Here is a 55820-nt window from a genome sequence, read left to right on the forward strand (position 1 = left end):
AAGGGCTGGGGCGGCAGATCCCAGTGAAGACCAGCATCGACACGCCCTGCCCATACACACATTTTGGCCTATAACCCGGAAACGGCGGTCCGTCGGTTCTCGGACACGGGGTCGGCGGCCGGCCCACGGCCCAGCGTGGGATACGGTGGTGTATGTCACCCGGGTCGCGGCGTCGCCGCGTGATCCGATCACCGTCGATGGGAGTCCTCGTGTTTGATTTCAGTGCCGCCGAGGCGGAGGTCACCGAACTGTGTCGCCAGCTCATCCGCATCGACACCCAGAACTGGGGCGGGAACCGGGCGAATCCCGAGCTGCCGGCCGCCGAACTGATCTCCTCGTGGTTCTCCGAGGTGGACCTGCGCTCCGAGATCATCGAATCCTCCCCGGGCAGAGCCAGCCTCGTGACCCGCGTCAAGGGTTCGGACCCGCAGGCTCCCGCACTCGTCGTGCACGGTCACACCGATGTGGTGCCGGCAGCGGCCGAGGACTGGAGCGTCGACCCCTTCGAAGGGGTGATCAAGGACGGACTGCTGTGGGGCCGCGGAGCCGTGGACATGAAGGACATGGACGCGATGATCATCGCAGCGGTGCGCGAGATGATGCGACAGGGTCTGCAGCCCAGACGGGACCTCGTCATCGCCTTCTTCGCGGATGAGGAGGCGGGCAGCAACTACGGCGCCCGCTACCTCGTGCGCAACCGTCCCGAGCTCTTCGCCGGGGCCACCGAGGCGATCTCAGAGGTCGGAGGCTACTCCGTCGACATCCGCGGCCAGCGGGTCTACCTCATCCAGACGGCGGAGAAGGGGCTGGCCTGGCTCAATCTCGTCGCCCACGGCACCGCCGGCCACGGCTCCCAGCGCAATGACGACAACCCGGTCACCAGGCTCGCCGCGGCGATCGCGCGGATCGGCAGCCATCCCTGGCCGCAGGAGATCCCCCTGGCCACTCGGAAGCTGCTCGAAGGGGTCGCGGAACTCACCGGGATCGAGTTCCGCTCCGAGACGATTCCACAGCTGCTGGCCGAACTCGGCTCGGTCGAGAAGTTCGTCGCCCCGACCCTGCAGAACACTTCGAATCCCTCGTTCCTCGACGCCGGGTACAAGCACAACGTCATTCCCGGCACCGCCACCGCCTTCGTCGACTGCCGGACGCTGCCGGGACAGCATGAGGATGTCATGCTCAAACTCAAAGAGCTCGCGGGCGAGGGCATCGACATCGAGGCCGAGGACGAGGGCGAGTCGCTCGAAGCGCCGTTCGACACTCCGCTGGTGGCGCAGATGAAAGCGAGCCTGCTCGCCGACGACCCCACCGCCACGGTGCTGCCCTACACTCTCTCGGGAGGCACGGACAACAAATCCATGGCCGAGCTCGGCATCACCGGGTACGGCTTCGCACCCCTGCAGCTGACCGGCGACCTCGACTTCCCGGCCATGTTCCACGGTGTCGACGAGCGGGTGCCGATCTCCGCCCTCAAGTTCGGGACCCGCGTCCTCGGCGACTTCCTGCTGAAGGCATGATCGTCACGACGATGCCGGCGAGCACTCCCGCTGCGCTGACGACCGTCGTGGCGCTGACCAGGGAGCCTTCGACGGGCGTGAGCAGATCGAGCAGAAGGGCACCCATGAGGTTGCCGAACAGCGAGAAGAGGCTGAGCAGGAGCACCCCGAGGCGGGCGACCGTGAGCGCGGTCAGCCCGATGAAGACGACGCCGAAGGCACCGCCGAGGAGGATCCACCACTGATCGGGCTGCGCCGGAAAGCCGCGCCAGGGGACCCCGGTGAGCAGGAGGACGGCGGAGACGAGCGCCATCGCGGCGGTGCCGACGGCGAAGTTCACCGTCGTCGCCACGACCGCCGACTCCGTCGCGGATCTGATGCGGCCGTTGCAGGCCTGTTGGACCGCGGTGAGAGCCCCGGAGGCGAACGGCAGCAGCGGTGCCCACAGGGGCACTCCGAGGAGGAGACGCTCCCTGGCTCCGCAGGCGAGGGCGGCGAGGACGATGACGACGCCGAGGATGCGCAGTGCGCTCGGCCGCTGCCGACCCCCGGGCGGCAGTTCGGTCGAATCGACGATGAGGCCGCCGGTGACCTGGCCCGAGACGAATGCCATGGTGAACATCGCCACGCCCATGATCGGCACCGTCGAGGCCTGTGCGATGACGACGAGTCCGCCGCTGAGGCCTCCGAGCAGCAGCCACCAGGGCAGCGTGCCCTGTCGCACCAGCTCAGCGAGGTGGGCGGCCGCCGACCGGGCTCGGGGGGAGGCGGTCAGGGCAGCGCCGACGAGCACGAGCCCGACGAGGAACGAGATGAGCGCGGCGAAGACCGCATGCCCGAGGACCGGGCCGAGCAGACCGTTCGCGCGCCCCTGCAAGGACATGGCCGCCCCGGCGACGACGGTGACCAGACCGGCCCCGAGAACAGGAACGAGGGACGGGGACCTCACCGGTGTGCGATCAGCTGCTCAGCGTCAGCGGCATGATCTTGCGGCGCAGCCACACCGTGCGCACGCCGCCGACGGAGATCCGAGTCCGGGCGAGCTCCCATTTGCCGTATTCCGCCTCGTCGTTGAGCTCCTGCAGGCTGACAGAGCGAGGGACATCCTTGGAGAACGAGACCTTGCGGAACTCGTAGGTCATACGTGGACGCTGACGTTTCATAGACCCACCCTAGACGATCTGGGCTAATGTTGAGAGCATGCCCGTCATCGTTCTTCTGCGGCACGGCCTCTCGAGTGCCAACTCCTCCGGAATACTGGCCGGACGTGCACCCGGTGTGTTCCTGACCGAGGAAGGGGTGAGCGCGCTCGAGGCGAATCTGCAGCTGCTGCCCAACCGCTCCTTCACCCGGCTGCTGCATTCTCCTCTGGAACGCTGTGTGCAGACCGCGGAGATCGCGCGGCAGGTCGCGGACTTCGGCTCGGTCGACGTCGACCGGGCCGTGATCGAACTCGACTACGGCGACTGGACAGGACGGTCCCTGCAGGACCTGGGGCAGGAGCCCCTGTGGGCCACCGTGATCGAACGAGCCTCGCAGGCCCGGTTCCCCGGAGGCGAGTCCATCGCCGAGGCGGCCGACCGATCCGTCGGACGCGTTCGAGGACTCGTGGCCCAGATGCGCGAGGAAGAGCCGGAGGAGACCCGGCAGTGGGCGATGATCGTCTCCCACGGGGACATCATCAAGGCCGTCATCGCCGATGCACTCGGCATGCCGCTCGATGACTTCCAGCGGCTGAGCGTCGCACCGGGATCGTTCACCGTGATCGACTACTCGGGCCCGCGACCGGTGCTCGCGGCGATGTCGGTCACAGCCGCGGGGCTCGCACAGTCGGCAGCCGTCGGAGGCGGCGGCCTGCGGTGAACCGATCAGACCGCGGCGAGGACCCCGGTGCCGAGCAGGATGTAGAGGGCGATGCCCAAGGCGACCCGGTACCAGACGAAGATCCCGAAGGACCTCGTCTTCACATAGCCGAGGAACCAATGGATGACGAAGAGCCCCAGGACGAATGAGATGAGTGTGGCCAGGATCGTCGGCCCCCATCCCAGAACCATCTCGTCGTCGCGGCCGAGAGTCTGCGCGACACCGTAGAACCCGGAGCCGAGGACGGCCGGGATCGCGAGCAGGAACGAATAGCGGGCCGCCGACGGACGGTCGAATCCCATGAACCGGCCGGCCATGATCGTCCCGCCCGAGCGTGACACGCCCGGGATGACCGCCAGCGCCTGTGCGAAGCCGAAGAGGATGCCCTGACCCCACTTCATGTCCTCGAGTGTGCGCTCCTTCTTCCCGGCCCAGTCGGCAATGCCGATGATGAGGCCGAAGACGATGAGCATCGTCGCGGTGATCCACAGGCTGCGCAGCGCACCCTCGATGTAGTCCTGGAACAGCAGACCGATGACGACGATGGGGATCGAACCGACGATGATCAGCCAGCCCAGCCGCACCTCGGGGTCCTTCCGGTCGTGCTTGCCGACCAGTGCCTTGCACCACTTCGAGATGATCGTGACGATGTCACGCCAGAAGTAGACGACGACGGCCGCTTCGGTGCCGATCTGAATGATGGCGGTGAAGAAGGCACCGGGATCCGAGCCCGGGAGCATGAACTCGCCGACGATGCGCACATGCGCCGAGGACGAGATCGGCAGGAACTCGGTGAGCGCCTGCACGATTCCGAGCACAGCGGCGACCAGCCAGTCGTACATACGACTCCTTGAGAATATGGGATGGGGTGGGAACGCAACCACGGTAGTCGCCGGATCGGGTAACCTCAAGAAGCATGAAGCACCAACGCCTCGGCACCACCGGTCTGGAAGTCAGCGATGTGGGTCTCGGGACCTTCGAATGGGGGCACCGGGTGGACGCCCGGGCCGCCCAGCGTCTCGTCGACGACTACAACGGTGCAGGTGGGAACGTCATCGAGCTTCCCAGCTCCGGCCATTTCGCCGCTCAGGTGATCTCACAGCTGAGACTTCCCGAAGAAATGCTGGTGGTGGCCCGCACGGGCGTGTCCATGAGTGAGCCCGACCACATCGAGGTCGGCCTCGGGCGGTCGCGGATGCTCTCGCAGGTCGACTCCATGCTGCGGACGACGGGTCGCGAGCACCTCGATGTGCTCGTCCTCGACGTCTTCGACGCCGAGGTCGACAGGGCCGAGACCGCCTCGGCGATCGACACCCTGCTCACCCTCGGAAAGATCCGCTACGTCGGCGTCTCCCACCACACAGGCTGGCAGCTGGCGGAGATGCGCGGAGCAGGAGTGCCGATCTCCTGCGCCGTGGCCGAATACTCACTGCTCAATCGCGAGGCCGAGGACGAACTCATGCCCGCCGCGGACTACGCCGGCGTCGGCCTCATCGCGGGCGCGGGACTCGGGAGAGGCGTGCTCACCGACAAATACCGCAACGCGACACCGCAGGACTCCCGTCTGACCGGCGAGCTGAGCGACTACGTGGGAGCCTACCTCGACGACCGGTCGAATCGGGTGCTCGCCGGAGTCCGCAAGGCCGCGACCGCACTGGGCGTGTCGACGACCGATATCGCGCTGGCCTTCAATCGGCATCGCGGGATCGCCTGCTCGCTGGTCTCGGCTCGCACTCCCGCTCAGCTCGCGGAGGTCACCGGCAGCGAGGTCGCGCTGGCCGATGAGATCGCCGAGGTGCTCGACCAGATCTCCTGAGGCTCAGTCGTCCTCGTCATCGAGGCCGAAGTCGTCATCATCGTCCTTCGCGTCCTCGACGTCGTCGAAGAGTTCGAAGGGAGTCACCTCGTCGAAAGCGGTGTAGATCGCGTCTTCATAGATTTCGAACGCGTCGGCCAAAGCCATATAAGCGGCTTCGACTCGGGAGTCTTGGTCTCCGGTGCGGTGTGCGGATGCAGCGTAGTGCTCTCTCACTGCTTCGAGGAATGCGTCCAGGGCCTCACGAGGATCAGTGCTCATGACTCAAATGTAACCCAGGCCGGAGTCACATGTAAGTGTTTGGACTAGGCTGAAGGAATGGCAGCTCTGTACGACCACCCCGCACCGGATCGTTTCGTCGTCGGCACCATCGGCCTGCCCGGAGATCGGACGTTCCTTCTGCAGGCCAAGTCCGGCAATTCGCTGACGACGGTGGTCGTGGAGAAGGAACAGGTGGAGATTCTGGCCGACCGGATCACCGAGCTGCTCGACATGGTCATGATCAAGGATCCTGCGGCGCGGGTGCCGCAGACGGCCCTGGACGAGCGCATCGACAATGCCGGGCTCAATGTGCCCATCGAACCGGAGTTCCGCGTCGGCACCATGAGCCTGGGCTGGGACACGGTCGAACACGAGCTCGTCATCGAATGCTTCGAACTCACCGAGGCCGACGCTCAGGCCGGCACTTCGGCCGACCCCGATGACGACGAGGTCGAACGTGAAGTCCTGCGCATCGTCCTCGACGCGGCCGGGGCGCGAGAATTCGCCCGCCGCGGCGAACAGGTCGTCGGAGCCGGACGCGGTGACTGCCCGTTCTGTTCGCTCCCGCTCGAGCCCGAGGGCCACCTGTGCCCCCGCGCCAACGGAATTCCGCGCGCCTGAACCGATATGGACGATGCCTCTCTCCTCGACGCGCTGACAGCGGGGGACTGGACCGAGATGGGTTCGATCCCGCGGGCCAGCAACGACACCCGGCTGCTCGTGCTCGACCATTCGGGTCGGGCGCTCAAGGCGGTGTACAAACCCATCGCCGGGGAACGGCCTCTGCATGACTTCCCACCCGCCAGCCTGGCCCTGCGCGAGGTGGCGGCCTACCGCCTGAGTGCCGCCCTCGGCCTCAGCGTCGTCCCGCCGACGGTGCTGCGCGATGACCTGCCCGCGGGGCGCGGCTCCCTGCAGGCCTATGTCGAGGCCTCGGGAGATGAGGAAGCTGTGACATTGAGCACGGTGAATGCGATCCCTGCCGATCACACTCCGATCTTCGCGCTGCGCACCGAGGACGGCCGCGATCTCGTGCTCTCCCACGCCGTTTCCGAAGGTCTGCGGGCGATCGCCTTCTTCGACCTGCTGGCCAACAACGCTGATCGCAAGGCCGGACACGTCATCACCGGCAGCTGCCTGCCGAGCACTGCGACCGAGGACATCGGCACCTTCGGCATCGACAACGGTTTGACCTTCCATACCCAGGAGAAGCTGCGCACCGTTCTCTGGGGATTCTCCGGCACCTCCTTCCAAGCGGAGGAGATCGACGCCCTCGAGGAAGTCGCCCGGATGGACACGGCGCTGGAGTCGGCACTCGCCGATTGCCTGTCCGCGGCCGAACTGAGGGCCCTGGCCGACCGTGCTGAGACACTTCTCACCGGTGAGTTCTTCCCCGAGGCGCCGACGGATCGCACTGTCATCCCCTGGCCGCCCATCTGAGGAGGACGGGCAGGCTGCCACACCACGTCGAGCTCGCGCCGAGCCGCGCGCGCACCGGTCGGGGGACAGAAGTGCCCTCGGGCTGAGACTCGGTTAGGCTGGTTGCCGTGAAGTCATGGCCCGAACCTCAACTGCCCCGTCTGACCAGCACCGGAAAGGTGCCCACGGTCTTCGACACGAGCACCCGCAGCCCGCGCCGGCTGCGCGGCAGCGAGCAGACCGCACGCCTCTATGTCTGCGGAATCACCCCCTACGATGCGACGCATCTCGGACATGCTGCCACCTATGTGGCGTTCGACCTGCTCAATCGCATCTGGCGCGACGCCGGCCTCGAGGTCGTCTACGTCCAGAACACGACCGACGTCGATGATCCCCTCCTCGAACGTGCGAACGCGACGGGAGTCGACTGGCGGGAGCTCGCCGCCTCTCAGATCCAGCTCTACCGTGAGGACATGGAGGCCCTGCGGGTCATTCCGCCCCAGAGCTTCATCGGAGTCGTCGAGACAGTGCCCGAGATCGCGGCCGCCGTGGAGGACCTCGTCGCCGGGGGAGCGGCGTACACGCTCGACAACGGCGATGTCTACTATCGGGTGTCGACCCCGATCACCCCGCCCTTCGGCACCGTCAGCCACGACGACGCCGCGACCATGGCGGAACTCTCGGCCGAACGCGGCGGTGACCCGGACACGCCGGGCAAGGAGGACCCCATCGATCCGCTGCTGTGGAGCGCCGAACGTGAGGGCGAACCGTCCTGGGACGGAGGCTCCCTCGGACGCGGGCGCCCAGGCTGGCATGTCGAATGCACCGTCATCGTCGACAAGTACGCGGGCCTGCCGGTGGATGTGCAGGGCGGCGGCAACGACCTCATCTTCCCGCACCACGAGATGAGCGCAGCGCATGCCGCGGCCTGGCGGGAGGTCCCGATGGCGAAGACCTACATGCACACCGGCATGGTCGGTCTCGAAGGCGAGAAGATGAGCAAGTCCAAAGGCAACCTCGTCCTCGTCTCGGAGCTGCGCGAACGCGGGGTCGACCCCATGGTCATCCGCACCGTCATCCTGGCCAACCACTACCGCAGCGATTGGAGCTTCTCCGAAGACCAACTCGAGACGGCCACGGCCCGGCTCAGGGCCTGGGGACACGCAGCGCGCTGCGAATCCGAATGCAGGGAAGGGCTGCGCGGACACATCATCGGCCTTCTCCGGGAAGCTCTGGCCGACGATCTCGACAGCCCCCGGGCACTCGGCATCCTCGACGAATGGGCCGAGCACTACGCAGACTCCGAAGCAGGCGACGTCGATGACATCAGCGGTGACAGGATCGCCGACGCCGTCGATGCGCTGCTGGGCATCCGCCTGCTCGGCTGAGGCCTCAGCCGAACCCCGGCGTCACTTCTCGCGGCCGCGTTTGCGCAGGTAGCGTTCGAACTCGGCCGCGATGGCGTCCCCGCTGGCTTCGGGCAGGTCGGCGGAGTCGTTGAGCTCCTCGAGACCCTTGACGAGATCCACCAGATGCGGATTGAGGGAGACGAGCTCGTCGGCGCCGAGCTCCCACGCGCGGCTCTCCTCCTCGAGCACATGGATGTCGATCTCGACCGAGGCATACCGTTCGACCGCCTTGACCAGCGCCAGCTCCGCCTTCGGCGAGGGAGATTCCGCGAGGTAGTCCGGCACTCCCACCCACAGGTTGATCGCTCGCAGACCTCGCCATCGGCAGGCGACGCCGAGGAGCCCGAGGATGCCGATCGGCCCCTCATAGGCATTGGCATCGATATCGAGTTCGGTCGCCAGGTCCGGGTCCTCGGTCGTGGCCACGACCGGCAGCGGACGAGTGTGCGGCACCTCGGCATGCAGTCCGCCGAGCAGGACCACGGAGTCCTCGGGGCCGACCTGAGCGAGGACGAGGGAGAGGAACTCCCTCCACTTCAGCCCCGGTTCGTGACCGTGGATGACGGTGATCGGGAGCTCACCGAAGCGGCCGCGGTGCACGGCGACCCCGGGCCAGGCGATCGAGGCCGTCCCATCCTCGTCGCGGACGATCTCCGGCTCGGAGAAGCGGAACTCGTAGAAGCCGTCGGTGTCGAGGATCTCACTGTCGGCCAGCTGCCAGACCTCGATCAGGTCCTTGACCAGCGAGCTCGCAGCTTCGGAGGCATCGGCATCCTGACCTTCGAAGGCGATGAACACGAGTGCCCCGGACCCGGATGGAAGAAAGCTCATGATCCAAGACTACGCTGGGTGTATGACGAATCCAGCCGCAGTCCTGTGGGACATGGACGGAACCCTGGTCGACACCGAGCCGTACTGGATCAGGGCCGAGACCGAACTGATGCACGCCCACGGGCTGCCCTGGTCCGAGGAGCAGGGACTCGAATTCGTCGGCAACGAGCTGCTCACCTCCGCGACGATGATGCAGGAGGCCGGTCTCAGCCTGCCGGCGCCTCTGATCGTCGAGACCCTCATGGATGCCGTCATCGCGCAGATCCGGACCTCCGTGCCGTTCCGTCCCGGAGCGCTCGAGCTGCTGGCCGAACTCAACGCGGAGCGGATCCCATGCGTGATGGTCACCATGTCCTACCGCCCGCTCGCCGAGGCGGTCATCGCCAGCTGTCCGCCCGACAGCTTCGTCGGACTCGTGGCCGGCGACGAGGTCTCGGCAGGCAAACCCGATGCCGAGCCCTACCTCCGGGGCGCCGCCCTGCTCGACCTCGATCCGGCGGACTGCGTGGCTCTCGAGGATTCGAAGCCGGGCCTGGCCAGCGCCGAGGCGGCCGGAACCATCGCCGTCGGAGTGCCCCACCTCGTCGATCTCGAGCCTCGCCCCGGCCGGATCCTCTGGCCGAGCCTGGTCGGCCACGGGGTGGAGGATATGCGCCGACTGGTCGGGGTCCGCTCGGCTTAGGCGCCGACGATCTTCGTGATCTCCGGGGTCGGCGGGGGAGTGTTCCCCCAGGCCGGGCACAGCGGTTTGAACGTGCACCAATTGCACAGCGGTGACTTCTTCGGACGCCACCGATCGGACTCGGCGGAGGCGACGATGTCCTTCCAGATGGCATCGATCTCGAATTCGGTCTGCTCGATGTCGCTCATCGTCGGGTGTGATTTCAGCACACTGCGCGAACCGAGGTACATCAGCTGCAGCGTGTGAACGAGCTCACCGGAGAGACGGTAGACGACGAGGGCGTAGAACCCCATCTGGAACTGTGCCTCGCGACCGTACTGCGGCTTGGGCTGTCTGCCCGTCTTGTAGTCGACCAGACGCTTCTCACCGCCCGGTGCGACGTCGACCCGATCGATGAAGCCGCGCAGCTCGAGACCGCTGTCGAGCGTTGTGCGCACGAACTTCTCCGTCTCGTCCGGTTCGAGGTGCTCCGGGTACTCGAGGACGAAATAGGAGTCGATGAGGCGGCGTGCCGATGTGAAGAACGTCTCCCTCTCCGATTCGGCGGAGAAGATCTCGAGCACCGCGGGGTCCTTCTCGACGAGTTCGCTCCAGGCGGGCATGAGCAGCGACTGAGCCAGCTCCGACGTGCGTTCGGAAGACGGAACGGTGAAGAGCTTCTCGAGCACGGAATGGACCACGGTGCCGCGGAATGCCGCTTGGGACGGCGGCTCCGGCAGTCGATCGATGCTGCGGAAACGGAACTTCAGAGGACATTGGATGAAGTCATTGGCCCGGGAGGGCGAAAGACTGGTGAGCTCGGCCATACCACCACTGTAACGACCTGGACTGACTCGCCGTGGCGACCAGCGGCGGCGGCCCCGACGCTGTTAGGCTGAGTAACCGACACTCAGTGGATCGATCACCACGACACCGACCGGAGGAATCCCTTCAATGGCCGCGAAAAACCACCAGCCCGGTGCGTCCTCGGGCCTGCGCCTGGGCACCATCCTCGGTGCGCCGGTCATCCTGGCCTGGTCGTGGTTCCTCGCCGCCATCGTCATCACCATTCTGTTCACCCCATGGCTCAATCAGGTCCGTCCGGACCTGGGCATCGGAGCCTGGTTCGTGGCATTCGCCTATGCGGTGCTCCTCTTCGCCTCGGTGTTCCTCCACGAACTCGCCCACGGTGTGGCCGGGCAGTTCTACGGCCAGAAGGTCGCGGCCATCGAGCTCAACATCTGGGGCGGCTTCACGCGGTTCGAACCCCAGGTGGACAATCCCCGCGACAAGGCCGCGACCACGAGCTTCGTCATCTCCATCGTCGGTCCGATCGTCAACATCGTCCTCGCTCTGCTGGGATGGTGGTGCCTGAATGCGGCCACACCCACCTCGGTGCCGTGGCTGCTGCTCATCGCGGTCACCTTCGCCAATGTCGCACTCGGCGCGATCAACCTGCTGCCGGGCATCCCGCTCGATGGCGGCTGGGCGCTGCAGGCGATCATGTGGCGCATCACGGGCTCCCAGTACCTGGGCACGATCGTGGCCAGCTGGGTCGGACGCATCATCGCCATCGGCTTCATCGGGTGGTCGGTGATCACTCCGCTGCTGGCCGGTGAACGGCCGGAACCGCTGACCGTGGCGTGGATGTCGCTCATCGCGATCATGCTGTGGTTCTCCGCAGGCGATGCGGCCACGCACGCCAAACGCGCGAGGAAGATGGAGACCTACGATCTGTCCCAGGTCATCCAGCCGGCGATCGCCGCCACTTGGGACGCGGACCTCGCGGACACCCTCGACTATGCGAACACGCTCGGCCACGCGAAGGAACGCACCCTCATCGTCGTACTCGACCAGAGCGGGCTGCCCTACGGGCTCGTCGACCGCCACGCCGCCGCGGGCCGGCTCGCAGAGACCCTCGAAGCCGTGCCTGCGGGCGAAGTCGCCCGTCCCCTGGCCGGGTGGATCGGCGTGCCCAAGGACATCACCGCCCCGCACCTGCTCGAATCGCTCACGCACCGGCCCAAGGCGCAGTTCAGCCTGGTCATGGACGGCAACACGCTCATCGGCGTGATCGATCTGCAGGAGTTCTTCGACGAGCTTCTCGCAGCCTGAGCCGGTTGTGTGAGGCAATCCTCATCAGCGTAGAGTGGACTCATCATGACTCAGGCACTCCATTCCCGCCCTCCGCGCGTCCTGACCCGGGGCGAAAAGGTCCAGCTCACCGATCCCAAAGGGCGCATGCACACGTTCGTGCTCGCCCCTGGCGAGCTCTTCCACACGCACAAGGGCCTGATCAGCCACGATGACATCATCGGACGCACAGAGGGGATCATCGTCTCGAACTCCGGGGGAGTGGACTTCCAGGTCTTCCGACCTCGCTACGAGGATTTCGTGCTCTCGATGCCGCGTGGAGCCGCGGTCGTCTACCCGAAGGACTCGGGACTCATCGTCACCCTCGGCGACATCCATCCCGGTGCCACCGTCGTCGAAGCAGGAGTCGGTTCGGGAGCCCTGTCGATGGCGCTGCTGCGTGCCGTCGGTCCCACCGGTTCCGTCCATTCCTTCGAGCTGCGCGAGGAGTTCGCCACCATCGCCGCGGGGAACATCGCGGACTTCTTCGACGGAGAGCCGGAGAACTGGTCGGTCACCGTCGGGGACCTCGCAGAGACGCTCCCGCAGACCTTCGCCCCGGGTTCCGTCGACCGGGTCGTCCTCGATATGCTCACTCCGTGGAACACCCTCGAGGCTGTGAGCCGGGCCCTGGCACCGGGCGGCATCGTCATCGCCTATGTCGCCACCGTCCCGCAGCTGTCCCGCTTCGTCGAAGCCGTCCGGGCCTCGCAGCGGTTCGCGGAACCCGAATCCATGGAGGCGATGGTCCGCGGATGGCATGCCGATGGACTCGCTGTCCGCCCCGACCACCGCATGATCGCCCACACCGGGTTCCTCATCATGGCCCGGCGGATGGCCGAGGGTGTCGCTCCGCTGGAGAAGAAGAAGCGCCCGCAGGGTGCCGCCGCAGCGCCCGAGGACGTCGAGGCCTGGACAGGCGGCGAGGTCACCGAGCACGCGATCGGGACGCGCACCGCTCACGGCAAGAAGCTGCGGCGGGTGGTGCGCGAAGCGGGGAAGCGGCTGCGCACCGGGGACGACGGCAGCGGCGGCGCTGCCGCGGGCACGACCCGCGCCGCTGCTGACACAGACAGCCCGAACACGAACAGCACTGCGCCGAAGGAGGATCGATGACAGAGACCACGACCGAGGTGAAGCGTCTCCGCGAGGACACCGCGTCACTGCGCCAACAGCTCTACAGCGCAGGCAAGCGCAATGAGGCCCTGTCGAAGACCCTTCGCACGGCCCGCGAGGAACTGGGCCGGATCAAAGAGGAGGCTCGGCGTCTGACCGAGCCGCCGAACAACTGGGGCACCCTCGTCGCCGTCGACGACAAGGGCGTGGCCGCCGACGTCATCGTCGGCGGTCGCCGCATGCGTGTGGCCATCGCCCCGGAGGTCGATCCCGCCGGGCTGCGGGCCGGTGCCGATGTGCTCCTGTCCGAAGGCCTCGTCGTCATCGGCACCGGCGCCTTCCCGTCCGTGGGTTCGGTGGTCAACGTCCGCGAATTCGTCGACGACCGCCGCATCCTCGTCGGAGCCCCCGGTGATGACGAACAGGTCTTCGTCCTCGCAGCCGACCTCATCGACTCGGGCCTGCGCGTCGGCGATGCCGTCGTCGTCGACACCCGGACCCACTACGCTCTGCAGGTCGTCGAGAAGCCCGAGGTGTCCTCACTGCTGCTCGAAGAGGTCCCCGACATCACCTATTCGGACATCGGCGGTCTCGCCGACCAGATCGGTCAGATCAAGGACGCCGTCGAGCTGCCCTTCGAGCACCCGGAGCTCTACACCGAGCACGGTCTCAAACCGCCCAAGGGCATACTCCTCTACGGTCCTCCCGGCTGCGGGAAGACTCTCATCGCGAAGGCCGTGGCGAACTCGCTGGCCGACCGCACCAGCGAAGAGTCCCGGAAGACCTACTTCCTCAACATCAAGGGCCCGGAGCTGCTCGACAAGTACGTCGGCGAGACCGAGCGCCAGCTGCGCCTCATCTTCGCCCGAGCTCGGGAGAAGGCCTCCGGCGGATTCCCCGTCGTCGTGTTCTTCGATGAGATGGAGTCGCTCTTCCGCACCCGCGGCACCGGCAAGTCCTCGGACGTGGAGACGACGATCGTGCCCCAGCTGCTGACGGAGATCGACGGCGTCGAACAGCTCGACAACGTCATCGTCATCGGCGCCTCGAACCGTGAGGACCTCATCGACCCGGCGATCCTGCGCCCGGGCCGACTGGACGTCAAGATCCGCATCGAACGCCCCGACGTCGAAGCCGCCCGCGACATCTTCGAGAAGTACCTCACCCCGGAGCTGCCGCTGCACAGAAGCGTGCTCGAAGGTCACCCGGACTCCGCCGAGGCGGTCGCCTCCCTCATCGAGTTCTGCGTCGAGCGGATGTACTCCGAAACAGCCGAGAACGAATTCGTCGAAGTCAGCTATGCGGACGGGTCACAGGAAGTGCTGCACTTCTCCGACTTCGCCTCCGGTGCCATGATCCACAACATCGTCGATCGGGCGAAGAAGTCCGCGATCAAGTCGCTGCTCGACACGGGTGAGCGCGGTCTGCGCGCCGAACACTTCGAGGGCGCCATCGCCGAAGAGTTCAGCGAGCACGAAGACCTGCCGAACACGACGAACCCGGACGAATGGGCGCGGATCTCCGGACGCAAGGGCGAACGCGTCACCCACTTGCGGATGATGCACCTCGACACGACGAGGGGAGCCCCCGCGGTGCCGTATGAGACCGAGATCTCCGAGGTGCGCCCGAACTCCGACCTCGTCTGAGCCGTCCCGACCGCCGACGACCGAGGTCGTCGGCGGCCTGCGGCCGTCCGGAACCCGTGGAGGGCAGCGCTCAGCGGCTGCGTCCGCGGCGGCCCGAACCGCCGGCGACGGCGGAGGCGATGATGCGCCAGCCGACGAGAGTGATGAGATTGAGCGTGGTGGCCACGATCATGAAGCTCACGGGCACAGTGCCCGGTTCTCCGCCGGCACCGGTGACACCGCGCAGCACGAGCCCGACGAGGACGGTGACCGCCCACACCCCCGTGCCCGTGGCGAGCGGAGAGATCGGCCGGTCCCAGACGGCGGTCAGCAGCCAGGCGAGGACCAGTGAGGCGACGAACGGCCACGCTGTGGTCATCAGCCCCTGCGGATCGAAATTGTGAGAATGTGTGTAGTGACCGACGATCGTGAAGAGGACCACGAGGATGAGGTCGACGATCAGCGCGATCGGGAGATGAGATTTCTTCGTTGCCACGTCCCCGAGTCTAGACCTTGGAGGAAGTTCAGATGCTCAGAGTCCAGCGTGTCATGGGTTCGGAGACCGAGTTCGGTCTCAGCCAGCCGGGGAACCCGCGAGCGAATCCGATGCGTGACTCGGCGCGTGTCGTCGACGCCTACGCCGGTCCTCGCGGTCTGAGGTCCTCCCAGAACTTCTGGGACTTCGCCACCGAGTCCCCGTTGGCGGACGCCCGCGGATTCTTCATGAACATCGCCGACGCCGACTCCTCGCAGCTGACCCACATCCCCCAGGACGACGTCGAGGCGCAGTACCTGGCGAATGTGGTCACGGAGAACGGTGCGCGCTACTACGTCGACCACGCCCACCCCGAATACTCCTCGCCGGAGGTGCTCACGCCCCGCGATGTCGTCACCTTCGACCGGGCCGGAGACCTTGTGGCCCTGGCTTCGGTGCGGGCACTGGAGATGTCCGGCGAACCGGTCAACCTGTACAAGAACAACACCGACTCCAAGGGCTCGTCCTACGGAACCCATGAGAACTACCTCGTCGACCGCGGGGTGGACTTCGATGACATCGCCGCCGGACTCATCCCGTTCTTCGTCAGCCGCCAGGTCCTCTGCGGATCCGGACGCGTGGGCATCGGACGCGAGGGTGAGCTCGCGGGCTACCAGATCTCGTCGCGCGCCGACTTCTTCGAAGCCGAGGTGGGTCTGGAGACGACCCTGCGCCGCCCCATCGTCAACACCCGTGACGAACCGCATGCCGACCCGGCGAAGTACCGTCGCCTGCACATCATCATCGGCGACGCCACCATGGCCGAGCCTGCGACCTTCGTGCGGTTCGGCTCCACCTCTCTGGTGCTCGGTCTCATCGAGGCCGGCCTGGCCCCGCGGATCGGACTCGCAGATGCGCTGGCCTCGCTGCAGACCGTCAGCCACGACCTCAGCCTCAGTGCGCAGCTGCCGCTGACCGACGGTTCGACGATGACCGCGCTCGAGATCCAAGAGACCTACTATGCCGCCTGCATCGCACACGCCGATCCTGAGGATGCTGACACCGCAGAGGTGCTCGCCGAGTGGAGGCGCTTCCTCGACGGACTGGCCGACGACCCCCGCAGTCTGGCCGACTCCATCGACTGGGTCGCTAAATGGGTGCTGCTGGAGCACTACCGTTCCCGGGAGGGCATCGACTGGGATCACCCCAAGCTCGCGCTCATCGACGTCCAGTATCACGATGTGCGGCCCGAGAAGGGGCTGTTCCACAAGCTCGAACGTGCCGGACGGATCCGGCGGATGACCACCGACGCCGAAGTCGAGGCGGCCGTGACGGGCGCCCCCGACGGCACCCGTGCCTTCCTCCGTTCGGTGGCGGTCAACCAGCTCGGTGAGGATCTCGTGGCCGCCAGCTGGGACTCCCTCGTGCTCAACGCCGGAGACTTCGGCATCGTCCGACTGCCGATGCGCGAACCGCTCAAGGGCACCCGGCAGCTGCTCGCCGAACGCGTCGCGGGAATCGAATCCGCCGAGGCCCTGTTGCAGGCACTCGGAGTGGATAGACTGACAGTGAAGAACGACTGAAGGGGTGTGAGATGAGCTCGCAGGAACAGTTCCAAAGAGACAGAACGAGCGGTGGGGGAGACGCACCCGTCGATCCGCCGGAGGCCGTACAGGGGCAGATCAACACCCAGAACGTCGACTCCATCCTCGATGAGATCGACGGCGTGCTGGAATCCAATGCGGAGGAGTTCGTCAAGAACTTCGTCCAGAAGGGCGGCCAATGAGATGTCAGGATTCCCTCCTGCATTTCTGAGTTCGACGAGCAACTCGTTCGTCGAACTCGCCCGCTCCCTGGCACCCGAGGCCTTGCCGCAGACCGCGGGCCGGGACCTGGCCGAACAGGCTCCGGAGGGCACGACGATCATCTGCTTCCGCACCGCCGCCGGCATCCTCATGGCCGGTGACCGGAGGGCCACGATCGGCAACCTCATCGCCTCCCACTCGATGGAGAAGGTGAAGGCCGCCGATGACTTCTCGGTCATCGGCATCGCCGGTACCGCAGGCGTGGCGCTCGACCTCATCCGGCTCTTCCAGCTCGAGCTCGAGCACTACGAGAAGATCGAAGGGGCACGACTGTCGCTGCACGGCAAGGCCAACCGCCTGGCCTCGATGCTGCGCGGCAACCTCGGACTGGCCATGCAGGGTCTGAGCGTCGTGCCCCTGTTCGCCGGAGTCGACGACTCGACCCCGCACGGGCAGATCTTCAGCTTCGACGTCACCGGAGGCAAGTACGAGGAACACCGCTTCCATGCCATCGGCTCCGGATCCGGCTTCGCCCGCGGGGCACTGAAGAAGCTGTGGCGTGCCGAGCTCGACACCGCCGCGGCGATCACCGTGGCCGTCGAGGCGCTCTTCGACGCCTCCGACGACGATTCGGCCACCGGGGGACCGGACTTCGTCAGGCAGATCGCGCCGACGATCTTCACCGTCGATCTCGACTCCGGCGTCACCGAGATCGACTCGGCCACCGTACTGGAGACCGCCACCGAGGTGGTCGACCGCCGGACCCGGAGCGCGCGGTCATGAGCGCCGCCGGCATACCGCGAAAGGACCGGACATGAGTCAGGCGCCGTTCTATGTCTCGCCCGAGCAGCTGATGAAGGACCGGGCCGATTTCGCGCGCAAGGGCATTGCGCGCGGGCGCTCGGTCGTGGTCCTGCGCTTCGACGAGGGCATCCTGCTGTTGGCGGAGAATCCCTCACCGACGCTGCACAAGATCGCCGAGATCTACGACCGGATCGGGTTCGCCGCCGTCGGCAAGTACAACGAATTCGAGACGCTGCGACAGGCGGGGGTCCGCTACGCGGATCTGCGCGGATACTCCTATCACCGCACAGATGTCACCGCGCGGGGGCTGACGAACGCCTACGCGCAGACCCTGGCCGGGGTATTCACCACTGAGTCGAAGCCCTTCGAGGTCGAACTCGTCGTCGCCGAACTCGGCATCACCGCCGAATCCGACCAGCTCTACCGGCTCAGCTACGACGGTTCGGTCATCGACGAAGCCGAACACGTGGCCATCGGCGGTCAGGCCGATGCGATCACCGCATCACTGGCCGGCCTGCGCACCTCCGAACTCGGTCTCGCCGCCGTGTTCGACCACGGTGTGGCGGCGCTGGCCGCGGCCACACGTTCGACTCTGCCCACCGAGGACCTCGAAGCCGCCGTCCTCGACCGTACGACGAGCAGGCAGAGAACATTCCGCCGACTCGACGAAGCAGCGATGAGTGCGCTGCGGGAGGACTGAATGGCACGCATCTTCGGAATCGAAACCGAATACGGACTCGCTCACACCGCCGCAGACGGCGGGCGGCACATCGGACCGGAGGAGATCGCCCGCTACCTGTTCCGGCCCGTCGTCGACTGGGGACGCTCGTCGAACGTGTTCCTGCCCAACGGCTCCCGGCTCTACCTCGACGTCGGCTCCCATCCCGAATACGCGACTGCCGAATGCGATGACCTCGGTGATCTGCTCGCTCAGGATCGCGCGGGCGAAGCGCTCATGACCGATCTGCTCGAGAAGGCGCAGACCGCCCTCGACGCCGAAGGGATCGGCGGTCGGGTGCACATGGTCAAGAACAACACCGATGCGGCCGGGAACTCCTACGGTTCGCACGAGAACTTCCTCATCCGCCGCACTCTCGACTTCAACCGTCTGACAACGGTGCTCCTGCCCTTCCTCGTCAGCCGCCAGCTGCTCGTCGGAGCGGGAGCCATCATCCCACGCCGTTCGTCCTTCGCCCCCGACGAGGAGGCGGACCGAACGGAGATGATGTTCGGCCTCTCCGCCCGCTCGGATGTGATGTGGGAGGGGCTGTCCTCTGCCACGACCCGCTCGCGCCCGATCATCAACGCCCGCGACGAACCCCACGCGGATGCGGAGAAATACCGGCGTCTGCACGTCATCGTCGGTGATTCGTCGATGTCGACGGCCACCTCGGCGCTCAAGGTCGGGTCGGCGGTGCTCATGCTCGACCTCATCGAGCAGGGGGCGCGGATCCCGGAGAACGGACTGCGCCACCCGGTGCGCGACATCCGACTCGTCGCCCGTGATCTCACCGGCCGCGTCGTGCTCGAACGCACCGACGGCTCGACCACCACCCCGCTGCGGCTGCTGGCCGACTATCGGGACCGAGCGCAGCGCCTCGTGGAGACCGGCGATCACAGCCTCGGCGACGAAGAGCTCGCCCGCTACGTCATCGACCTGTGGACGAGGATGCTCACCGCCGTGGAGTCCCAGGACTTCTCCGCAGTCGAGACCGAGATCGACTGGGTTCTGAAACGCACCCTCATCGAGAGATCCATGACGCGGGGCGGCGAGAGGATCACTGATCCGCGCCTGCACCGCCTCGACATCGCCTACCACGACATCACTCCGGCCACCGGCCTGTTCCCGAAGCTCGAAGCGGCCGGAATGGCCAAGAACCTCGTGCCCGCCGAGGCGGTGGAGAGAGCCAAGGACCTGCCTCCGGCGAGCACACGCGCAGCCATCCGCGGTGAGTTCATCCGCGCCGCGCATGACGCGCGCCGCGACTACACCGTCGACTGGGTCCATCTGCGGCTCAACGACGAATCAGGTCGTGCCGTGGCGCTCAAGGACCCGTTCGCCACCTCGCACCCGCAGGCGGAGACTCTCATCGCGGGCCTGTAAGATCACCCTGTGATGCGGTCGGCCCGAGAAGCAGTACGGGTGCGGCCATTCGTGACGAAAGGAAACCAGTGCGCACCACAGTGCTCAGCGCCATCACGGCGGGTCTGCTGCTGCTGTCCGCCTGCGGTCAGGGCGATCAGTCGCAGGACTCGACCACGCCTCCGCCGTCGGTGGCCGCCCAGGATGCGAAGTCGACCAGCCTCGACGACGTCACCGTCGACGGCAAGATCGGGAAGAAGCCCGAGGTCAGCTTCGACGCCCCACTGGTGATCGACGAGACCGAGAAGAAGGTGCTCAAAGAGGGCGAGGGCGACAAGATCTCCGAGGGCGAGCAGGTCACGGCGCAGATGACCCTCGTCTCCGGAACCAGCGGAGAGGTCGTCGAATCGAGCTACGACTCCGATTCACCGGCCGGATTCCCGATGGACAAGGCCCAGATCTCCGGCGACCTCTACGATGCGCTCATCGACGTCAAGGTCGGCTCCCGCGTGATGATGTCGCTCAACGGCAGCGCCCAGCAGGGTGAGGCATCGCAGACGCTGGTCTACGTCATCGACGTGGAGAAGACGACGAAACCGCTGAAACGGGCCGAGGGAGAGAAGACCGACCAGTCGGACAGCCCCGTGACCGTGAAATGGGCCGATGACGGCGCACCGTCGATCTCGAAGCCCGAGGGCAAGAAGCCCGAGGAGCTCGAGACCTATACCACCATTGAGGGCGAAGGACCCGAGGTCAAGAAGGGCCAGAGCGTCGCGGTGAAGTACTCCGGCTGGCTCTGGGACGACACGTCGAAGACCTTCGATTCGAACTGGAAGGAGGGCGGTCAGCCCTTCGCCGTCGACCCAGTCGGAGAGGCGCAGGTCATCGACGGCTGGAACGAAGGTCTGATCGGACACAAGGTCGGCAGCCAGATCGTGCTCATCGTCCCACCCGACAAAGGCTACGGAAAGCAGGGCAGCGAACCCTCGATCCCTGGCGATGCGACGCTCATCTTCGTCATCGACATCCTTTCGGCACAGGGCTGATCCATCCCCGACGGCCGGCAGCTCATTCGGCCTCGGACACCACCGACCCACGAACACCACAGGAGGAACCATGAACAAGCAGAAACCGGAAGTCGACTTCCCCGGCGGCGCAGCACCCACCGAACTCGTCATCGTCGATGACGTCATCGGCACCGGCGCCGAGGCCGGTCCCGGCGACACCGTGAGCGTGCACTACGTCGGAGTCGCCCATTCCACGGGAGAGGAATTCGACGCCTCGTACAACCGCGGCACACCGCTCGAATTCCGACTCGGTTCGGGAATGGTCATCTCCGGCTGGGACCAGGGGATCCAGGGCATGCGGGTCGGCGGACGTCGCACCCTGCAGATCCCGCCGCATCTGGCCTACGGCGACCAGGGAGCCGGCGGAGTGATCCGGCCCGGAGAGAGCCTGATCTTCGTCTGCGATCTCGAGAACGTGCGCTGAGCGGAAACCACCCGATGATGCGCTGAGACAAGACCACCGGTGGCCGGGCTCGACAGAGTCCGGCCACCGGTGCATTCACGGGCGAACACAGGAGGGGAGAACACGGCAGCGCGCGGCACACGCCCGTTCAGAGTTCGGCGGCGCAGCGACCCGCCGCGGCTGCGGCGAGGAAGGAGGCGGCATCAGCCGGCAGCTTCCGGCCCATCGTCGACAAGCCCACGGGCGAGTCCTGCAGAGCCTCCCACAGACCGGTGAGGTCGACATCGACGAGCGAGTGAATGGTCAGGGCCTGCAGCTGTTCGGCCACGGTGTCGTCGACGATGCTCGGATCGGGATCCATCTCCGAGCGCTCCGCCGCGCTCAGAGTGGAGAAATCGGGAACCGGAACGGTCATCCCCGGCCGCGCGACCTCGGTCAGGGGAGTCAGCGAATGATGGGAGATGCCGAAATGGCGCCCGCGCGCATCGGCGTTCGACATCCGCAGCAGGCCGACGGGCCGGCCGCCGAGCAGGGCGGCGGCGTTGAGGTGCTCACCGGTGACCAGTCCCGAATACCCGTACTTCGTGCCGGTGCCCAGATTGCCCGGCCCCTGGGCGACGACGGCGATATCGGCCCCCATGACATGACGAGCGGCGAGCAGCCCGGTGTGAATGGTCACGGCTTCGAGGTCTGCGCCCCAGGACTGCCCCGTGCTGATCGAACCGGTCAGCCACCCGGCCTCCTTCAGCCCGGCCACGGCTCGGGAGAACGCGGCGGGCAGGGCAGCACCGTCGCTGAGGACATAGGCGACGGACAGGGACTCATCGACCGCGCGGATGCCGGCGATGGCGGCGGGCAGCGCCGAATGGAGGTCTGCGACGATCACCGGCATCCCCTCGAGGTCGTCGGCCTCGGCGAGCGTGGCATGGTGCTCGGATTCCTGATCGTCGACACCGAGCACCATCGTCTGCAGCGGCGAATAGCGGTCCTTGACCAGGTGGCCGGGCCCCGGGGACGGATCGGCCGGCAGCGCCTCGGGCAGGGCCACGATGAGCCCGAAGCCGCCGGTGCCCAGCCGCTTGGCCAGAGCAGAGACATTGACGATGACCGCATCTCCCACCCGAGGATGTCCGACGGCGTCTGTGTAGGCGATCGCGCGGATGGATCGCACATCGGTGCCCGGCAGCGGTCGGTCCAGGTCGACCTCGGTCTCTGTGTATCCTGGCCGGGTGGAGCGAATCGCGGCTGCGATTCCTTTGCGCCAATGAATCATGGTCCCAAGACTATCGCCCGGCCTAAGTTACGGTGGAATCGTGAACACACCCCGTCCCAGCAGACAGAGACAGCAGACCGAACGTCTGCTGAACCTGCTGATCGCTCTGCGCGCCTCCCGCGGTTGGGTCTCGCGCACGACGCTGATGAACGCCATCGACGGCTACAGCGGCCTCGACGAGGTCGCCTTCGACCGCAAGTTCTCCCGTGACAAGGACCTGCTGCGGCACATGGGGATCACCATCGCCACTCGTGCCGGACATGATGCCTATGGCGACGCGGGGGAGACCGGATATCGGATCTCCGCCGCCGATTACGCCATGGACCTGGTCGATCTGACCGCGGCCGAGGTCGCCGCCGTGACCGTGGCGGCGGCCTTCTGGTCCGAGACCGACCTCGGCGCCTCGAGCGCCCAGGCGCTCACGAAGCTGCGGGCCCTGGGTATCGACCTCGACGAGGACGGTGCCGGACAGGGACCGATCGATCCGGGGACGGCGGCGAGGAGACTCGCCAGTGCAAACTTCGCCTCTGCGCTGCATCACATCAACGCACGCGAGGCCGTCGGGTTCACGTATCACAAGCCCGGGCAGAGCGCGCGGAAGGTGCGTCTCGAACCCTACGCGCTGCTCAGCCGCGGCGACCGCGTCTACCTCTTCGGATTCGACCTCGACCGCCAGGCGCAGCGCACCTTCCGCCTCTCCCGAGTCGAGGGCGGAATCGCCAAACTCGGCGGTCGCGAGCCCGGGGACTATTCGATCCCCGAGGACTTCTCCCCGCACCTGGCGCTGCAGTCGAGCTCGGAGATGGCCGTGGTCGCCGAGGCGAAGCTGTCGATCGCCGCTCATCGCGCCGATCCGCTGAGACGCCGGCAGGTGCGCACCGAGGACGGTGCCGTCATCATCGAATTCAGTGATGCCCATGCGCTGGCGGCCGAGATCATCGGCTTCGGCGATGCCGTCGAGGCTCTCGCGCCGCCCGAACTCGTCCGTGCCGTCGACGAGCGGCGCGAGACGATCCGGGACTCTCTCAGACGCTTGGGAGGTGCCAGTGTCCTCAGCGCGTGAGCGGCTGACCAGGCTGCTCAGCCTCGTGCCCTATCTCGATGCCCATCCCGGTGCGGACCTGGAGGAGACCGCCGCCTATTTCGGCATCGACTCCGACACCCTCATCGACGACCTCCAGCTGCTCTTCGTCACCGGCCGTCCCGGGCATATGCCCGATGACCTCATCGACGCCTCATGGGAAGGCGGGCAGATCTTCATCTCCAACGCGGAGGAGGTCTCCGTTCCGGTGCGCCTGAGCGCCGAAGAGGCGGGCGTCCTCGTCCTCGCCCTCGAGCTGCTCTCGTCCCTGCCCGGACTCGATTCCGCCGCGGTGGCCACCGCGGCGGAGAAGCTGCGGCGAGCGGCAGGGGAGAACCTGCGCACCTCGGTCGACGTCAGTCCCATCGACACCGACGAGGAGCTCCTGGCAGTGCTCAAGGAGGCGATCGACGAGGAGGCGGCACTGACGATCGACTACTATGTCGGATCGCGGGACGAACTCACCCGACGCACGATAGCGCCGACCCGCCTGGTTCCCGGCTCCGACTGGTACGTCGATGCCTGGTGCTATTCGGCCGGGGCGCCGCGCCGCTTCGCCCTCGGCAGCATCCGCTCCTGGGAGCGGGCCTGTCATCCGCCCCTGTCGGTGAACGAGACGACGACGGACTCCCACGAGGTCACCCTCGGACTGTCCGCCCGCGGAGCATGGCTGGCCGATGAACTCGATGTGACGAAACGTGAATACTTCGACAGCGGGGAGACGAACGTGCGCATCCGTCTCATCGTCCACTCCGTCGATTGGCTGAGCCGATTCCTGCTCTGCCATGCCGACGTGATCACGGAGATCGACGACACCGAGGCGGTGGCGGCGGCACTGCGCCGTCTCGGCTGAGCCGATGAAGCCTGCGGATGAGGATGAAAGGCTCAGCCGCACAGCGTAGAATCGTTCGCAGCCGCAACAATCCAAGGAGCTCCCAATGAAACCAAGTTTCGTGCAGATCGCGATCGTGATCCTCATCATCGTGATCATCTTCGGCGCGCCCAAACTGCCGCAGCTGGCCCGAAGCCTGGGACAGTCGATGAAGATCTTCAAGTCCGAGGTCAAGGACCTGCGGGACGAGGACGATACCGACAAGACCACTGAGCCGGGAGCGCTGAACAGGAATTCCTCGACCGACTCGTCCTCAGCCGCCGACGGCACCACCGGCACCGAGCAGTCGCGACGAGAGAAGCAGGACCCGCAGTCACACGAGAAGTGAAAGAGAACAGTCAGCGGAAGCCCTCTCGCTCACGGAAGAGCAATCCTGAGAAGAAGATGCCCGTCGTCGGGCATCTCGTCGAGTTGCGCAACCGCGTCATCATCGCTGCGATCGCCATCGCACTGGGCGCAGTCGCGGGCTGGTTCCTCTATGATCCCGTCCTCGACATCCTGCAGGAGCCGATCCGGACCATCCGCGCGGACGGGGGCCGGATGGCGGAGATCAACTTCGCCGGAGTCGCCTCACCCTTCGATCTGAAGATCAAGCTCTCCTTCTTCATCGGCCTCTTCATCTCCTGCCCCATCTGGCTCTACGAGATCTGGGCCTTCATCGTGCCCGGGCTCAAACGGAAGGAGAAGCTGTACTCCCTCGGATTCCTCGGTGCGGCGATCCCTCTCTTCCTGGGCGGCTCGACGATGGCGTTCTTCGCTCTGCCCAATGCCGTCAAGGCGCTGACCTCCTTCACACCCGAGGGCGGAACGAACATCATCCCCGCTCAGGACTACCTGAGCTTCGTGATGATCATCATCGTCGTCTTCGGCCTCGCATTCGTCCTCCCCGTCCTCATGGTGGGGCTGAACATGCTGGGCATCCTCTCGGCCGAGAGGATCCAGAAGTCCTGGCGCATCATCGTCATGCTCGTGTTCCTGTTCGCTGCGATCGCCACCCCGACACCCGATGCCATGTCTATGTTCTTCCTGGTCATTCCCATGATGACGCTGTTCTGCCTGGCCTGGGCGGTCTGCGTGCTCAACGACCGACGACGCAGGAAGCGCCTCATCGCACAGGGCCTGTGGGTCGACCCGAACGAATTCACCGACGAAGAGAAGAATGACTGATTCCACGCACCACACTGACCGAACGCCTGCGGAGGACACGCTGAGCCCCGCCGAGGCGTATGCCGATTTCCGGGCGCGCGCCGATTTCGCGCGCACGCCGCTGGGCCGCTTCATGGCTCGAACCGAGTTCGAGCTCGACGATTTCCAGGTCGAGGCGTGCAGCCATCTGCAGGAAGGCGAGGACGTCCTCGTCACGGCGCCCACCGGCTCCGGGAAGACCCTGATCGCCGAATTCGCTGTGGAACTGGCCCGTGTCGAAGGCAAACGCGTCTTCTACACGACGCCGATCAAGGCACTGAGCAACCAGAAGTTCAACGACCTCTCCGAGGTCCACGGCGCCGAGAACGTCGGTCTCCTCACCGGCGACACCTCGATCCGCCGAGACGCGCCGATCATCGTGATGACCACCGAAGTGCTGCGCAATATGCTCTACAACGACATGGCGGGTCTGACCGATCTCGGATTCGTCGTCCTCGACGAAGTCCACTACCTGGCCGACCGCTTCCGCGGCCCGGTGTGGGAAGAGGTCATCATCCATCTGCCCGACCGCGTCCAGATGGTCTCGCTGTCGGCCACGGTGTCCAATGTCGAGGAGTTCGGGGCCTGGTTGCGAGAGGTGAGAGGACCGACGACGATCGTGTCCACGAGCCATCGTCCCGTGCCGCTGGTCAACCACGTGCTCGTCGGGCATCGGATGTTCGACCTGTTCACTCACTCGGATTCCGATCGCATCGACCCTGCGCTCAACCACGCGACACGGACCCACGGGGGTCCGCGGTCGAAGCGTGCCCGAGCCACGCGTGCCCGGTTCCGCCGCCCCAGCCGCACGCAGGTGGTGTCCTCCCTCGCCGAGGCGGCCATGCTGCCGGCGATCATGTTCATCTTCTCCCGCAATGGATGCGACGAGGCCGTCGAGCAGTACCTGAGCACCGGCGTCGACCTCAACTCGCGGGAGGAGAAGACGATCATCAACGCCGCGCTGGAGTCGCTGCGCGAGGAGCTCGCCGAAGAGGATCTGGGCATCCTCGGCTTCCACACCTTCCGGGAGGGGCTGCTGCTCGGAGTGGCCGCGCACCATGCCGGTATGATCCCGCAGTTCAAGCAGCTCGTCGAAGACCTGTTCTCGCAGGGCATCATCAAGGTCGTCTTCGCCACCGAGACGCTGGCCCTGGGCATCAATATGCCTGCCCGGACCGTCGTGCTCGAAAAGCTCGTGAAGTTCAACGGCGAAGCCCATGTGACGATCACTCCGGGCGAGTACACCCAGCTGACCGGCCGAGCCGGGCGCCGTGGCATCGACCGGATCGGGCATTCGGTGGTCGTCTGGCACCCCACCGTCGAGGTCAGCGAGCTCGCGGCCCTGGCCTCGAACCGGTCCTATGCCCTCAACTCGGCCTTCGGGCCCACCTACAATATGACGGCGAATCTGCTCTCCCGGATGAGTTCTGCCGAAGCAGCGAAGGTCCTCGAGACCTCTTTCGCGCAGTTCCAGGCCGACAAGGCGGTCGTCGGATTGGCGCGCAAGGTGCGCAAGAACGAAGCGACGATCGAAGCCTACGAGAAGTCCATGCACTGCGAGCTCGGCGACTTCGCCGAATACGCCCGACTGCGCCGTGCGATCTCGGAGACTCAGAAGCAGGAGACGAGAACACGTTCGCGCAACCGCCAACGCGATATCGTCGAATCGCTCACTGCGCTGAAGATCGGCGATGTCGTGACCATGCCCGCCAAACGCGTCGGGGGCCGGGCCGTCATCATCTCCCCGATGAGCAATCGCGACGGCACCTCGAGGCTGCCGACAGTGCTCACCGAACAGGGCAAGGTGTGGCATCTGCGTCCGCACGAAGTCACCGAACCAGTCGCCGCGCAGGGCCGGATCCGAGTGCCGAAGAAATTCAATCACCGCCAGGCCGGCGACCGGCGGCAGCTGCTGTCCATCCTCGAACAGGCCGTCGACGACGGCCGGGTCGATCCCGATGCGCAGTGGGAATCGGCGCGCGACGGGCAGGGGGTGAGCACGACCGTCTCGGAACTGCAGGCGCAGATGCGCGCCCACCCCTGTCACGACTGCCCCGATAGGGAGATGCATGCGCGGTGGGCCAACCGGGCCGACAAGCTCATCAGGGAGAACGATTCGCTCATCGCCCGCATCGAAGGACGCACGACCTCGATCGCGCTGGTGTTCGAGCGGGTCCAGGACGTGCTGCGGGGGCTCGGCTTCGAACCGGAGCATTCGACGATGCTGCGCCGCATCTACGGCGAGCGGGATCTGCTCGTGGCGCTGACGATCCGCGCGGGGCTCTGGGACCGGCTCAATGAGCCCGAACTCGCGGCCTTCGCCTCGAACTTCGTCTTCCAATCCCGCAGAGACACCCTGCATGCGCATCGGGCGCCCAGTGCCGACCTCAAGGCCGTCTGCGATGAGTCCGAGAACATCTGGCGGCGCCTCTTCCATCTGGAGGAGCAGCACGCGCTGGCGACCACGGAGGAACCGGACCGGGGGCTCATCACTCCGATGTACCGGTGGACCGAGGGCAAGACGCTGTCCGAATCTCTGCGCGGCAGCGATATCGCCGCCGGTGACTTCGTCCGCTGGGCCAAGCAGAGCCTCGACCTGCTCGGTCAGATCGCCGAGGTCGCCGAGGAGGACACTGCGGTGCGGATCCGCCGCACCGTCAACGCGATCCGACGCGGGGTCGTCGCCGATTCCTGATCACGGGGCGGCGACCCCTGCCGTCCTCAGCGCTTGACCTTCTTGACGATGTTCTCGATGTCCGAGCCGAAGGCGTTCTCCGTGGTCAGATAGGTCCACGTCGACGACGGTCGCTTGAGACCGTGCGAGTCGAGGTCGATGCCCTCGGCGGTGATCTCGGCCTCTGCGATCGTGGCCGCCGAATCGGCGATGACATCGGACCAGAACGAGGAGAAGACGCGGATGGATTCCGCATTGAAGGCCTCATGCGGCTTCTCCCTGGCGAAGGTGCGCAGGTGGATTCCTTCGCGCAGATCGTTGAGGAACGCGAGGTGGTCGACCCAGCGGGCATCGAGGTGGAAGAGCATGACCTCGCGCAGGACGCTGTCGAGGATCTCCTCCGACTGCTGCTCGACGATCTCGTCGGCCCGCTCGCCGATCTCGGCCCGCAGCTGGGCCACCGGCTCTTCGTCCTTGCGGATCTCGGCGCGGCGTTCGAGGACGAGATCGCGCTGCTTGGCCATGAGCTCGTTGAAGCGCCAGGTGTCACGGTGCAGAGCGGTGTTCTGGCCCTCGGCGATCCGCTGGGCGTGTTCGACGAGCCCGCGGGCTCGTTTGGATTCGATCAGCCCGGTCTCGTCGCCTTCGGTGACGAAGCGCTGGATCTCCGGCACACGAGTGAGCAGCTCGTCCTCGAGGCTGGTGAAGAACACCGAAGTGCCCGGATCGCCCTGACGACCGGCGCGACCGCGCAGCTGATCGTCGAGGCGCGACGAAGGGTAGCGACCTGCGCCGATGACGAGCAGGCCGCCGGCCTCGGCCACCTCCTCGTTCGCCAGGCGGATGTCGGTGCCGCGCCCGGCCATCTGGGTCGACACCGTCACCGCACCGGGGGCACCGGCACCGGCGATGATCTCGGCCTCTCGCGAATCGTCCTTAGCATTGAGCACCGCGACCTCGATTCCGCGTTCGCCCAATCGCCGAGCCAGGGACTCGCTCTCGGCCACCGAGGAGGTGCCGATGAGCACGGGGCGGTCGCGTCCATGGTTCTCCGCGACCTCCTCGACGATCGCGCGTTCCTTCGACTCCTGGTAGGTGAAGAGGCGGTCGGGCTCGTCGATGCGGATGACCGGCAGGTGGGTGTCGATGGGAACGATCTCGAGCGAGTAGAATTCCCGCAGATCGTCACCGACGGCCAGTGCGGTGCCGGTCATCCCGCATACGGTCTCATAGCCGTGGATGAGCTCCTCGACGGTCATCTGGTCGAGGATCTCCCCGCTGTCGGTGGTGCCGAGGCTCTCCTTCGCCTCGACGGCGGCCTGCAGTCCGTCGGGCCACCTCTGCAGTTCGGCGACACGACCGCGGGAGGAGGAGATGAGTTTGATGCGTCCGTCGACGACGAGGTAGTCGACATCGCGTTTGACCAGCGCTCGCGCGTAGAGGGCGAGATTGACGGCAGCCAGGGTCTCTGAGTCCTCACCGAAGAGCTCGACTCCGAGTTCGGTTTCCACGCGGTCTACTCCGGCGTCGGTCAGCGACACCGCATGTCGGTCGGTGCTGATCTCGAAGTCGGTCTCCGGCGTGAGGTCGGCGACGAGCGCCGCGATGGTCTCGTCAGCGTCCTCGACGCGGGCCGAGCCGGCCAGCACCAGGGGCACCCGAGCCTCGTCGATGAGCACGGAATCAGCCTCGTCGACGATGACGACATCGCGCTCGGGCACTCGCTGATCCGCATCGTCGGTGATGAATCGGTCGCGCAGCACATCGAACCCGACCTCCGTGACGGAGGCGTAGAGGACTTCGGCTCGATAGGCCTCACGACGCTCGGCATCGCCCTGCGTCCCGGAGATCGCCGCAGACCGCACTCCGAGGAGGTCGAACAGCGGCTTCATCCATGTGCGGTCGCGGACAGCGAGGTAGTCGTTGACGCTGACGACATGGACCCGGCGTCCCTGCAGGGCATAGCCGGCAGCGGCCAGTGCCCCGACGAGGGTCTTGCCCTCGCCGGTGGCCATCTGCACGACGCTGCCCTGCAGGAGTCCGACGAGCCCGCGCATCTGGGTGTCGTAGGCGCGTTCGTCGAGAGCGCGTTCTCCGGCTTCGCGGGCAAGAGCGCAGAACCGGGTCAGCGTCTTCTGCTGCGAGCCGGAGGCGAAGACCTCTCCAGCAGCTTCGGTGAGCTCTTCGTCGCTGAGCTCGGCGAATTCGCGTCCGGCTGCGGCGAGGTCATCGGTCGCTCGCTCGAACCAGCCCGTTGTCTTCTCCGCATGGGAGCCGGGGCGGTTGAGCAGGCGAGAAAAGAATCCCATTGTCGTCCTTCGTCGTGTGATAGTCGGTGTCGAGTCTAACGTTCAGGCCATCGGCCACGAACCGTCGACGACGGCCTCGGCGTTGCTCTTCTTCCGCAGCCAGGCCTGCAGTCCGGCGGCCTGGGAGCGCTTCCAGTCGGCTTGTGCGGCCATGATCTCGGCATTGCTGAGCACCGCGATTTCAGTGGACTTTTCGGCCAATGCACGGGAAATGTCCAGCGCGGCCAGCGCGTCGGCGGCGGCATCGTGAGCGTCGAGCAGATCGACCCGGTAGATCTTCGCGGTCTCGATCAGAGTTCGCTTGCCCTTGCGGTAAGGGTCGATCTGCTTGTCAAGGACGAAGGTGTCGACGATCGTGGGGATGATCGCGGCGAAGTCGATGTCCGGACGGTGCCGGGCCACTTCGGCGGCCATGACGCTGAGGTCGTAGACGACATTGTGGCCGACGACGACGGCCCCTTCGTCCCTGAGCGCGGAGAACACCTCGCACAGTTCGGTCACCGTCTGCTGCGCAGGAGCCCCGTTGGCCTGTGCGAACTCAGTGGTGATGCCGTGCACGGCCCGCGCGGACTCGGGGATCTCGATTCCGGGATCGGACAGCCAGGTGCGCACCTCGGCTGCGGAGTCGACGAAGGCGGCGGTGACGATGCGAGCGGTCGCCGGATCGACCCCTGTGGTCTCGAGATCGAAGCCGACGAGTCGTGACTGCACCCAGGGCAGCGCTGCGCCGACCGGCTCCTCGGCCATCGTCGGTGCCGGTGCCGGTGCCGTCGGGGGAGCGTCGAGGCAGGGCACTGTCGCTGCTGGAGCGGAGGTGTGCGCAACTGCGTCCTGAGTCTCGACAACGATCACGGACGCGGACGTTGCGACGCTGGAGACGGTTTCGAGAGCCGAGGCGAGATTATCCGCGGAGCGGCGGATGTTCTGTCCCTCCGCCGCCTGCGCGAGAGCGACGCGGTCGAAGGCGTTCGGCACGGATTCGAGGTCGATTCCGTGGTCGACGTCGGTCAGGCAGCGCATGACCTCGAGCGTCTTGTACAGGATGTCCTCGACCTCGATGATGGTGGCCGCGCGTTTGGGGCTCAGACCGCCGGTCTTCACTCCTGCTTTGGCGGCTGTGATGATCGAGTCGAGCGAACCGAAGTTCTCCAGCAGGGTCGCCGCCGTCTTCTCCCCGATACCGGGGGCGCCGGGCAGTCCGTCGGAGGGGTCTCCGCGCAGGGCGGCGAGCTCCCGGTAGCGCCTGCCGTCCGGCACTCCGTACGCGGCGGGCAGATCGGCCTGCGTCACCGCCTCCCATTCTCCTCCCTTGCGCGGTCGGAGCACGCTCACCTCGGTGTTCGAGTCCAGCAGCGCCAGCAGGTCCCGGTCCGGGGAGACGATGACGACGGGGGAGCGCGACTCGGCGGCCATCGTCGCGATGACATCATCGGCCTCGGTGCCCTCCACCTCGGCGATGGGGATGCCCGCTGCGGTGAGCGCCCGGTTCAGAATCGGCAGCTGTGCCGCGAGTTCGGGCGGGATCTCCGTGCCGGCTTCCTCATCCTTGACCCGCGCCGCCTTGTATTCGGGCATGATCGCGGTGCGGAAGGCGGGGCGCCAATCCGCGTCCATCGTCGCCACCACTCGGTCGGTCTCGAAGCGGCGGATCATCTGTGCGACGGTGTCGAGCACGCCTCTGACGGCGTTGACCGGCTGACCGTCGTCGTTGACGATCGAATCCGGCACCGAGTAGAAGGCGCGATAGTACAGTGCGGGCGTATCGAGCAGAACCAAGGGCTTCACATCGGATGACGATACCCGACGGTCCTGACACAGGTGTAGCAGCGGGCGGCGGACGGTGTAGCCTGTCGGCTGTGACTATGTACTTTGGCGGAGATGTGTACAGCAGCGTCGATCCCTTCGCGACGGCGCTCGGGTGCGAGGACGGCGCGATCTCGTTCATCGGTTCCGACGAGGCCGCGAAGGCCCTCGACCCGAAAGCGGTCGACCTGGCCGATGATTTCCTCACCCCGGGGTTCGTCCACGCGGGCCTGGTCCTCGACGGATCGGCTCCGACGGCGAGCGAACTGCATGAACAGGGCTTCACCCACGTGCATGCCCTCGGCAGCGCCGAGGCGATCGCCGAATTCTCCGCCGAGGCTCCGCAGGGTCTGTCGATCATCGACTACCCGACCCTGAATGCGGAGAGCGCGGATGCCGAGGCGGTGCGGGCGTCGACGGATGCGGCGGATCTGCTGTCGCGGCAGAGCCTTCCGGCACTCAGTCTCTTCGTCCGCGTGGAGTCGAACGACCGCCTCGAACAGGTGCTCGAGCGTCTGGGGAACGAAGCCGCTCATGCCCAGCGCCACGGTTTTCGGCTGCTGCTCGACTTCGCTGTGGCCGCGGCGCAGGTCGAGGCGCTCGGCCGCTCCGGAGTGGCGATCACGCTCGATCCTGCGCGACCGCAGCCGCTGTCTCAGCTCTTGGCCGCGGGAGCCCAGGTCTCGCTCAGCCATTCGCAGTCCTCGCCCTGGGCCAGTGTGCGCGACGCCGTCGTCGGCGAGAACGGCATCGGCGCTCGAGCAGGATTCAATGCCGCGACTCGCTTCGCTCATCGAGCGGCGGGCAATCCCGAGGGCGGTGTGCTCGCTCCGGGCGCGGCGGCTGACATCGTCCGCTGGAAGGTCGAGCGTCTGGTCGTCCAGGTCGCCGATCCGCGCGTCGCCGCGTGGAGCACCGATCCGCGCTCGGGGACGCCGGGCCTGCCGGAGCTGGCACCGGAAGTGCCGCTTCCCACTCGCGTCGAGCTCTGAGATCTCCGCGGCCGCAGACGTGTCCAGCCGACACGCCCAGAGGCGGAGACTTTTCTTCCGGAGATCTGCGCTCCTGACCAGCGGATTCAGGCATCGTCCCTGGTCACAGCGATTTTGCAAAGTCACGACCGGCCGCTAGATTCGAGTTGAACATCCCACAGCACGCGGGATGGGGTCGGCACTCCCGTCATTAGATAACTCACCGCGGCAGCGGCGTGGTCCGAAGGCGGGGGTGTCGACTCATTGTCCGGGGTGTGAACGCGTATCGTGGGGTCCGTGCCTTCCAAGACTCTCATCGTGATCCCGACCTACAATGAACGCCTCGCCCTGCCGGTGACCCTCTCCAGTCTGTTCGAACAGCAGCCGGAGGTCGACGTCCTCGTGGTCGACGATGGCTCACCCGACGGCACGGGGGAGTGGGCGGAGGAACGGGCCGGGTCCGATCCGCGCATCCATGTTCTCCATCGGAGTGAGAAGTCCGGCCTCGGCATGGCCTATATCGCCGGATTCGAATGGGCGCTCGCGCGCGATTACGACATCATCTGCGAATTCGACGCCGATGGTTCGCACCGCCCCCTCGACCTCGGTCAGCTGCTCGACGTCGCTCGCTCTGGTCGGGCCGACCTCGTCATCGGATCCAGATGGGTGCCCGGGGGCGCGATCGTCGACTGGCCGAGATCCCGGTACTTCCTCTCTCGTGGTGCCAATGTCTACGTCAATGCGGTCATGGGTCTCGGCGTCAGGGACGCGACCGCTGGTTTCCGCGCCTATACACGCCCGGTGCTCGAGACGCTCGACCTCTCGGGCGTGCAGTCGCAGGGCTACTGCTTCCAGATCGACATGGCCTATCGCACGGTCGAGGCCGGGTTCTGCATCGCCGAGGTGCCCGTCGTCTTCGTCGAACGCGAGCTCGGCGAGTCGAAGATGAGCGGATCGATCATCACCGAGGCCTTCACGAAGGTCGCCGGTTGGGGTCTGACTCGTCGCCGCAATCAGCTGCGTCGTCTGCTCCGCCGGTCGAAGACGGGCTGAGGGCGCTCCGAGCGACTCTCCCCGCCGCTCGGAGGCCCCGGGCACGTCGCTGAGACGACCGAGGGGGTGCAGGTCCGATGACCTGCACCCCCTCTCGGCTGTTCGCCCGACACGGGCTCAGCCCTGTGCGGGAACCTCTCCGCGTCGGATCGCGAGACGCTCGTCGAGGAGCACCTGGAGTTCGTCGAAGGACCGACGCTCAAGGAGCATGTCCCAGTGGGATCGCACGTGCTTCACAGGTTCGCCGTCGGGCTCGTTCATGCCGACGCGCACGCCGATGCCGTGGAGTCCGGAGTCCCAGGTCGAAGGGACCTCGGCTTCGATGGAGAAGGGCACCTTGAACCGCGTTCCGTCCTCGCATTCGAATTCGACCATCTGACGCGGTGCCGGCTCGACGCCCTCTTCGCTTTCGAGGCTGCGTGAGCCCAACTGTGTTCCGCGGAGACTGCGTTCGCTCATATCTAAGACCTTCCGACTCGACTGCACACCTTGGACGCAATGTAACAGTCTACCGCTTCCTCCTATTCCCCGGAACGCCGCGTGCGGGCGAGCACCTCGAGGCCCATTTCGACCCGGTCGGTGACGATGCCGTCGACACCGAGCTCGAGCAGGGACCGCATCGACTCGGCCTCGTTGACCGTCCACACGTGCACGAGCAGGCCCGAACGATGCGCGCGATCGACGAAGTCGGCCGTGACGACGGGAAGCCCCTTGAACCGCTCAGGAACCTGCAGGGCATCGACCTCCGGCGCCAGCGGTGCCGCGCCGTGTGCGGGGAGCCCAGGGAGCCGCCCGAGCGCGAACAGCGCCGTCTCGGCCCTGCCGGTGGAGGTGCGCACTCCCGGCAGGGCCGCGCGCAGCCTGCGCAGGGTCGCCGAGTCGAACGACGCCAGGCGGATGCGATCGGCGGCATCGTGATTGTGGACGAACCGGATCATCGGTCCGATGCTGTGCGCAGCCTTGACATCGATGTTCCACTCGACCCCGGGAAGCTCCCCGAGCAGGGTCTCGAGACGCGGGAGGCGCCCTCCTGCGATGAGTTCGACATCGTCGAGCTCGGCGGCGGTGAGTTCGACGATGCTGTCGGCGCGTCCGGCGATGCGCTGCAGATCGGAATCGTGTGCGGCGAAGAGAACACCGTCGGCGGAGACGTGGACGTCTGTCTCCATCCAGTGGACGCCCATTGCGGCAGCAGCGCGGAAGGCGTCGAGCGTGTTCTCGCTCATGTCCGGCCACAGGCCGCCACGGTGCGCGATGATCTCTGGGTCTGCGGTGACCTCCGGCTGGGAATTCATTCTCCGATCCTATCCGGGGTGTTGATTTCGACCCGGGCGTCGTCAAGGATGGTCACATGAGCTCACATCGCGAACCCATCGAACCCGACGACGTCATCGACTCGACCTCGAAGACACCGACCGAGCGCGTCCGCTGGGCGGCAGGTCGTGCCTACGGCGCAGCCAGCAGCGGAGTGAAGAATATGCGTGAGGCGACTTCGTCCTCCCGCCTCATCGAGTCCGCGGAGAACACGATGCATCGGGCGCTGGGCAGCGTCTCTCACGCAATCGACGATGCAGTGCGCAGCGGCAAGGTCGAACGAGCCTTCGACAGAGCGCAGGCGACCGTGACCTCGGGCGCCGAAGGGGTGCGCAAGCTGGTCTCCCGCAGGTCCCGCTGATCTCCCCGCACCCTCGCTCCTCGCCCTGAGCGGCTCGGCTCGGAGGCGGAAGCCGTTTCTCGCTGTGGCACACCGAACCGGTGTGCCACATTGCATTTGTAACAGTTCCTTAATTAGACTGTGCTCAGGTAACGATCCGATAACTTGGAGTCTTTCCTCGCGAGCAGTGCTGCGACGAGGGCTTCCCCCGCATCTCCGAGTTGACGAGACATTCTGTGACGACGACGAGGAACACAACTGTGGGCAGACACTCAGCACCGAGCACCAAACGGAGCGGTTCGATCTTCTCGGCTCTGACCGCGAAGAAGAGATCCGGTCGGCATTCTCCCGACCGCAGCGCGAACACGGCCGGGGGAGTGCTGGCCGCCGTACGCACACGACCGGTGCTCTCAGCATTCATCGTGCCCACCGCCGCCACTGCCGCCGTCGTCGCCTCGAGCCTGGCCATGGCTCCCGAGGACGCCGCCCCGGGCGGAGAAGTCATCGCCGAAGCGCCCGCCGTGGCGACCGCCGAGCCGACCAAGGCCACCGACGACTTCCTGGCCAAGGCGAAGAAGCAGGCCAAGGAGAAGCCCGGCGAGATCACCATCGAGACGAAGGTCGAGACCCCGAACCCCGAGCCCGAGAAGCCGAAGCAGAGCGAATCCGAGCAGCCGGCCGAGACGGGCGGGTCCGCCGGCGGCGGTGAGTCCGCGAAGGGCGGATCCGCCTCCGACGACAACGATCAGCCCTCGAAGTCCGGGGAATCGGCCGGCGAGTCCGGCAGCTGCCCGATGTCCTACTACGGAGGCGGCGACGGATTCGACGGCAGGCAGACCGCCAACGGAGAGGTCTTCGACACGAACAAACTCACCGCGGCGCACAAGTCTCTGCCCTTCGGCTCGAAGGTCAAGATCACGAACACCGCGAACGGCAAGTCCGTGACCGTGCGAGTCAATGATCGCGGCCCGTACCACGGCAATCGCTGCTTCGACCTGTCCAAGGCCGCCATGGAAGCCGTCGGCGGAGTCGGCGCCGGTCAGATCAACGGCAAGTACGAGGTGCAGTGATCCGCGCCGACGGCCTCTGATGCCTCAGTGACTGCCCACCACGCGGTCCGTGCGATTCTGCACGGACCGCGTGTGCGCATCTGCGGAATCCATGATTCGGGCCGGGGCAAGAATTTTTCCGACCGCCGAGGTCCGCAGGCGAGGTCGACGCTTGGGCCCAGACGTGCGTGTTCGTCAGCGGCCGAGAGCCGATGCGGATTCCGCACCCCCGGGTTCTCGCCTTGGCAGAAACGCATGGGCTGGCTAGTCTGAACCCATCCAAACAACTGTCGGAGGAGATCGCTATGTCGGAAGAAGCCTGTGATGTCGTCATCGTCGGAGCGGGCCCGACCGGCCTGAGCGCCGCCCGGCGACTGCGCAGGGAGGGACGCAGCGTCATCGTCCTCGAAGCCCGCGACCGCGTCGGAGGCCGTACCTGGACCGATCATATCGACGGACAGATGTACGAGCTCGGCGGCCAATGGATCTCGCCCGACCAGACCGCACTGCTCGAACTCGTCGCAGAACTCGGCAAAGAGACCTACCCGAGGTACCGCGACGGCGACAGCGTCTACATCGCCCCCGATGGGACCCGCACCGTCTACAGCGGCGACATGTTCCCCGTGGCGGAGTCGACCCGGGCCGAGATGGAGCGGCTCATCGCCGTGCTCGACGAGCTCGCGGCCAGGATCGGACCGAAGACACCCTGGGACGCTCCCGACGCGGCCGAACTCGACTCCATCTCCTTCCACCACTGGCTGCGAGAGCAGTCGGACGACGAACTCGCCTGTGAGAACATCGGACTGTTCATCGCAGGCGGCATGCTGACGAAGCCGGCCACCGCCTTCTCCGCCCTCCAAGCGGTGCTGATGGCCGCCTCGGCGGGGTCCTTCACGCACCTCGTCGACGACCACTTCATCCTCGACCGTCGCGTCGTCGGCGGCATGCAGTCGGTGTCCGTGCAGATGGCCGCCGAGCTCGGCGAGGACACCGTGCGTCTGGGACAGCCGGTGCGCAGGATCGACTGGACCGCCGACGCGGTGACGGCTTCCACGGATGAACTCACCATTCGCGCCGACCGGGCGATCATCGCAGTCCCGCCGAACCTCTACTCGCGCATCACCTTCGACCCACCGCTGCCACGACTGCAGCAGGTCTTCCACCAGCATCAGTCGATGGGCCTGGTCATCAAGGTCCACGCCACCTACGACACCCCGTTCTGGCGCGAGCAGGGCCTGTCCGGCACGGGATTCGGTGCCGGACGCCTCGTCCAGGAGGTCTACGACAACACGAACCACGAGGAGGAGCAGGGCACGCTGGTCGGCTTCATCTCCGATGTCCGCGCCGACGCCATGTGGGCACTCGACGAGGAGACGAGGCGAGAGCAGATTCTCCGCTCCCTCGCCGAGTTCCTCGGCCCACAGGCCCTCGAGCCCCGGGTGTTCTACCTCTCGGACTTCGGTGCCGAGGAATGGACCCGCGGTGCGTATGCGACGAGTTATGATCTCGGCGGGCTCCATCGGTGGGGCCGGTATCAGAACGATCCGGTCGGCCCGCTGCACTTCGCCAGCTCCGACATCGCGGCCGAAGGCTATCAGCATGTCGACGGAGCGGTGCGGATCGGAACCGCCACCGCCGAGCGGATCCTCGAGGACTGACCCAGCCGTCACAGACATTGCGCCCGACCGCCCGAACCGAGCCTGAAACGACCGAGCCATGAGCAGCACATCGACGTCACCGTCGCCCACCTCGGGCGGACTGAGTTCGAAGGGACTCTCCGCCGGCAAGATCGGGGCCATCGGGGGAGCCGTCATCGGCATCTCCTGCATCGCTCCGGCCTACACCCTGACGTCCGGACTGGGGCCGACGATCTCCGAAGTCGGAGTCCACACCCCGGCGGTCCTGCTCATCGGCTTCGTGCCCATGCTCCTCGTCGTCTTCGGCTACCGAGAGCTGAACACGGCGATGCCGGACTCCGGCACCACCTTCACCTGGGCGACTCGGGCCTTCGGACCATGGCTCGGCTGGATGGGCGGCTGGGGGCTCGTCGCGGCCACCGTCCTCGTGCTCTCGAACCTCGCGGCCGTGGCGGTGGACTTCCTCTTCCTCCTCCTGTCCCAGGTGTTCTCCGATCCGCAGATCGCCGAACTCACTCGTGTCCTGTGGATCAACATCCCCGTCACCGTGCTCCTCACGGCCGCCGCGGCCTGGGTGTCCTATCGCGGGGTCGAGGCCACGGAGAAGCTGCAGGTGTGGCTCGTCGCCTTCCAGGTCCTCGCTCTGGGCTGGTTCGTCATCGCCGCGCTCGTCCATGTCGCCGGCGGCACGGCCTTCGACGCGACGCCGGTCTCACTCGACTGGTTCAACCCGCTGTCCGCCGGTGACTTCTCAACTGTCGCCGCCGCGGTGTCGCTGTCGATCTTCCTGTTCTGGGGCTGGGACACGGTGATCACGATGAACGAGGAGGCGAAGGACCCGGAGAAGACACCGGGCAGGGCCGCGCTGCTCACGATCCTCGCGATCGTCATCATCTACATCGCCTGCACCGTCGCGGTCATCTCCTTCGCGGGAGTCGGCAGCGAAGGCCTGGGCGCAGGCAATCCTGACAACCAGGAATCGATCTTCGCCTCCCTCGCCGGTCCTGTGATGGGCCCGTTCGCGATGCTCGTCTCGATCGCCGTCCTCTCGAGTTCCCTGTCGTCTCTGCAGGCGACGATGGTCTCGCCTTCGCGCACGATCCTCGCGATGGGCCACTACGGTGCCCTGCCGGAGAAGTACGGACGCATCTCACGGCGGTACAAGTCACCCTCGGTTGCCACGATCACCTCGGCCGGGGCGGCGATCATCTTCTACGTCGTCATGCGGCTGCTGTCGGAGAACGCCCTGTGGGACACGATCACCGCCCTGGGGCTCATGGTCTGCTTCTACTACGGCATCACCGGCCTGGCCTGCATCTGGTACTTCCGCCGCACGCTGTTCACCTCGGCGCACACACTGTTCTTCCGGTTCCTGTTCCCCCTCATCGGGGGAGTGACCCTGCTCATCATCTTCTTCACGACCGCGATCGATTCGCTCGACCCCGACTACGGTTCGGGCTCCTCCGTCTTCGGCATCGGTCTCGTCTTCGTGCTCGGCATCGGGGTCCTCCTCCTCGGTGTGGTCATCATGATCGTCCAATCGATCCGCCACCCGGCCTTCTTCCGGGGACAGACCCTGCGCCAGGGCGTCGACGCGGGATGAGAGAGCAGCTGGTCGCTCTGCGGCGGGTCCGCGACCGCATCGACCGGGAGTTCGACCGGCCTCTGAGCGTCGAGGCCCTCGCGGCGGGCGAGCACATGTCCGCCGGTCACCTGAGTCGGCAGTTCAAAGCCGCATTCGGGGAGTCCCCGTACTCCTATCTGATGACGCGCAGGATCGAACGCGCCATGGCGCTCATCCGCCGCGGAGACCTCACGATCACGGAGATCTGCTTCACCGTCGGCTTCTCCTCTCTGGGCACCTTCAGCACCCGCTTCAGCGAGCTCGTCGGCGTCTCGCCCCGCCAGTACCGCGACGGCGTCATCGCCGGCGAGCACCGGCTGCCGACGATCGTGGTGAAGAATGCGCTGAGACCGGTCAGGAATCGAGAAGCCCCGCCGTCGTGAGCGGTCTACGATTGCTCACATGGATATCTCGATCAGCGCCAGCTTCCTGCCCCATGTCGATGCCGAAGAATCCCTCGCCTTCTACCGGGACGTGCTCGGCTTCGAGCTTCGGCTCGATGTCGGTTCCGGCCGGATGCGCTGGCTGACGGTCGGTCCCGTCGACCAGCCCGGCACGTCGATCGTGCTCACCCCCGCCGTCACCGATCCGACCATCAGCTCCGCCGAGCGCGAGGTCATCGAATCCCTCATGGCCAAAGGCAGCTTTGCCGCGATCGTGCTGGCGAGCACGGACGTCGACGCGGCCTTCGCCGAGGTCGAGGCCAAAGGCGCCGATATCGTCCAGGAGCCGATGGACCAGCCCTATGGGTTGCGCGACTGCGCCCTGCGCGATCCTGCAGGGAACATGATCCGCATCCAGCAGAAGGGGTGAAGCCGGTGCACGCGGCCGACAGCCATGATCTCATCCGCGTCAGCGGGGCGCGGGAGAACAATCTGAAGAACGTCACCGTCGACATCCCCAAGCGTCGGCTGACAGTGTTCACCGGAGTCTCCGGATCGGGCAAGAGCTCATTGGTCTTCCATACGATCGCCGCCGAATCGCAGCGGATGATCAATGAGACGTATTCGGCCTTCGTCCAAGGATTCATGCCGGCCATGGCCCGCCCGGAGGTCGATGTCCTCGAGGGGCTGACGACCGCGATCCTCGTCGATCAGGAGCGGATCGGGGCGAACCCGCGGTCGACGGTGGGCACCGTCTCCGACATCAACGCGAAGCTGCGCACCCTCTTCGCCCGCCTGGCCGAACCGAACCTCGGCTCGACGAACGCCTATTCGTTCAATGTCGCCACGATCAGCGGAAAGGGCGCCGTCACCACCCAGAAAGGGGAGGGCAAGCAGGTCGAGCGCCGGAGCTTCTCCGTCAACGGCGGCATGTGTCCGCACTGCGAGGGAATGGGCACGTCCACGGACATCGACATCGCCGAGGTGATCGACGAGTCCAAATCCCTCAATGAGGGAGCGATCACGATTCCCGGGTACAAGCCCGGAGGCTGGAACGTCCGCTTCTACTCCGAATCCGGGTTCTTCGACGCCGACGCACCGATCTCCGACTATGACCAGAAGGCACGCCGCATCCTCCTGTACGCCGAGGGCGAGAAGATCAGGATCAACGGCACGAACATGACCTTCGACGGCCTGATCCCCAGGATCCGCCGCTCGTTCCTGTCGAAGGATCGGGAAGCGATGCAGAAGCATGTCCGGGAATTCGTCGACCGCGCCGTCGTCTATGCCGAATGCCCCGAATGCGCGGGCACCCGTCTCAACTCCGCCGCCCGGAGCTCCCTGGTGGCAGGGAAGTCCATCGCCGAGGTGTGCGCCCTGCAGATCTCGGACATCGACGAGTGGCTGGCGCGGATCGACGACGCGGCGGCGACGGCCCTGCTCCAATCGCTGCGCGCCGACGTCCAGGCCTTCATCGACATCGGGCTCGGCTACCTCTCACTCGACCGTTCGGCGGGATCGCTCTCCGGCGGCGAGGCGCAGCGGATCAAGCTCGTCCGCCATCTCGGCTCCTCGCTGACAGACGTGACCTATGTCTTCGACGAACCGACCATCGGCCTGCACCCGCACGACATCCAGGCGATGAACGAGCTGCTGCTGGCGCTGCGGGACAAGGGCAACACGGTCCTCGTCGTCGAACACAAGCCCGAGACGATCCGCATCGCCGATCACATCATCGACCTGGGTCCCGGCGCCGGGGGCAGCGGGGGAGAGGTCACCTTCTTCGGCACGGTCGCCGAGCTGCGCGAGAGCGACACCCTCACCGGTCGTCACCTCGGATACACCGCCGCGCTCAAGGACACGGTGCGCAGAACTTCGGGAACGCTGGAGATCAGGGGAGCGGCCTCACACAATCTGCGCGACGTCGACGTCGACGTGCCGCTCGGTGCGCTCAGCGTCGTCACCGGCGTCGCCGGTTCGGGCAAGAGCAGCCTCATCGAGGGGTCGCTGCGCGGTCGGGACGGCATCGTGATGATCGACCAGGCTCCGATCAAGGGCTCGCGGCGCAGCAACCCGGCGACCTACACGGGGATGCTCGACCCCGTTCGCAAGGCCTTCGCCAAAGCGAACGGAGTCCGGCCCGCCCTGTTCAGTGCGAACTCCGAGGGTGCGTGTCCGGTGTGCAACGGAGCCGGCATCATCTACTCGGATATGGCGCTCATGGGCGGCGTGTCCGCGCCCTGCGACGAATGCGAGGGACGAGGCTTTCAGTCCCAGGTGCTCGAGTACACGCTCGGAGGGCTGAATATCCGGCAGGTGCTCGACCTGCCCGTGATCTCGGCCCTCGAGCACTTCGGCTCGGGGGAGTCGCGGATCCCCGCCGCGGCGAGGGTCCTCACCATCCTGGCCGAGGTGGGCCTGGGCTATGTCAGCCTCGGACAGCCGCTGACGACGCTGTCCGGGGGAGAGCGTCAGAGGCTCAAGCTCGCGGTGCAGCTGTCGGCCAAGGCCGCCGATTCCGCACAGGTGATCATCCTCGACGAACCGACCACCGGACTCCACCTCGCCGATGTGGAGAATCTGCTGCGCCTGCTCGACGGTCTCGTCGACGGAGGGCGCACGGTCATCGTCATCGAACATCACCAGGCGGTCATGGCCCATGCCGACCACATCATCGACCTCGGTCCGGGTGCCGGGCACGACGGCGGGCGCATCGTCTTCGAAGGCAGCCCTGTCGAACTCGTCGCCGCAGCGTCGCAGCCGGAGGCGACCCTGACCGCGCGGCATCTGGCAGCCTACGTACGCGGATGACGCGGGGGAGCTGTCCCTCTCAGGCTCTGCTGAGGCTCTGCGGAGACGATTCGGATGCCATAATCGCTCTTTCGGGTTCACTCGGCGAGACGAATTCGTTACGGTGTATAACGGCTCGGTAACGGCCGGGTTACAGAACCGAAATGCAGTCGTACTTTGGAGATGACACAGTGAACCTCTACAGCACAAGCCTTCGCAAGGTCGGCCTGCTCGTCGGTGCCGGCGCGATCGCCGCCGCCGGAATGACCGGCCTGAGCGCAGGCCAGCCGGCCCAGGCATCCGAGGGCGGCGTCTGGGACAAGGTCGCCGAATGCGAGTCCGGCGGCGATTGGGACATCAACACCGGCAACGGCTACTACGGCGGCCTGCAGTTCTCCAAGCAGACCTGGAACGCCTTCGGCGGAAGCGGCACGGCCGACCAGCACAGCAAGAAGGAGCAGATCCGCATCGCTCAGAAGGTCCTCAAGGAGCAGGGCCCGGGTGCCTGGCCGACCTGCGGCAAGAAGGCCGGCCTGACGAAGTCCAACGGAGCCGCCGATGACGGCGGCGGCAAGAAGGACGACGGCGGCTCAAAGGACGACGGTGGCAAGAAGGACGACGGGAAGGTCGGCCTCGGCGGAAACGTCACCGTCAGCGGCTGATGATCTGCCGGTCCGATTGACTCGGATGCACGACGCAATGGCCGCGAACGACGCGCATGTCGTTCGCGGCCATCGTCGTCTCTGCGATGAGATGCTGGTGCACGACGAGAACTGGCAAGTTGCAGCGAACCGAGTGTCTGCGAGTGTGCGGCCCCTCCAGTATATCGCCGATAATATACATTATGTTAAGTAGATATCGGTGGACCCCTTCCCGACTGCCGATGAACACCGACACCGACAGGAATCGATATGGCGCACAGACAGCCCGCGATGCGGCCGACCGGCGAACCCGTGGCCGATGTGCTCGACCGCGCCCGCGGCCCCAGGCGCCCGGAGGCCGATGAGCTCTGCGCACTCCTCGCCGAGGTCTCCGGCCAGGAGCCTGTCGTCTGGGCCTCACGGATCATCGGCTTCGGCGAGGTCGAATACCGGTACGAGTCCGGACACGGCGGAACGATGCCCCTGCTCGCCTTCTCCCCCACGGCGACGCGCCACACCATCTATCTGACGAGCGACTTCGCGCAGCGATGGCCCGATCTCGTCGACCTGCTCGGCGAGCACCGCCGCGGGACCGCCTGCCTCTATCTCACACGCCTGAGCAGAGTCGACCGCGATGTCCTCAGGCAGCTGCTCGAGAGGACGCTCGCTCACACGCGGGACGAATGGTCGAATCAGCGCGCGACGGGCGACAGCGCATAGTCGGTCAGCGGGACTGCTAGGGTCTACCGATAGGTAACTCCGGAAAGGATCCTCCCATGACCGCAGACACCACGACCGCAGCAGAGACCGACGGCGCACCGGCGATCTACAGACTCTGGCAGAAGCTGAGCAGGCAGCCGCTGGGCAGATGGCTCTTCACTCAGGGCGTCTGCTTCAAGGCGCCGTACTTCCGCACCGTCCATCCCCGCATCCGCGAACTCCGCCCGGGTCTGTGCCGCGTCAGCGCCCCCAACCGCCGCGGGGTGCACAACCACATCGGCACCTTTCATGCCATCGCCTCGTGCAATATGGCGGAGATCGCCGCGGGCGTCATGACCGAGGCGACGGTTCCGACCACGCACCGCTGGATTCCGACCGGAATGACCGTCGACTACAACGCCAAGGCCACCACGGCAGTCACCGCGATCGCGCGGCTCGATCAGCTCCCTGAGTTCGGCGACGAGAAGTTCGACCTCGTCGTGCCCGTCGACGTCCTCGACGCTGCCGGCAATGCGTTCGTCACCGCCGCGATCACCATGCGCATCTCCAAGAAGAAGGATCGATAACCGGCGCTCCCGCCGCCGGCTCCGCACGGAGCACTCCCCCGCCGACCATCCGCTGCGCAGTCCGGTCGATTCTGCTCATGACCATCATCGGCATCTTCGTTCTCGGCAATTGGGAACTATCGCCTCAAGTCTGTGATCTGGGCCTCACTCGCGATACGTTACTGGAACACGTGATGGAGTACACGAGGTCGTGGACTCATCGCGCGGCGATTCCGACGACAGCGAAGTGAGGAGCCTGCCATGGCTGCAGCCAGCGGATCGGCCGACTACATCGGCCTCGCGAATGCACCGATTCTGTGGATCCTGGCGATGGCGGTGATGGGCGTCGTGGTCGTCCAGTCGCTCATCTACATGTCCGCAGTGAAGAAGAACGCCGAATCGGCCGGGATGAGCCAGCAGGAGGTCCGCTCGGCCTTCCGCGCCGGCGGAGTCGCCGCGATCGGCCCGTCCCTGTCCGTGGTGCTCGTCGCCATCGCACTCCTGCCCCTGTTCGGCACTCCCCCGGTCATCGTCCGGGTCGGTCTCATCGGCTCGGCCGCCACCGAAGTGGCCTCCGCCTCGCTCGCCGCCGGCACCATGGGCGCCAATCTCGGCGACGAGACCTTCACCCGCGGCGTCTTCATCGTCGCCCTCATGGCCATGAGCCTCTCCGGCGCAGGCTGGATGATCTCCACGCTCATCCTCACCCCGATCTTCAAGCGCAGCTCCAACCGGCTCGAGAAGGTCAATCCCGCGCTCATGTCGATCATCCCAGGTGCCGCACTCCTCGCGGCGTTCGCAGCACTGACCTTCCGCGAGATCCCGAAGTCACCCACCCATGTCATCGCCGTTGTGGTCTCGGCCATCGTGATGAGCATCTGCCTGCTCCTGGCACACACATTCAGACAGCACTGGCTGAAGGAATGGGGCCTGGGCATCTCCCTGCTCATCGGCCTCGTCGCGGCCTACTTCGCCCACTACGCCGGTCTCGGCCTTCCCGACGCCTGAGGAGACAGCCATGTCATCGATCATCACATCGCCCTCCCATGCGGCCTTCGAACGCACCACGACGAGGTGGGGCTCGATCACGCTGTTCATCGGATTCCTCATCGCCACCTCGGTGCCGTTCTATCTGCTCTTCGTCGCCGATGCGAACATCGACTTCGGTCAGATCCTCAAGGGATTCCTCGCAGTCTTCGCCGTCTACGGTGTGTTCTACATCGTCGAACCGCTCACCTACTTCCCGATTCTGGGGCCGGCCGGAATGTACCAGGCATTCATGATCGGCAACGTCTCGAACAAACTGCTGCCGTCGGCCATCGTCGCCCAGGATGCGATCGGAGCGAAGCCGGGCACCCGCAAGGGCGAATATGCGGCGACCATGGCCATCTGCGGCGCCGCCATCATCCACGTGGCCTCGATGGTCGTCTTCGTCGGGCTGCTGGGCACCTGGCTGGTCTCGCTCATCCCCGAGCCCGTCACTCTCGTGGCCAAGCTCTACATCCTCCCGGCCATCCTCGGCGGCGTCACCGTCCAGCTCATCGCCTCCCTCAGACAGGTCAAGTCGACGATCATCGCGCTCGGCCTCGCGGCGCTGGTCATCCTCGTGCTCATCCCGCTGGTGCCGGTGCTCGCTCCCGGCGACGTCGCCATCGTCGTCTTCCTCACCATCCTCATCACGTGGTTCACCCGCAACAAGGCCGTCACCGACAAGAAGGACGGCGGCGAGACCGTGGGAATCAACTGATCCATCCACACCGCGAACACTCCGACCGAAACCGCACCGGCCTGCGAGGATGACAGCAGACCGCAACACAACAGCCCCGAGGGAAAGGACCCCCGATGTCTCTCCGACCCGCACTGCGCGAGGCGATCACCGGCGATCTCGATCAGGTCGTCGCCGATTACACGCACTTCCACCGCACTCCCGAACTGTCGATGCAGGAGACGAACACAGCTGCGGAGATCCGCCGGCGCCTCGAAGCACTCGGCCTCGAACCCCATTCGTTCGGCGGCACCGGAGTCGTCGCGGTCATCGAGAACGGCGATGGCCCCGTCGTCGGCTATCGGGCCGACATCGACGGGCTGCCCATCGATGAGGCGACAGGACTCGACTACGCCTCCCGCGCCGAAGGCACCCTTCCCGACGGTACGACGACGAAGGTCATGCACGGCTGCGGACACGACACCCACATCACCGTCGGCCTCTATCTGGCCAAATACCTCGCCGAGCACAGGGACCTGTGGTCGGGCACGGCGGTCATGATCTTCCAGCCTGGTGAGGAGACCGGACAGGGAGCGCGCGCCATGCTCGACGACGGGCTCTGGGACCAGATCACCAGGCCCGAGGTGGTCTACGGTCAGCATGTGTGGCCGGGGCGGGCCGGCCATATCTATGTGACGAAGGGGACTGCGATGGCCATGTCCGACTGCCTCAGGGTCACCGTCAGGGGAAAGCAGGCACACGGTTCCCAGCCGGAGAACTCCGTCGACCCGATCGTCCTCGGCGCCTATATGATCACTCGTCTGCAATCCGTGGTCTCCCGTGAGATCTCCGGTCGCGATATGGCCGTCGTCACGGTCGGCACCTTCCACGGAGGACTCAAGGAGAACATCATCCCGGAGTCCGCGGAGTTCACGCTCAACATCCGCACCTTCACCGAGGAGGTCCGCGAGGTCGTCCTCGACCGCGTCCGCCGCATCATCCTCGCCGAGGCGACGGCCTCGGGTGCGCCCGAACCGGCGATCGAGGAGATGTACCGATTCCCCCGCTGCTACAACGATCCCGATGAGACCGAGAGCTTCGTCGCCGCGGCACGAGCTGAGGTCGGTGAGGACAATCTCCGCTTCCAGCAGCCGGCAACCGGCAGCGAGGACTTCGGGGCCTTCGGCGATGAGATCGGTGTGCCCTATGTCTACTGGTTCTTCGGCGCCTATACACCGGAGAAGTTCGACGGCGCCGAACCTCCTGCGGGCAACCACTCCCCCGAGTTCGCTCCCGATGACGTCGAGACCACTCTGGCGACGGGCATCCGCACCGGCTTGTCCGCGATGCTGAGCAAGCTCGGGAAGTGACAGGATGAGTGAGGAACTGCTCTGGTGCTCGACTCGGGAGCTCGCGGCCCGGATCGCTGCCAAGGAGATCTCCGCCCGCGAGGCGCTGCAGGCCCACCTCGATCGCATCGATGCGGTCAACCCCGTGCTCAACGCCGTCGTCACCCGTGACGACGAGGCCGCTTTCGTCCGCGCCGAGGCGGCAGACGCGGCATCGGCCCGCGGGGAGAGCTTCGGTCCCCTGCACGGTGTGCCGATGACGCACAAGGACACGCACGACACAGCCGGGATGCGCACGACCTGGGGATCACCCCTCATGGCAGATCGCGTGCCCGAGACCGACTCGCTCATCATCGCCCGTCTCAAGCAGGCCGGGATCACGACGACGGGCAAGACGAATGTGCCCGAATTCGCCGCGGGCTCGCATACCTTCAACGAGGTGTTCGGCACGACTGTGAACCCCTTCGATCCGACGAAGTCGGCCTCGGGATCCTCCGGCGGGGTCGGCGCCGCGCTGGCGGCGGGCATCCAGGCCTCCGGGGACGGTTCGGACATGGGTGGTTCGCTGCGCTCCCCCGCCTCCTTCAACAATGTCGTCGGATTCCGGCCCAGCAACGGTCGCATCCCGCACACGCCGCCGGCGGATCCCTACGCCTGGCTCGCGCAGAGCGGGTTCATGGCTCGCACCGTCTCCGATGTCGCACTGCTGATGAGCGTCGCCTCGGGGCCGGAACCCTCGGCACCCGCCTCGCTGCCCGAACCGGGAAGCGTGTTCGACCTCCCGGAGTTCGGTCTCGAAAAGCAGGTCTCCCCTGATCTGAGCGGGGTCAGGATCGGGTTCAGTCCCGACCTCAACGGTCTGCTTCCGATCGAGGACGAGGTGGCGAGCATCGTCGGCAGCACCGCTGAGGTCTTCTCCGGACTCGGCGCTCGCGTCGACGGCGCGATTCCGGATCTCAGCGATGCCGACGAGGTCTTCGGCGTCCGCCGCGCACTCGATTTCGTGGGGTCCTGGGGCGGCCTCTACGAGGCTCACCCCGACCGGATCAAGGACTCGGTAGTGTGGAACATCCGCATGGGGCTGGGGCTCACCGGCGCCGAGGTCGCCTCGGCCGAGGCGGCGCGGGCGCGCCTGCATTCGGAGGTCGACCGATTCTTCGCAGACCACGACGCGCTCGTGCTCACGACCTGTCAGGTACTGCCCTTCGACGCGGGGATCGAATACCCCACGGAGATCAACGGGGTGCGGCTGGAGAACTATCTCGACTGGATGCGCGCCCTGTGCCTGATCTCTGCCACCGGGTGTCCGGCGATCTCGGTCCCGGCGGGCTTCTCCGACTCCGGTCTTCCGGTCGGTTTGCAGATCGTTTCCCGACCGGGTGCCGACGTCGAGCTGCTGCGCATCGCCCATGCCTTCGAGTCCGCCACCGGGCACCATGGTCGGCACCCGCGCCTCTGAGGACGGAAGAGCAGGTTTGGCAAACCTGCGCGGAGTTTGCCGAGCCTTTCCACACTGGAATCGTTCTAGAAAAGGTGCCACGATATTGTCTAAGCAGGCGGAATGGATCCGTCTCGAAACGCAAAGGAGTAACAGATGCACCTGAGCCCCGCCATGCAGAAGGTCCTCAACGAGCAGGTCACCCTCGAACTCGAGGCCTCGCTGGTCTACCTGCAGCTGTCGATTCAGCTCGACGATCTCGACCTGCCCGGAATGACGCGTTGGATGCGCGCGCAGTCCGAGGAGGAGCAGGTACACGCCGCGAAGTTCACACAGCACTGCCTCGATCGCGATTTCGCCCCGCAGATCGGCGATATCGCCGCACCGAAGGTCTCCGGTTCGCAGCCGATCGACTTCTTCAAGGCCGCACTGGCTCATGAGGAGAAGGTCTCCGAATCCATCCGCAACCTCTACCGCACCGCGCAGTCCGAGGCCGACCTCGATGTTCTGCCGCTGCTGCACTGGTTCATCGACGAGCAGGTCGAGGAGGAGTCGAGCATCTCCGAGATCATCGGCCGCCTCGAGCGCGTCGGCGACGACGGCTCCGGCGTGCTGCGCATCGATGCCGAACTCGGTTCGCGTCATCCCGATATCAGCGCCGACAGCGAGTGATCCCAGCTCCTCTCATCTGAGTCGCGCGCACATCGAATGCGTGCGGCAGCCTGACGGCGTGTGAAGCAGCGGCCGGTCCCAAGGGGGCCGGCCGCTGTGCGTCTCATGCCGCCTGCCTGCCGGGGCCCGGGCGGGCTCAGCCGAGGACGGCCTGGGAGATGAGCAGCACGGGCGGCAGCGTGAGGAGCATGGCCACGGTCTGTCCCGCGATGAGGGCGGCCATGAGCTTCGCGTCGCCGCCGAGCTGCCGAGCCATGACATAGCCGGAGCTCGCCGTCGCGATCGACTGGAAGATCATGCCGACCAGAGCCGGCACGGCTGGGACGTCGAAGGCCAGCAGGGTCAGCAGCGTCAGACCGGGCAGCACGAGCAGTCTGGTCACGGTCGAGACGATCATCGCGCGCGCCTGCTCGCCGAAGGAGAACGGGCGCAGCCCCGCCCCGACGCAGAGGAGGCCGATCGGCAGCGAAGCCGCCGCCAGAGGATCGAGGACAGTGGCGGCAGGCGACGGCAGACCCAGCCCAGTGACATTGGCCGCTCCCCCGGCAGCGCAGCCGAGGACCAGCGGATTCGTGATGATCGCTCGGAACAGGGCGATGAGCGAGCTCGGGCCGGTGCGCAGGAATTCGAAGCCGAGGCTCGAGACGACGTTGACCGTGGGCACGAGGATCGCGGCCACGATCGCGGCCACGGCCGAACCCTCGGAGCCGAACAGACCTGCGGCCAGGGACAGACCGATATACGTGTTGAACCGGATGCCGCCCTGGAGCACCGAGGTGAAGCCGGGCAGATCGCCGGCGATGACCCGGCGAGCCAGGACGATGACGACGGACACGATCACCGTGGGGATGATCAGCGCCGCTGCCAAGCGCACAAGCGGAACGTGGGCCACGTCCACCTCGGCGACGGAGGTGAAGAGGAGGACGGGCAGCAGGCAGTAGTACGCGAGCTTCTCCGCACCGGACCAGAATTCCTCACTGCCGAAGCCCGGCAGCCGCCTGAGCACGAAGCCGAAGGCGATGAGCACCGTGACGGGGAGGAGGGCGAGAAGCACCGGTGACAGACTCACAGAACTGAGAGTTTCATGAGTTCGGAATCATTTCAAAGTTGAGTGTGTTTGACTCAATATAGGAACCGAGCGAAAGGAAGCACATGGCTACACGATTCGACCCCATCCGTGATCTCGATCGATTCTTCTCCGAGGTCACTCGCACACCGAATTCGACGACCCTGCCCATGGACCTCTACCGCGACGGCGAGGTCTTCATCGCACGCATCGACATGCCCGGCGTCGACCCGAGCAGCATCGATGTCGATGTCGAGGACCGCACCCTCACCGTGCGTGCGCGGCGTGAATCCGAGGTCGCGGACAAGGACGTGAAGTGGCTGACCAGGGAGCGCACGAACGGCACCTACGCCCGCCAGCTGACCCTCGGCAATCGGGTTGCTCTGGACAGGATCCGTGCCGACTACAGCGATGGCGTCCTGACTCTGACGATCCCCGTCGCAGAGGAGGCGCGTCCTCGCAAGATCACTGTGTCCCACACCTCGTCCGACCGCAGCGCAGACGTCGTCGAGTCGACATCGACAGATGAGGCCCGGGGCGCCGAAGGCTGACCCGGCCTCACAACGCACGACTGCACAGGGCCGCACCCATATCGGGTGCGGCCCTGCGTGTGTGGTTGGCTTCAGGCACCTGCACCCGGTGTGGAAGGAGGGAATGCTCAGGTGCGTTCGAGCAGATACGCCAGACACATGTACGGCAGCTCGATCGCACCGGTGACCGGGTGCTCGTCACGGAAGTACTCCCGCAGATTCGTCTCGACTCGCGCCCGGGTCGTCTCGTTCGACCGCAGCCAGTACGAGCGCGTGCGGGCGAGGTCGACGATCCCGTCGACGCCGATCGGAGTGGTGAACTCGACGAGGCTGCGGTCCGTCAGCCGCAGCCCCTCTCCCGGCTGCGGCCGGTACTGGGGGCGGTAGACGTCTCCGGCGTGCATGATCCTGCTCAGCCGCAGCACCCAGTCGATGCGCACGTCGAGTTGGTTGATGAGGATGAGCAGTCTGCCGCCGGGCCGGAGGATGCGGCAGATCTCGGTCGCAGCGGCCTCCTCGTCGAACCAGTGCCAGGCCTGGGCGACGGTGACGAGATCGAAATCGGCCGAGGCCAGACCGGTGTCCTCGGCGGTCCCGATCCGACTCGGCGCCGGGTTGCGCTCGAGCGCTGCGGGATCGGGATCGACGGCGACGACATCGCAGCCGCGTCCGATCAGTGTGCGACTGAGGATTCCGGTTCCCGCTCCGAGATCGCACACCCGCAGTCCCTGCCAGTCCGGGCCCGTCAGGTCGAGTGCGGCCGTGGGATACCCCGGCCGGACCTCGTCGTAGACAGCGGCTTGGGCGCCGAAGCCACGCCCGTGGGACGCCTGTGCGCGCGGTCTCATCTCGTTCCTGTCCTCCACTTCCCCAGCTGCCCCGCCCGCCGGCGGACGATCAGGCACCACTCTAGCGTCGGCGGTGTCCGGTGAGTCGATAGGATGGGACCAACGGCCCGACCCCAGCTCGAAGGAGCCAGCATGTCCTCACCGTCCGATCTTCAAGCACGCCTGGATGAGGCGTCCGCCGCTTACGAGGAGTTCGCCTCGCGCGGTCTCAAGCTCGACATCACCCGCGGCAAGCCCTCGCCGGAGCAGCTCGACCTCTCCGCCGAACTGCTCACCGCCGTCTCAGGCGATGACGTGTACACACCCAGCGGGGTCGACACCCGCAACTACGGGGGGATCGAAGGAATCATCGAACTGAGGGAGATCTTCGCTCCGCTGCTCAAGGTCCCGACCGCTCAGCTGCTGGCCGGCGGAAACGCCTCGCTGACGTTCATGGCCCAGGCGCTGACCTTCGCGCTCCTGCACGGCACCGCGGTCGACGACCGCCCCTGGGGCCGAGGTCCGCACAAGCTCCTGTGTCCGGTGCCCGGCTACGATCGGCACTTCACCCTGGCCGAGTCGCTCGGCTTCGAACTGCTGAGCACCCCCATGGACGAGCAGGGCCCGAACGTCGCCGAGGCGCAGCGCCTGGCCGAGGACCCCGCTGTGAAGGGCATGTGGCTGGTGCCGATGTATTCGAACCCGACGGGCATCACCATCACCGCCGAGCGCGCACGAGAGTTGGCGGCGATGCCCGCGGCCTCAGCAGACTTCACCCTGCTGTGGGACAACGCCTATGCGCTGCACCATCTGCGCGAAGACCATCCGGACAACCTCGACATCCTCTCGCTGTGCGCCGAAGCCGGTCACCCCGAACGGGCGTGGATCTTCGCCTCCACCTCGAAGGTCACTCATGCCGGTGCCGGCGTCTCCTTCTTCGGGGCAGGCCCGGCGACGGTCGACTGGATGATCTCGAACCTCGGCAAGATCGCGATCGGACCGGACAAGATCAACCAGCTGCGTCACCAGCGCTTCTTCTCCGACGCTGCCGGAGTCGAGGCGCATATGCGCAAGCATGCCGAGATCATCGCACCGAAGTTCGACGCGGTGCTGCGCGCACTGGAGGACGGTCTCGGACACGACGGCCTCGCGCGGTGGACACGTCCCGAGGGCGGTTACTTCATCACCCTGACGACCATGGAAGGCATCGCCGACCGTGTCGTCAAGCTCGCCGCCGAGGCCGGCGTGAAGCTCACCCCGGCCGGGGCGACACACCCCTACGGTCTGGACCCGAGCAACACCGTCATCCGCATCGCCCCGACGATGCCGAGCCTCGACGAGGTGGAACTGGCGGCTCAGGGCCTCGTCGCCTGCGTCAGGCTCGCCAGCTTCGAGAAGCTCATGGCCGGCTGACGGACACCGACGGAAAAGGGGGCCGCCGGCGAACTCAACGGTTCGCAGGCGGCCCCCTTTTCGACCGCTGACGGGCTCGTGTGCCCGCAGCTCAGTGACGGTGGCTTCGGTCCTGCCCGAAGTCAGTAGTCGTAGAAGCCGCGGCCCGATTTCACGCCGAGCAGACCGGCGTCGACCATGCGCGAGAGGAGAACGGGCGGTTTGGTCGCCAGATCACCGGTCTCGTCGTACATGCTCTGGGCCGCATAGAGGCAGGTGTCGAGCCCGACGAGGTCGGCGAGTCTGATCGGACCCATCGGATGCGCGCAGCCTCCCACCATTCCCGCGTCGATGTCCTCCTTCGTGGCGAAGCCGGACTCGAGCATTCTGATGGCGCTGCACAGGTACGGGATGAGCAGGGCGTTGACGATGAAGCCGGGCCGGTCCTGGGCCTGGATCGGATTCTTGCCGAGCACATCGGCGACGAACGAGGTCACAGTGTCCCGGACCTCGTCAGCGGTGAGCACGGAGGACACGATCTCGACGAGCGGCTGCACGGGAGCCGGGTTGAAGAAGTGGACTCCGAGCACCCGCTCGGGCCGGGAGGTCGACTGCGCGAACCGAACGATCGGCATCGACGAGGTGTTCGAGGCGAGGATCGCCTCGGGGTCGGTGACGACCTCATCGAGTTCGGCGAAGATCGACTTCTTGATCTCCTCGTTCTCGCTGGCGGCTTCGATGACGAGCTGGCGGTCGGCCAGATCGGCGATGTCTGTGGTGAACCGCAGGTTCGCCAGTGCGGCTTCGCGGGCGGATTCGTCGAGCTTGCCCTTCTCGACGGCCCGCCCCAGCGACTTCTCGATCCGGGCCTTCCCGGCGGCGGAGGCCTCCTCGTTGATCTCGCGGACGATCACCTCGAGTCCGGATTTCGCCAGCACCTCGGCGATTCCGGCTCCCATGAGTCCGCTGCCGATGACGGCGGTGCGTTGAATGCTCATAAGCTTCTCCTTCATTGGTCTGGATGAGTCGGTGTTCAGGCCATGCGGGCGAGGAACCAGTCGCTCGACCGGATGGCCTTCATCGCTTCACGGCGACGCTCCTTCGGCAGGGTCTGGACATAGACCTGCCCGTCGAGGTGGGCCACCTCGTGCTGGAGCATCTGGGCGAAGACCTCGGTGCCCTCGATCTCGATCGGTTCATTCTTCGCATCCACTCCGCGCACTCGGGCGAACTCGTAGCGCGGAGTGGGGAAGAACAGTCCGGGGACGGACAGGCAGCCCTCTTCGATGT

The 55820-nt window shown here is 66.2% G+C and carries 57 protein-coding genes (1 of these 57 running past the window's edge); 41 read left to right on the forward strand and 16 right to left on the reverse strand.

What is annotated here, in order from left to right:
- The first annotated feature begins 197 nt into the window (after window positions 1-197).
- The gene (locus IHE57_RS09405; protein ID WP_209372905.1) at window positions 198-1517 is read left to right on the forward strand and encodes a M20/M25/M40 family metallo-hydrolase; all 1320 of its coding nucleotides are present in this window, start codon (window positions 198-200) and stop codon (window positions 1515-1517) included.
- On the opposite strand, the gene IHE57_RS09410 is transcribed toward IHE57_RS09405, so the two are convergent.
- Window positions 1471-2445 carry a DMT family transporter gene (locus IHE57_RS09410; RefSeq protein ID WP_209372705.1) on the reverse strand — a complete coding sequence of 325 codons (975 nt, stop codon included), beginning with the start codon at window positions 2443-2445 and terminating at the stop codon, window positions 1471-1473. The two genes, IHE57_RS09405 and IHE57_RS09410, sit on opposite strands and share 47 nt — an antisense overlap.
- 10 nt (window positions 2446-2455) lie before the next feature.
- Entirely contained in the window at window positions 2456-2638 is a 183-nt protein-coding gene (locus IHE57_RS09415; protein ID WP_135540909.1) for a DUF5703 family protein, read from the reverse strand.
- Between the two features lie 58 nt (window positions 2639-2696).
- On the opposite strand from IHE57_RS09415, the gene IHE57_RS09420 reads away from it, so the two are divergent.
- A complete protein-coding gene (locus tag IHE57_RS09420) occupies window positions 2697-3359 on the forward strand; it encodes a histidine phosphatase family protein (RefSeq protein ID WP_209324900.1) in 663 nt (220 codons plus the stop codon).
- Window positions 3360-3364: 5 nt separating this feature from the next.
- Here the strand turns inward: IHE57_RS09420 and IHE57_RS09425 are convergent, their stop codons facing one another.
- Window positions 3365-4201 (reverse strand): undecaprenyl-diphosphate phosphatase, encoded by an 837-nt coding sequence (locus tag IHE57_RS09425; RefSeq protein WP_209324901.1) that lies wholly within the window; start codon window positions 4199-4201, stop codon window positions 3365-3367.
- 74 nt (window positions 4202-4275) lie between these two features.
- Here IHE57_RS09425 and IHE57_RS09430 point away from each other — a divergent pair, with 74 nt between their 5' ends.
- Window positions 4276-5175 (forward strand): aldo/keto reductase, encoded by a 900-nt coding sequence (locus IHE57_RS09430; protein WP_209324902.1) that lies wholly within the window; start codon window positions 4276-4278, stop codon window positions 5173-5175.
- 3 nt (window positions 5176-5178) lie between these two features.
- Here IHE57_RS09430 and IHE57_RS09435 read toward each other — a convergent pair whose 3' ends face one another.
- A complete protein-coding gene (locus IHE57_RS09435; RefSeq protein ID WP_209324903.1) occupies window positions 5179-5436 on the reverse strand; it encodes a hypothetical protein in 258 nt (85 codons plus the stop codon).
- A gap of 57 nt (window positions 5437-5493) precedes the next feature.
- On the opposite strand from IHE57_RS09435, the gene IHE57_RS09440 reads away from it, so the two are divergent.
- The 3 genes from IHE57_RS09440 (at window position 5494) to mshC (ending at window position 8243) form a co-directional block, all read left to right on the forward strand.
- A complete protein-coding gene (locus IHE57_RS09440; protein WP_209324904.1) occupies window positions 5494-6057 on the forward strand; it encodes a DUF3090 family protein in 564 nt (187 codons plus the stop codon).
- 6 nt (window positions 6058-6063) lie between these two features.
- On the forward strand, window positions 6064-6876 hold the full coding sequence (locus IHE57_RS09445) for an SCO1664 family protein (RefSeq protein ID WP_209324905.1): 813 nt from the start codon (window positions 6064-6066) through the stop codon (window positions 6874-6876).
- Window positions 6877-6983: 107 nt separating this feature from the next.
- The gene (gene mshC / locus IHE57_RS09450; RefSeq protein WP_209372707.1) at window positions 6984-8243 is read left to right on the forward strand and encodes a cysteine--1-D-myo-inosityl 2-amino-2-deoxy-alpha-D-glucopyranoside ligase; all 1260 of its coding nucleotides are present in this window, start codon (window positions 6984-6986) and stop codon (window positions 8241-8243) included.
- Between the two features lie 21 nt (window positions 8244-8264).
- Here the strand turns inward: mshC and IHE57_RS09455 are convergent, their stop codons facing one another.
- Window positions 8265-9095, reverse strand: coding sequence for a proteasome assembly chaperone family protein (locus IHE57_RS09455; RefSeq protein WP_209324907.1), 831 nt, complete (start codon window positions 9093-9095; stop codon window positions 8265-8267).
- 22 nt (window positions 9096-9117) lie between these two features.
- On the opposite strand from IHE57_RS09455, the gene IHE57_RS09460 reads away from it, so the two are divergent.
- Window positions 9118-9777, forward strand: a complete 660-nt coding sequence (locus tag IHE57_RS09460; protein ID WP_209372709.1) for an HAD family hydrolase — start codon at window positions 9118-9120, stop codon at window positions 9775-9777.
- On the opposite strand, the gene IHE57_RS09465 is transcribed toward IHE57_RS09460, so the two are convergent.
- On the reverse strand, window positions 9774-10583 hold the full coding sequence (locus IHE57_RS09465) for a RecB family exonuclease (RefSeq protein ID WP_209372711.1): 810 nt from the start codon (window positions 10581-10583) through the stop codon (window positions 9774-9776). The genes IHE57_RS09460 and IHE57_RS09465 overlap by 4 nt on opposite strands.
- A 127-nt stretch (window positions 10584-10710) precedes the next feature.
- On the opposite strand from IHE57_RS09465, the gene IHE57_RS09470 reads away from it, so the two are divergent.
- From IHE57_RS09470 to arc, 3 genes are read left to right on the forward strand one after another with little or no spacing between them, the layout of a single operon-like run.
- On the forward strand, window positions 10711-11871 hold the full coding sequence (locus IHE57_RS09470; protein ID WP_209326034.1) for a site-2 protease family protein: 1161 nt from the start codon (window positions 10711-10713) through the stop codon (window positions 11869-11871).
- A gap of 45 nt (window positions 11872-11916) precedes the next feature.
- Complete coding sequence (locus IHE57_RS09475) at window positions 11917-13005, forward strand: tRNA (adenine-N1)-methyltransferase (RefSeq protein ID WP_209326035.1); 1089 nt, start codon at window positions 11917-11919, stop codon at window positions 13003-13005.
- A complete protein-coding gene (gene arc / locus IHE57_RS09480; protein ID WP_209372713.1) occupies window positions 13002-14651 on the forward strand; it encodes a proteasome ATPase in 1650 nt (549 codons plus the stop codon). Before IHE57_RS09475 ends, arc begins: the two co-directional genes overlap by 4 nt.
- A gap of 70 nt (window positions 14652-14721) precedes the next feature.
- Here the strand turns inward: arc and IHE57_RS09485 are convergent, their stop codons facing one another.
- A complete protein-coding gene (locus IHE57_RS09485) occupies window positions 14722-15126 on the reverse strand; it encodes a DUF3054 domain-containing protein (protein WP_209326037.1) in 405 nt (134 codons plus the stop codon).
- A gap of 32 nt (window positions 15127-15158) precedes the next feature.
- Between IHE57_RS09485 and dop the strand changes: the two genes are divergently transcribed.
- From dop to IHE57_RS09520, 7 genes are all read left to right on the forward strand, one after another.
- A complete protein-coding gene (gene dop / locus IHE57_RS09490; protein WP_209372715.1) occupies window positions 15159-16688 on the forward strand; it encodes a depupylase/deamidase Dop in 1530 nt (509 codons plus the stop codon).
- Window positions 16689-16699: 11 nt separating this feature from the next.
- Entirely contained in the window at window positions 16700-16891 is a 192-nt protein-coding gene (locus IHE57_RS09495) for a ubiquitin-like protein Pup (protein ID WP_209326039.1), read from the forward strand.
- A gap of 1 nt (window position 16892) precedes the next feature.
- Window positions 16893-17693: a proteasome subunit beta gene (gene prcB, locus IHE57_RS09500; RefSeq protein WP_209372717.1), complete on the forward strand. Its 801-nt coding sequence runs from the start codon at window positions 16893-16895 to the stop codon at window positions 17691-17693.
- Window positions 17694-17724: 31 nt separating this feature from the next.
- Entirely contained in the window at window positions 17725-18414 is a 690-nt protein-coding gene (gene prcA, locus IHE57_RS09505) for a proteasome subunit alpha (RefSeq protein WP_209326041.1), read from the forward strand.
- Entirely contained in the window at window positions 18415-19818 is a 1404-nt protein-coding gene (gene pafA / locus IHE57_RS09510) for a Pup--protein ligase (protein ID WP_209372719.1), read from the forward strand. It abuts the gene before it with no gap.
- A 68-nt stretch (window positions 19819-19886) separates the two neighbouring features.
- Complete coding sequence (locus IHE57_RS09515) at window positions 19887-20843, forward strand: FKBP-type peptidyl-prolyl cis-trans isomerase (RefSeq protein ID WP_366933918.1); 957 nt, start codon at window positions 19887-19889, stop codon at window positions 20841-20843.
- A gap of 70 nt (window positions 20844-20913) precedes the next feature.
- Window positions 20914-21288 (forward strand): FKBP-type peptidyl-prolyl cis-trans isomerase, encoded by a 375-nt coding sequence (locus tag IHE57_RS09520; protein WP_209326043.1) that lies wholly within the window; start codon window positions 20914-20916, stop codon window positions 21286-21288.
- Between the two features lie 127 nt (window positions 21289-21415).
- Here the strand turns inward: IHE57_RS09520 and IHE57_RS09525 are convergent, their stop codons facing one another.
- Entirely contained in the window at window positions 21416-22540 is a 1125-nt protein-coding gene (locus IHE57_RS09525) for a DUF3866 family protein (RefSeq protein ID WP_209372721.1), read from the reverse strand.
- Window positions 22541-22580: 40 nt separating this feature from the next.
- Here IHE57_RS09525 and IHE57_RS09530 point away from each other — a divergent pair, with 40 nt between their 5' ends.
- The 5 genes from IHE57_RS09530 to IHE57_RS09550 all read left to right on the forward strand — a co-directional run bounded on the left by IHE57_RS09530 (window position 22581) and on the right by IHE57_RS09550 (window position 28393).
- Window positions 22581-23603 (forward strand): helix-turn-helix transcriptional regulator, encoded by a 1023-nt coding sequence (locus tag IHE57_RS09530; RefSeq protein ID WP_366933919.1) that lies wholly within the window; start codon window positions 22581-22583, stop codon window positions 23601-23603.
- A complete protein-coding gene (locus tag IHE57_RS09535) occupies window positions 23587-24474 on the forward strand; it encodes a WYL domain-containing transcriptional regulator (RefSeq protein ID WP_209326045.1) in 888 nt (295 codons plus the stop codon). The genes IHE57_RS09530 and IHE57_RS09535 overlap by 17 nt, the downstream gene beginning before the upstream one ends.
- 85 nt (window positions 24475-24559) lie before the next feature.
- Window positions 24560-24841: a Sec-independent protein translocase subunit TatA gene (gene tatA / locus IHE57_RS09540; protein ID WP_209372723.1), complete on the forward strand. Its 282-nt coding sequence runs from the start codon at window positions 24560-24562 to the stop codon at window positions 24839-24841.
- Window positions 24838-25680, forward strand: coding sequence for a twin-arginine translocase subunit TatC (gene tatC, locus IHE57_RS09545; protein ID WP_425491478.1), 843 nt, complete (start codon window positions 24838-24840; stop codon window positions 25678-25680). The genes tatA and tatC overlap by 4 nt, the downstream gene beginning before the upstream one ends.
- Window positions 25673-28393, forward strand: coding sequence for a DEAD/DEAH box helicase (locus IHE57_RS09550; protein WP_209372725.1), 2721 nt, complete (start codon window positions 25673-25675; stop codon window positions 28391-28393). The genes tatC and IHE57_RS09550 overlap by 8 nt, the downstream gene beginning before the upstream one ends.
- A gap of 26 nt (window positions 28394-28419) precedes the next feature.
- On the opposite strand, the gene secA2 is transcribed toward IHE57_RS09550, so the two are convergent.
- Both secA2 and IHE57_RS09560 read right to left on the reverse strand, forming a co-directional pair.
- Window positions 28420-30681: an accessory Sec system translocase SecA2 gene (gene secA2, locus IHE57_RS09555; RefSeq protein WP_209372727.1), complete on the reverse strand. Its 2262-nt coding sequence runs from the start codon at window positions 30679-30681 to the stop codon at window positions 28420-28422.
- Window positions 30682-30723: 42 nt separating this feature from the next.
- Window positions 30724-32466: a 5'-3' exonuclease H3TH domain-containing protein gene (locus tag IHE57_RS09560; protein WP_366933920.1), complete on the reverse strand. Its 1743-nt coding sequence runs from the start codon at window positions 32464-32466 to the stop codon at window positions 30724-30726.
- A 77-nt stretch (window positions 32467-32543) separates the two neighbouring features.
- Between IHE57_RS09560 and IHE57_RS09565 the strand changes: the two genes are divergently transcribed.
- Window positions 32544-33476 (forward strand): metal-dependent hydrolase, encoded by a 933-nt coding sequence (locus tag IHE57_RS09565; protein WP_209372918.1) that lies wholly within the window; start codon window positions 32544-32546, stop codon window positions 33474-33476.
- A 276-nt stretch (window positions 33477-33752) separates the two neighbouring features.
- A complete protein-coding gene (locus IHE57_RS09570; RefSeq protein ID WP_209372729.1) occupies window positions 33753-34508 on the forward strand; it encodes a polyprenol monophosphomannose synthase in 756 nt (251 codons plus the stop codon).
- A 117-nt stretch (window positions 34509-34625) separates the two neighbouring features.
- Here IHE57_RS09570 and IHE57_RS09575 read toward each other — a convergent pair whose 3' ends face one another.
- On the reverse strand, window positions 34626-34967 hold the full coding sequence (locus IHE57_RS09575; RefSeq protein WP_209326050.1) for an RNA polymerase-binding protein RbpA: 342 nt from the start codon (window positions 34965-34967) through the stop codon (window positions 34626-34628).
- 62 nt (window positions 34968-35029) lie between these two features.
- A complete protein-coding gene (locus IHE57_RS09580; RefSeq protein ID WP_209372731.1) occupies window positions 35030-35803 on the reverse strand; it encodes a glycerophosphodiester phosphodiesterase family protein in 774 nt (257 codons plus the stop codon).
- Between the two features lie 56 nt (window positions 35804-35859).
- On the opposite strand from IHE57_RS09580, the gene IHE57_RS09585 reads away from it, so the two are divergent.
- From IHE57_RS09585 to IHE57_RS09655, 15 genes are all read left to right on the forward strand, one after another.
- A complete protein-coding gene (locus tag IHE57_RS09585) occupies window positions 35860-36183 on the forward strand; it encodes a hypothetical protein (RefSeq protein WP_209372732.1) in 324 nt (107 codons plus the stop codon).
- A 239-nt stretch (window positions 36184-36422) separates the two neighbouring features.
- Window positions 36423-37232 carry a septal ring lytic transglycosylase RlpA family protein gene (locus IHE57_RS09590; RefSeq protein ID WP_209372735.1) on the forward strand — a complete coding sequence of 270 codons (810 nt, stop codon included), beginning with the start codon at window positions 36423-36425 and terminating at the stop codon, window positions 37230-37232.
- A 284-nt stretch (window positions 37233-37516) separates the two neighbouring features.
- On the forward strand, window positions 37517-38869 hold the full coding sequence (locus IHE57_RS09595) for a flavin monoamine oxidase family protein (protein WP_209372737.1): 1353 nt from the start codon (window positions 37517-37519) through the stop codon (window positions 38867-38869).
- A gap of 58 nt (window positions 38870-38927) precedes the next feature.
- Entirely contained in the window at window positions 38928-40451 is a 1524-nt protein-coding gene (locus IHE57_RS09600; protein WP_209372739.1) for an APC family permease, read from the forward strand.
- Window positions 40448-40855, forward strand: coding sequence for a helix-turn-helix transcriptional regulator (locus IHE57_RS09605; RefSeq protein ID WP_209326056.1), 408 nt, complete (start codon window positions 40448-40450; stop codon window positions 40853-40855). The genes IHE57_RS09600 and IHE57_RS09605 overlap by 4 nt, the downstream gene beginning before the upstream one ends.
- A gap of 19 nt (window positions 40856-40874) precedes the next feature.
- Window positions 40875-41285: a VOC family protein gene (locus tag IHE57_RS09610; RefSeq protein WP_209372741.1), complete on the forward strand. Its 411-nt coding sequence runs from the start codon at window positions 40875-40877 to the stop codon at window positions 41283-41285.
- Between the two features lie 5 nt (window positions 41286-41290).
- On the forward strand, window positions 41291-43666 hold the full coding sequence (locus tag IHE57_RS09615; protein ID WP_209372743.1) for an ATP-binding cassette domain-containing protein: 2376 nt from the start codon (window positions 41291-41293) through the stop codon (window positions 43664-43666).
- 170 nt (window positions 43667-43836) lie between these two features.
- Entirely contained in the window at window positions 43837-44307 is a 471-nt protein-coding gene (locus tag IHE57_RS09620; RefSeq protein ID WP_343071920.1) for a transglycosylase family protein, read from the forward strand.
- 249 nt (window positions 44308-44556) lie between these two features.
- Window positions 44557-45006 carry a DUF1801 domain-containing protein gene (locus tag IHE57_RS09625; protein ID WP_209326060.1) on the forward strand — a complete coding sequence of 150 codons (450 nt, stop codon included), beginning with the start codon at window positions 44557-44559 and terminating at the stop codon, window positions 45004-45006.
- Window positions 45007-45062: 56 nt separating this feature from the next.
- On the forward strand, window positions 45063-45572 hold the full coding sequence (locus tag IHE57_RS09630; RefSeq protein ID WP_209326061.1) for a hotdog fold domain-containing protein: 510 nt from the start codon (window positions 45063-45065) through the stop codon (window positions 45570-45572).
- Between the two features lie 240 nt (window positions 45573-45812).
- Complete coding sequence (locus IHE57_RS09635; RefSeq protein WP_209326062.1) at window positions 45813-46559, forward strand: DUF5058 family protein; 747 nt, start codon at window positions 45813-45815, stop codon at window positions 46557-46559.
- A gap of 10 nt (window positions 46560-46569) precedes the next feature.
- Window positions 46570-47298: a hypothetical protein gene (locus IHE57_RS09640; protein WP_209326063.1), complete on the forward strand. Its 729-nt coding sequence runs from the start codon at window positions 46570-46572 to the stop codon at window positions 47296-47298.
- Window positions 47299-47393: 95 nt separating this feature from the next.
- Complete coding sequence (locus IHE57_RS09645; protein ID WP_209372745.1) at window positions 47394-48626, forward strand: amidohydrolase; 1233 nt, start codon at window positions 47394-47396, stop codon at window positions 48624-48626.
- A gap of 4 nt (window positions 48627-48630) precedes the next feature.
- Window positions 48631-50064, forward strand: a complete 1434-nt coding sequence (locus IHE57_RS09650; protein WP_209372747.1) for an amidase — start codon at window positions 48631-48633, stop codon at window positions 50062-50064.
- A 135-nt stretch (window positions 50065-50199) separates the two neighbouring features.
- Window positions 50200-50715, forward strand: coding sequence for a ferritin (locus tag IHE57_RS09655; RefSeq protein ID WP_209326066.1), 516 nt, complete (start codon window positions 50200-50202; stop codon window positions 50713-50715).
- Between the two features lie 136 nt (window positions 50716-50851).
- Here the strand turns inward: IHE57_RS09655 and IHE57_RS09660 are convergent, their stop codons facing one another.
- Complete coding sequence (locus IHE57_RS09660; protein WP_209372749.1) at window positions 50852-51784, reverse strand: AEC family transporter; 933 nt, start codon at window positions 51782-51784, stop codon at window positions 50852-50854.
- A gap of 83 nt (window positions 51785-51867) precedes the next feature.
- Between IHE57_RS09660 and IHE57_RS09665 the strand changes: the two genes are divergently transcribed.
- On the forward strand, window positions 51868-52332 hold the full coding sequence (locus IHE57_RS09665) for an Hsp20/alpha crystallin family protein (RefSeq protein WP_209372751.1): 465 nt from the start codon (window positions 51868-51870) through the stop codon (window positions 52330-52332).
- Between the two features lie 107 nt (window positions 52333-52439).
- On the opposite strand, the gene IHE57_RS09670 is transcribed toward IHE57_RS09665, so the two are convergent.
- Window positions 52440-53159 (reverse strand): class I SAM-dependent methyltransferase, encoded by a 720-nt coding sequence (locus IHE57_RS09670; RefSeq protein WP_209372753.1) that lies wholly within the window; start codon window positions 53157-53159, stop codon window positions 52440-52442.
- Window positions 53160-53291: 132 nt separating this feature from the next.
- Here IHE57_RS09670 and IHE57_RS09675 point away from each other — a divergent pair, with 132 nt between their 5' ends.
- A complete protein-coding gene (locus IHE57_RS09675; protein ID WP_209372755.1) occupies window positions 53292-54551 on the forward strand; it encodes an aspartate aminotransferase type Ic in 1260 nt (419 codons plus the stop codon).
- A 122-nt stretch (window positions 54552-54673) separates the two neighbouring features.
- Here the strand turns inward: IHE57_RS09675 and IHE57_RS09680 are convergent, their stop codons facing one another.
- Both IHE57_RS09680 and IHE57_RS09685 read right to left on the reverse strand, forming a co-directional pair.
- Window positions 54674-55528 (reverse strand): 3-hydroxybutyryl-CoA dehydrogenase, encoded by an 855-nt coding sequence (locus IHE57_RS09680; protein ID WP_209372757.1) that lies wholly within the window; start codon window positions 55526-55528, stop codon window positions 54674-54676.
- Window positions 55529-55563: 35 nt separating this feature from the next.
- Window positions 55564-55820, reverse strand: partial view of a peptide deformylase gene (locus IHE57_RS09685; RefSeq protein ID WP_209372759.1) — the 3' portion only. The gene runs 247 nt beyond the window's last position; 257 of the gene's 504 nt are visible here — the last part of the coding sequence; the start codon falls outside the window, past its right edge; the stop codon is at window positions 55564-55566.

The sequence above is a fragment of the Brevibacterium renqingii genome, from assembly GCF_017808105.1.
GTDB lineage: Bacteria > Actinomycetota > Actinomycetes > Actinomycetales > Brevibacteriaceae > Brevibacterium > Brevibacterium renqingii.

What these genes read in the sequence shown, in the direction of transcription:
- IHE57_RS09405 (WP_209372905.1), top strand. Translation starts at nt 198, where the DNA reads ATGGGAGTCCTCGTGTTTGATTTCAGTGCCGCCGAGGCGGAGGTCACC.
- IHE57_RS09415 (WP_135540909.1), bottom strand. Translation starts at nt 2,638, where the DNA reads ATGACCTACGAGTTCCGCAAGGTCTCGTTCTCCAAGGATGTCCCTCGC.
- IHE57_RS09420 (WP_209324900.1), top strand. Translation starts at nt 2,697, where the DNA reads ATGCCCGTCATCGTTCTTCTGCGGCACGGCCTCTCGAGTGCCAACTCC.
- IHE57_RS09425 (WP_209324901.1), bottom strand. Translation starts at nt 4,201, where the DNA reads ATGTACGACTGGCTGGTCGCCGCTGTGCTCGGAATCGTGCAGGCGCTC.
- IHE57_RS09430 (WP_209324902.1), top strand. Translation starts at nt 4,276, where the DNA reads ATGAAGCACCAACGCCTCGGCACCACCGGTCTGGAAGTCAGCGATGTG.
- IHE57_RS09435 (WP_209324903.1), bottom strand. Translation starts at nt 5,436, where the DNA reads ATGAGCACTGATCCTCGTGAGGCCCTGGACGCATTCCTCGAAGCAGTG.
- IHE57_RS09440 (WP_209324904.1), top strand. Translation starts at nt 5,494, where the DNA reads ATGGCAGCTCTGTACGACCACCCCGCACCGGATCGTTTCGTCGTCGGC.
- IHE57_RS09445 (WP_209324905.1), top strand. Translation starts at nt 6,064, where the DNA reads ATGGACGATGCCTCTCTCCTCGACGCGCTGACAGCGGGGGACTGGACC.
- IHE57_RS09455 (WP_209324907.1), bottom strand. Translation starts at nt 9,095, where the DNA reads ATGAGCTTTCTTCCATCCGGGTCCGGGGCACTCGTGTTCATCGCCTTC.
- IHE57_RS09460 (WP_209372709.1), top strand. Translation starts at nt 9,118, where the DNA reads ATGACGAATCCAGCCGCAGTCCTGTGGGACATGGACGGAACCCTGGTC.
- IHE57_RS09465 (WP_209372711.1), bottom strand. Translation starts at nt 10,583, where the DNA reads ATGGCCGAGCTCACCAGTCTTTCGCCCTCCCGGGCCAATGACTTCATC.
- IHE57_RS09470 (WP_209326034.1), top strand. Translation starts at nt 10,711, where the DNA reads ATGGCCGCGAAAAACCACCAGCCCGGTGCGTCCTCGGGCCTGCGCCTG.
- IHE57_RS09475 (WP_209326035.1), top strand. Translation starts at nt 11,917, where the DNA reads ATGACTCAGGCACTCCATTCCCGCCCTCCGCGCGTCCTGACCCGGGGC.
- arc (WP_209372713.1), top strand. Translation starts at nt 13,002, where the DNA reads ATGACAGAGACCACGACCGAGGTGAAGCGTCTCCGCGAGGACACCGCG.
- dop (WP_209372715.1), top strand. Translation starts at nt 15,159, where the DNA reads ATGCTCAGAGTCCAGCGTGTCATGGGTTCGGAGACCGAGTTCGGTCTC.
- IHE57_RS09495 (WP_209326039.1), top strand. Translation starts at nt 16,700, where the DNA reads ATGAGCTCGCAGGAACAGTTCCAAAGAGACAGAACGAGCGGTGGGGGA.
- prcB (WP_209372717.1), top strand. Translation starts at nt 16,893, where the DNA reads ATGTCAGGATTCCCTCCTGCATTTCTGAGTTCGACGAGCAACTCGTTC.
- prcA (WP_209326041.1), top strand. Translation starts at nt 17,725, where the DNA reads ATGAGTCAGGCGCCGTTCTATGTCTCGCCCGAGCAGCTGATGAAGGAC.
- pafA (WP_209372719.1), top strand. Translation starts at nt 18,415, where the DNA reads ATGGCACGCATCTTCGGAATCGAAACCGAATACGGACTCGCTCACACC.
- IHE57_RS09520 (WP_209326043.1), top strand. Translation starts at nt 20,914, where the DNA reads ATGAACAAGCAGAAACCGGAAGTCGACTTCCCCGGCGGCGCAGCACCC.
- IHE57_RS09525 (WP_209372721.1), bottom strand. Translation starts at nt 22,540, where the DNA reads ATGATTCATTGGCGCAAAGGAATCGCAGCCGCGATTCGCTCCACCCGG.
- tatA (WP_209372723.1), top strand. Translation starts at nt 24,560, where the DNA reads ATGAAACCAAGTTTCGTGCAGATCGCGATCGTGATCCTCATCATCGTG.
- IHE57_RS09550 (WP_209372725.1), top strand. Translation starts at nt 25,673, where the DNA reads ATGACTGATTCCACGCACCACACTGACCGAACGCCTGCGGAGGACACG.
- secA2 (WP_209372727.1), bottom strand. Translation starts at nt 30,681, where the DNA reads ATGGGATTCTTTTCTCGCCTGCTCAACCGCCCCGGCTCCCATGCGGAG.
- IHE57_RS09565 (WP_209372918.1), top strand. Translation starts at nt 32,544, where the DNA reads ATGTACTTTGGCGGAGATGTGTACAGCAGCGTCGATCCCTTCGCGACG.
- IHE57_RS09575 (WP_209326050.1), bottom strand. Translation starts at nt 34,967, where the DNA reads ATGAGCGAACGCAGTCTCCGCGGAACACAGTTGGGCTCACGCAGCCTC.
- IHE57_RS09580 (WP_209372731.1), bottom strand. Translation starts at nt 35,803, where the DNA reads ATGAATTCCCAGCCGGAGGTCACCGCAGACCCAGAGATCATCGCGCAC.
- IHE57_RS09585 (WP_209372732.1), top strand. Translation starts at nt 35,860, where the DNA reads ATGAGCTCACATCGCGAACCCATCGAACCCGACGACGTCATCGACTCG.
- IHE57_RS09595 (WP_209372737.1), top strand. Translation starts at nt 37,517, where the DNA reads ATGTCGGAAGAAGCCTGTGATGTCGTCATCGTCGGAGCGGGCCCGACC.
- IHE57_RS09600 (WP_209372739.1), top strand. Translation starts at nt 38,928, where the DNA reads ATGAGCAGCACATCGACGTCACCGTCGCCCACCTCGGGCGGACTGAGT.
- IHE57_RS09605 (WP_209326056.1), top strand. Translation starts at nt 40,448, where the DNA reads ATGAGAGAGCAGCTGGTCGCTCTGCGGCGGGTCCGCGACCGCATCGAC.
- IHE57_RS09610 (WP_209372741.1), top strand. Translation starts at nt 40,875, where the DNA reads ATGGATATCTCGATCAGCGCCAGCTTCCTGCCCCATGTCGATGCCGAA.
- IHE57_RS09625 (WP_209326060.1), top strand. Translation starts at nt 44,557, where the DNA reads ATGGCGCACAGACAGCCCGCGATGCGGCCGACCGGCGAACCCGTGGCC.
- IHE57_RS09630 (WP_209326061.1), top strand. Translation starts at nt 45,063, where the DNA reads ATGACCGCAGACACCACGACCGCAGCAGAGACCGACGGCGCACCGGCG.
- IHE57_RS09635 (WP_209326062.1), top strand. Translation starts at nt 45,813, where the DNA reads ATGGCTGCAGCCAGCGGATCGGCCGACTACATCGGCCTCGCGAATGCA.
- IHE57_RS09640 (WP_209326063.1), top strand. Translation starts at nt 46,570, where the DNA reads ATGTCATCGATCATCACATCGCCCTCCCATGCGGCCTTCGAACGCACC.
- IHE57_RS09645 (WP_209372745.1), top strand. Translation starts at nt 47,394, where the DNA reads ATGTCTCTCCGACCCGCACTGCGCGAGGCGATCACCGGCGATCTCGAT.
- IHE57_RS09650 (WP_209372747.1), top strand. Translation starts at nt 48,631, where the DNA reads ATGAGTGAGGAACTGCTCTGGTGCTCGACTCGGGAGCTCGCGGCCCGG.
- IHE57_RS09655 (WP_209326066.1), top strand. Translation starts at nt 50,200, where the DNA reads ATGCACCTGAGCCCCGCCATGCAGAAGGTCCTCAACGAGCAGGTCACC.
- IHE57_RS09665 (WP_209372751.1), top strand. Translation starts at nt 51,868, where the DNA reads ATGGCTACACGATTCGACCCCATCCGTGATCTCGATCGATTCTTCTCC.
- IHE57_RS09670 (WP_209372753.1), bottom strand. Translation starts at nt 53,159, where the DNA reads ATGAGACCGCGCGCACAGGCGTCCCACGGGCGTGGCTTCGGCGCCCAA.
- IHE57_RS09675 (WP_209372755.1), top strand. Translation starts at nt 53,292, where the DNA reads ATGTCCTCACCGTCCGATCTTCAAGCACGCCTGGATGAGGCGTCCGCC.
- IHE57_RS09680 (WP_209372757.1), bottom strand. Translation starts at nt 55,528, where the DNA reads ATGAGCATTCAACGCACCGCCGTCATCGGCAGCGGACTCATGGGAGCC.